We start from the raw sequence: 57,671 nt of genomic DNA on the forward strand, positions 1-57,671 counted from the left end.
CGGCACGCTCTTGTCGAGCAGGGCCTCCCGCTTGCCGTCCAGCCAGACGCGCTCGATGCCGGGGGCGGTCTCGCGGGCCTCGCTGCCCTGGTCGCCCTCGGCGGTGAGTGCGTCCCAGACGTCGGAGGTCTCGTCCTTCGGCGCGGTGAGCGCCTCGCCGCGGACGGCGGGCAGCGTGCTGCGGACGGAGACGTCCGCGTCCGCGATGGCGGCCTTCGCCGCCGCCTTCTGGTTCGCGTTCTTCGCGTACGAGACGATCAGCGGGAGCGTCGCCCGGTGCGCGTCGTCGTACTGGGCCTTGAGCAGGCCCGTCACATTGAACAGCCGCCGGTCCAGGGTGCCCTGGGAGACCAGCTCCGCGGCGTCGGCCGGCAGCACGTACACCTGGCCGTCGACGCGGTTGACCTGCATCCGCACGCCTTCGCGGCCCTTCGCGGGCTGCACGCGCGACACCCGGCCCTGGCTGTCGACGTGGACGCGGTCACCGGTGATCAGGGTGACGACGGACGCGCCGGTCTGCCCCTGCCCCAGCGCCTGGCGCGCCTTCGCGGCGAACGCCTCCGCGGCGGTCCCCGACTCGCCGGCGCCGGCGGCCGAAGCCGTACCGATGGTGGCGCCGGACGTGAGCCCGGCCGTGAGCAGAGCGGCCACCATGACGGCCCCGGCCCTCTTCTTGCTGCTGCGCAAAACTCCCCCAACCTTTGAGGCGCTTTCAATCGGACAGACCCCCGAGGTCCGTACGACGTGCGTGCCGCACGTACCCGGCACAAGCGCGGAGATCGAGCCGCCACCGAAATCCGCCGAGATCACACGCCGCGCAACCCGCGCTTTCTCCAGCGCGGTTGGGGCGGATCCCGGCCCTCGGTGATCGCTTCAGCCCAGAAGACGTGGATCTTCGCGATCAGGTTCACTCGTCATCGATCGAATTCTGCGCGATCTCTCTCAAGTCCCGTACTGGCGCGCGGATGTGCCGCGCTGCGAGGCACGTCAGCGTCATATCATCACTCTTAGTCTTCACGTGATTACTCTGGGTCGTGTCGGGCAGAAACGGTAAGCAGGACATGGGGTCGAGGCGAGGGGAGTGATGGCCTGTGTGGATGCGTCGTGCGGCATACCCCGCACTGCTGTTGCTGACGGTCGTCACGGCGGTCGTGGTGCCGTTCCTCGGTCTCGATCCCGGACTGGCCACCTTCGGCTTCCAGTTCACGGTCATCGCGTATCTGCTGGTCATGGAGCGACTGATTCCTTACGACCGCGCCTGGCACCCGGACCGCCGTGAATGGGGCTGGTACGGCGTCTACTTCCTGCTGACCACCCTCGGCGCGGTCGTGGCGCAACAGCTGGTGGCGGCGCTGGTCGCCGTGCTGTCACCGGAGCGGCCGGCGCTGCCGCTGGCGGTGGAGATCCCGCTGGCGCTGCTGGCGGGCTCGCTGGCCAGCTACTTGGTCCACCGCTGGAGCCACACCAACCCCTGGCTCTGGCGGCTGCACGGCATCCACCACGTCCCGGAGAAGGTCAACGTCGCCAACAACGGGGTGAACCATGTGATGGACGTGCTGCTGGCGCAGTCCGTGGTGCAGCTGTCGCTGAGCCTGATCGGGTTCTCGCAGCGGGCCGTCTTCGCCGTGGGGCTCTTCGTCATCACCCAGGGGTACTTCACCCACGCGAACATCGATGTGCGCATCAGCTGGCTCAACTATGTGTTCGCCAGCCCGGAACAGCACCGGCTGCATCACAGCACGGACCTCGCGGAGGCCGGTCACTTCGGCTCCGATCTGTCCGTCTGGGACCGCTGCTTCGGCAGTTACACCTGGTCCCCCGGCCGGGAGCCACGCGCGGTGGGGCTCCACGACCCCGCTTCCTTCCCGACCACCGAGGCCGTCCTCGCCAGCCATCTCCAGGCATGGAGAAGGCCGGCCGGCTGACGGCATGGCCAAGGGCAGCTCGCGGCGCTGCCGTCCGTACACCCCGCAATGTCAACGTCAACTCAAGGATTTCGGCCATGTCGGACCCACGCAACGTCGCCACCCGCGACAAGATCGCGGTTATCGGAATCGGCTGCCGGCTGCCCGGTGGCGCCTCTGACCACCGGACCTTCTGGCAGAACCTGCTCGACGGCAAGGACTGCATCACTGCGACGCCGCGGGACCGGTACGACGTCACGACGCTCGGGAGCCGGGACAGGACCAAGCCCGGCCGGCTGGTCGGCGGGCGCGGCGGCTATATCGACGGCTTCGACGAGTTCGACCCGGCCTTCTTCGGCATCAGCCCCCGCGAGGCCGCGCATATGGACCCGCAGCAGCGCAAGGTGCTGGAGGTGGCCTGGGAGGCGCTGGAGGACGGCGGGCAGAAACCGGCCGAGCTGGCGGGGAGCGATGTCGGTGTCTTCGTCGGCGCGTTCACGCTGGACTACAAGATCCTTCAATTCAGCGACCTGGCGTTCGAGACGCTGGCCGCCCACACCGCGACCGGCACGATGATGACGATGGTGTCGAACCGCGTCTCCTACTGCTTCGACTTCCGCGGCCCCAGCGTCTCCCTGGACACGGCGTGCAGTTCCTCGCTGGTGGCGGTCCATCTGGCCTGCGAGAGCCTGAGCCGCGGGGAGACGAGCCTCGCGCTCGCGGGCGGCACGCTGCTGCACATGGCCCCCCAGTACACGATCGCGGAGACCAAGGGCGGCTTTCTCTCGCCGGACGGCCGCTCCCGGGCCTTCGACGCGTCGGCCGACGGCTATGTGCGGGCCGAAGGCGTCGGCCTGGTCGCGCTCAAACGCCTGGACGACGCCCTGCGCGACGGCGATCCGGTCCATGCGGTGATCATCGGCAGCGGGGTGAACCAGGACGGCCGCACGGCCGGAATCACCGTTCCGAGCGCCGACGCCCAGGTCTCCCTGATCGAGCGGGTCTGCGCCGACGCGGGCATCGTGCCGGGCAGTCTCCAGTACGTCGAGGCCCACGGCACCTCGACCCCGGTCGGCGATCCGATCGAGGCGGGCGCGCTGGGGCGGGCGCTGTCGATCGGGCGGAAGCCCGGCGCCGCCTGCTATGTGGGCTCGGTCAAGACCAACATCGGGCACACGGAGTCCGCCGCGGGTATCGCCGGGCTGATCAAGACCGTGCTCTGCCTGAAGCACCGGACGATTCCGCCCCACATCAACCTCGGCCGGGTCAATCCCGCGATCGACCTCGACGCGCTGCCCTACGAGATCCCCACCCGGACGGTCGCCTGGCCGGAGCACGACGGGCCCGCCCGCGCCGGAGTCAACTCCTTCGGCTTCGGCGGCACCAACGCGCATGTGCTGCTCGAAGCCGCGCCCCCGCGCACCGGGCCGGAGGCCGGGGAGACCGCGGCGGCCGGATCGGCGGTGGCGCGGGACGTGCTCTCCGGCGTATCCGCGTACTCCGTCCTGCCGTTGACCACGCGCGATCCGGAGCTGCTGCCGGAGGCCGCCGCCCGCCTCCGGCAGCAGCTGTCGGGGAGCGTCCCCGGCCCGGCCGCGTCGCTGACCGATATCGCGTACACCCTGGCCCGCCGCCGTCAGCACCTCGAATCACGGCTGTCGGTCGTCTACGACTCGCGCGCGTCGCTGGAGGAGGCGCTCGACGCCTATTTGCGCGGCGAGGCGCATCCGCGGGTCGTGGCCGGCCGGCGGCTGGAGGACCGGCAGCGGCGGCTGGTCTGGGTCTTCACCGGCATGGGGCCGCAGTGGTGGGGGATGGGGCGGCAGCTCTTCGAGACCGAGCCGGTCTACCGCGCGGCGGTCGAGCGCTGCGACCGGGAGATCCGGGAGCTGGCCGGCTGGTCCCTGGTGGAGGAGCTGTGCGCCGACGAGGCGGACTCGCGCATGGGCGAGACCTGGCTGGCCCAGCCGGCCAACTTCGCGCTCCAGGTCGGGCTCGCGGCCCTGTGGCGCAGCCGCGGTGTCCGTCCGGACGCCGTCGTCGGACACAGCACCGGCGAGGTCGCCGCGTTCTACGAGGCGGGCGTCTACACCCTGCGCGAGGCGGTGACGGTCGTCGTGCACCGCAGCCGCCTCCAGCAGAAGCTCGTGGACACGGGCGGGATGCTGGCCGTGAGCCTCTCGGAGGACGAGGCCCAGCGGCGGGTGGTGCCGTACGCCGACCGCGTGGCGGTGGCCGCCGTCAACAGTCCGACGGCGATCACCCTCGCCGGGGACACGGAGGCGCTCGCGGAGCTGGCCGAGCGGTTCCGGGCGGAGGAGATCTTCGCCAGGCCCCTCGCCGTACGGGTGCCGTACCACAGCCCCCGGATGGACCCGATCAAGGACGAGCTGCTGTTCTCGCTCGCCGGGCTGAAGCCGCGGGCCGCACAGGTGCCGCTCTATCTGACCGGAGGACGCGAGGCGGCGGCCCGCGGGCGCGCCCACGGCACCGAACTGGACGCCGGCTACTGGTGGAACAACGTCCGTGACAGCGTGCGCTTCGGTGACGCCGTCAACCGGCTGGCCGACGACGGCTATCGGCTCTTCCTGGAGATCGGCCCCCACCCCGCTCTGGGCCGCTCGATCACCGAATGCCTGACCGACCGGGGCATCGAGGGCGTCGAGAGCCAGGGGCTTCCCTCGATCCGGCGCCAGGAGGACGAGCAGGCGCGGTTCCTGCTCTCCCTGGCGGCCCTCCACAACGCGGGTGTCGAGATCGCCTGGGAGGTGCTGCACCCGCACGGCACACCGGTGACGCTGCCCCGTTATCCATGGAGACGGGACCGGCACTGGACGGAGCCGAAGTCCGTCGAGCAGATCCGGCTCGGCCGCCGGGACCATCCGCTGCTGGGCCGTCGGCTGGCCACGGGGGAGCCGATCTGGGAGGCCAGACTCGATGTCGAGGCCCTGCCCTATCTGCGCGATCACCGTATCCAGGGCAGCGCGCTCTTTCCGGCGGCGGGCTATGTGGAGATGGCGGCGCAGGCCGTGCGCGCGATGACCGGCGGGGAGGCGGTCTTCGCCGATATCGAGCTGCGCAAGGCCCTCTTCCTGTCGCTGGGATCGCACGATGACGACGACGACACGGCCGAGGCGGCCGGCGGCGGCACCGCGACCGTGCAGCTCTCCTTCTCCTCGGGCGACGCCGCGTTCACCGTCGCGACGGTGAACGCCGACGACACCCGGGAACCGGCGGTGCACGCGCGCGGGGTCGTCCGTTCCGGGCAGCACGCCCACGGCACGCTCCGGCTCGACGCCGACCAGGTGCGCGCACGCACCCCGCGCCGTCTCGACAGAGCCGACTGCTACGCCGCCCTGGCCGCGCTCGGCTATCACTACGGTCCCGCGTTCCAGGGCATCGAGGAGGTGTGGATCGGCCCCGACGAGGCGCTGGCCCGGATCCGTCCGACCGAGCCGATCGGCGGGGACGCCGCCCACCACCACATGCACCCCGTGCTGCTCGACGCCTGCTTCCAGACGCTGCTGACCCCCCAGCTGCTGGGCGAGGAAGGCAGCGCCGGGGGCATCCGGCTGCCGCTGTCGATCGACGAGGTACGTATGGCCGCAGTCGGGGACCGTCCCCTGTGGGCGCACGCCACCGTCACCCGGCAGTCGGAGGGCGAGGTCATCGGTGACATCGCCGTCTACGGGGACGACGGCGCGTCCCTCGGCCGGATCAGCGGCTTCCGCGCGGCCGACGTGGAGAAGGCGCCCGCCGCCGTCAGCCTGAGCACGGTGGACTCCTGGCTGGCCGACATCTCCTGGACCGAGACGCCCCCGGCCGGAACCGACGCCCCGGGCACGACGGCCGTACCGCGCTGGCTGGTCTTCGCGGACTCCCAAGGCGTGGCCGAAGAGCTGGCGGCCCTGATCACCGACCGGGGCGGACAGTGCCATCTCGTACGCCCCGGGACCGCCTACCGCACCGACCACGGCCCCGGGGAGTCGACGGTACGGCCGGACTCGGCCGCCGACCTCGACCGTCTCTTCGCGGACCTGCGCACCGGCGACGAAGCCTGCCCGTACGACCATGTCGTGCATCTGTGGAACCTGGATCTGCCCGCCCTGGACGCGACGGACACCGCGGCCGGACTGAGCGAACTCTCCACTGCCGGCGCCTACTCCCTGATCGCCCTGGCCAGGACCCTGCCGCACGCGCTGCCCGGCGGCAGGCTCCATATCGTCACCCGGGGCGTGCAGGCCGTCGTGTCCGGCGATCCGGCCGAGCCGCTGGCCGCCCCGGCCTGGGGCGTCGGACGGGTGCTGTGGCAGCAGGAGCTGACCGCCCACCGGGGCAAGCTCATCGACCTCGACCCCGCCGCCGGCCATGACAGCGCCGAGGGCCGGAGCGCGGAAGCGCGGGCGCTGCTGCGGGAGGTGACGGCCGTCGACGGCGACGAGGAGGACGAGATCGCGCTGCGCGGCGGACGCCGCTACACCAGCCGCCTCCTGCCGGCCGCCGGGCTCACCCGCCCGCTGCCCCTGCGGCTGCGCGCCGACGGGGCCTATTTGGTGACCGGCGCCTTCGGCGCGCTCGGCCGGCTGCTCTGCCGAGCCCTCGTCGGCTGGGGCGCCCGGCGGCTGATCCTCGTGGGCCGGACCCGGCTCCCCGACCGCGACCGCTGGCGCGAGACCGCGCCCGATTCCGCCGAAGGTCGCGCCATCGGCTTCGTCAGGGAGCTGGAGGCACTCGGCGCCCAGCCCACATTGGCGCCGCTCGACATCTGCGACGAGGCGAGCCTGACCGGCTGGCTGAGCGAGTACCGGCGGCTCGACTCACCGCCGATCCGCGGCGTCTTCCATCTGGCCGGCCAGGTCCGTGACACGCTGCTGCCCGAGATGGACCCGGAGACGTTCCGGTCCGTCCACCACCCCAAGGTCCTCGGCGCGTACCTCCTCCACCGGCACCTCGGTGACGAGCCGCTCGACCACTTCGTGCTCTTCTCCTCCATCGCCTCCCTGCTGACGACCGCCGGACAGACCAACTACGCGGCGGGGAACGCGTTCCTGGACGCGCTGGCGCACCACCGGCGCGCCCGCGGACTGCCCGGACTCAGCCTCGACTGGGGCCCCTGGGCGACCGGCATGATCGAGGAACTCGGCCTCATCGAGCACTACCGCGCCGCCCGCGGCATGAGTTCGCTGTCGCCGGAGGCGGGGATGGCCGTGCTGGCCCGCGTCATCGGCCAGGACCGCGCCCAGCTCCTCGTCGCCACCGTCGTCGACTGGCCGGTCTTCCTCGCCTGGTACGCGTCCCCGCCCCGGCTCGTGCGCGAGCTGGCCGCGGCCCGGGGCGGCCCGAACACCTCCCCGGCCGAACAGAGCGGCTTCCTCGACTCGTTCCGGGCCGCGGACGACGCCACCCGGCTGGCCCTGACGACCGAGCGCTTCCTCGCGGTCGTCGCCGGAGTCCTGAGCGTGGGGCCCGAACAGGTCGCCCTCGACTCCGCGCTGGGCGCGCTCGGACTGGACTCGCTCCTCGCCATGGAACTGCGCTCCCGTATCCACACGGAGCTGGGCGTCGCCCTGCCCGTCGTCACCCTGCTCAGCGGCGCTCCCGTCGCCGACCTGGTCAGCCGGCTCTACGAGGGCCTGGCGGCCGAGCCGGTGCCGGCCGGCGGGGGCGAGCCCGGCGGCGCCGCGGTCGAGCTGTTCCACGACGAGGGACGGCACCCGCTCACCCAGAACCAGAAAGCGCTGTGGTTCCTCAAGCAGCTCAACCCCGACGGCTTCGCCTACAACATCGGCGGCGCGGTCGAGGTGCGCGCACGGCTGGATCCCCAGCTGATGTTCGACGCCTTCTGCCTGCTGATCGAGCGGCATCCGAGCCTGCGTGCCAACTTCGTCCACGAGGGCGGGCAGCCGGTGCAGAAGGTCGCGCCCGCCGCCGACGCCGCCCTGCGGCAGGACGTCGCCCTTTTCGACGTCCAGGGCGTCGAGTGGGACGCCATCCACGCGATGATCGTGGGCGAGTACCGCAAGCCGTACGACCTTGAGCGCGACCCGCTGGTCCGGCTGCGGCTCTTCCGGCGCGCCCCCGACCGCTGGGTGCTGATGAAGGCCGTCCACCACATCATCTCCGACGCGATCTCGACCTTCACCTTCATCGAGGAGCTGCTCGCGGTCCACGACGCGCTGCGCCGCGGCCGTACGCCCCAGCTGCCGCCGGTGTCCGCCCGCTACCTCGACTTCCTCAACTGGCAGAACGGCTTCCTCGCCGGCCCCGACGCCCGCCGGATGGTCGGCTACTGGAAGTCCCATCTGCCGGCGGACATCCCCGTACTGGACCTGCCCACGGACCGACCCCGCCCCGCGGTCCAGACGCACAACGGCGCGTCCGAGTTCTTCGTCCTGGACACCGGTCTCAGCGCCCGCGTCCACGAAGTGGCCCGCGAGCACAACGTGACCGTCTTCATGGTGCTCCTCAGCGCCTACTACGTGCTGCTCCACCGCTACTCCGGGCAGGACGACATCATCGTCGGCAGCCCGGTGACGGGCCGCACCCAGGAGGAGTTCTCCTCTGTCTACGGCTACTTCGTCAACCCGCTGCCGCTCCATGTCCCGCTGGGCGACGGGCCGTCGGTGGAGCAGCTCCTCGCCCGCGTCCGCGACGCCGTGCTCGGCGGGCTGGACAACCAGGAGTACCCGTTCGTGCTGCTCGTGGAGGAGCTGGACCTCCAGCACGACCCGAGCCGCTCCGCGGTCTTCCAGGCCATGTTCATCCTGCTCACCCACAAGGTGGCCACCGAGAAGTACGGCCACCGTCTGGAGTACATCGAACTGCCCGAGGAGGAAGGCCAGTTCGACGTCACACTGTCGGTGTACGAGGACGAGGCGGACCAGCGGTTCCACTGCGTCTTCAAGTACAACACCGACCTCTTCCTCCCCGAGACGATGCGGCGGTTCTCCGCGCACTACGTCTCCCTGCTCGACGCCCTGACGCGCGCCCGCGCCACCACCCCGGCCGACCGGCTGGAGCTGCTCGGCGCGGGGGAGCGCCAACGGATCCTCGGTGACTGGAGCGGCGCCGGCCGCCGGACGGCCGCTCCCGTGACGCCGGTGCACGAGCTGATCGGCGCGGTCGCCGCCGCGCACCCCGAGGCGATCGCCGTCCGGGCCCCCACCGAGGACGGCGGGACCGGGTCGATGACCTACGCCGAGCTGGCACGCCGCAGCGGCGACCGCGCGCGGGCGCTGCGCGCGCGGGGCGTCGTCGGCGGCGCGCTGGTCGCGGTCTGCATGGAGAAGTCGCCCGAGCTGATCGTCACCCTGCTCGCGGTCCTGCGCGCGGGCGGCGCCTATCTGCCGCTCGACCCCGGCAACCCGGCCGAGCGCCTCGCCGCCATGGTCGCCCACGCCGGGGCGGCGCACATCGTCGTCGACGACGACACGGGCCGCGAGCGCTTCGCCGCGCACCCGGGCGTCCTGACCCCGGCGGAGCTGTCGGCGGCGGAGGCGGCGGATCCGTCGGAGACCGAAGGGCCGGAGGCCGAAGCGACGGTCGACCTGGACGGCCCGGCCTACGCCATCTTCACCTCGGGCTCCACCGGCCGTCCCAAGGCGGTCCTGGTCAGCCACCGGAACGTGGCGTCCGCCTACGCCGCCTGGCGCGCGGAGTACCGCCTCGACACCGACGCCCGCGTCCATCTCCAGCTGGCGAACCCGTCGTTCGACGTCTTCACCGGCGACCTGGTCCGCGCCCTGTGCTCCGGCGGCACCCTGGTGCTCATCGGCCGCGAGCTGCTGTTCGACACGGCGCGGCTGTACGCGACGATGCGCGCGGAGCGCGTCGACTGCGCCGAGTTCGTGCCCTCCGTCGTCCGCGGTCTGATGGCCCACTGCGAGCGCGCCGGCACCCGGCTCGACTTCATGCGCCTGCTGGTCGTCGGCTCGGACACCTGGAAGGTCGAGGAGTACGACCGGCTGCGCGGCCTCTGCGGCCCGGACACCCGGCTGGTCAACTCCTACGGACTCACCGAGGCCACCATCGACAGCACCTACTTCGAAGGCCCCACCGACGGCCTGGAACCGAGCCGTATGGTGCCCATCGGCCGGGCGTTCCCCGGCACCGAGGTGTACATCCTCGACCGGCACGGCGAACCGGTACCGCCCGGTGTCTCGGGCGAGCTGTGGATCGGCGGCGCCGGGGTCGCCACCGGCTATCTCCACGAGCCCGAGCGCACCGCGGAGCGCTTCGTCGACCACACCTTCGGCCCCGGTGGCGCCGCCGCGCCCGTACGGCTCTACCGCACGGGCGACCTGGCCCGCTGGGACGCCGACGGCGGGATCCACCTCCTCGGCCGCGCCGACTCCCAGGTCAAGGTGAGCGGCCACCGCGTGGAGGTGGGCGAGATCGAGGCGCAGCTGGCGCTGTGGCCCGCGCTCTCCCAGGCGGTCGTCGCCGTCCGGCCGGACGACCGCGGCGACAACACGCTCTGCGCGTACGGGGTCGCCGCGCCCGGCGCGACCCTCGAATGGCGGGAGCTGCGCCGGCACCTCGGGGAGCGCCTGCCGACGTATCTCATCCCCGCCTCCTTCACCGAACTGCCGGAGCTGCCGGTCACCCCCAACGGCAAGGTCGACGTCGTCGCGCTGCCCCGCCCGCGGTCCGGGGGCGACGGCGAGGCGTACGAGCCGCCGGTGACGCTCTACGAGGAGCGGATGGCCCACCACTGGACGGCGCTGCTCGGCGTGGCGAACGTGGGTCTCCAGCACGACTTCTTCGAGATCGGCGGCAGTTCGATCAAGCTGATCGAGCTGATCCACGGTCTCCAGAGCGAGTTCAGCATCACGATCCCGGTCAGCCAGCTCTTCAAGGCCACGATGCTGCACGGGATGGCCAGGACGGTCGAGGACATCATCACCGGCCGGCTGCCGGGCGCCCAGCCCTATCTCCGCTTCAACCGGGGGGCGGGGGAGCCGGTGTTCTGCTTCCCGCCCGCGGGCGGACACGGTCTGGTCTACCGGCGCTTCGCGGAACAACTGCCGGACCACGAGCTGGTCGCCTTCAACTACCTCACCGGGGACGACAAGGTCGCCCGGTACGCCGACCTGGTCGCCGCGCTCCGCCCCGAGGGCGTCCGCGCGCTGCTCGGCTACTCCCTCGGCGGCAATCTCGCCTTCGAGGTCGCCAAGGAACTCGAACGGCGCGGCCGGGAGGTCGGTGAGGTCGTCATCATCGACTCGTACCGCAATCAGGCCCCCTACACGCTGAGCGCCGAGGACCTCACGGCGTTCGAGCGGGAGCTGCGCGAGCATCTGCGCAAGCACACCGGATCCGAGACCCTCGCCCGGGAGACCCTCGCCCAGGCCACGGACTACATCGGCTTCTGCGGCCGCACCCCCAACCTCGGCACGGTGGACGCGCGCGTCACCGTCATCTCCGACGAGGAGAAGGCCGCCTTCTACGCCGCCGGGGAGACCGGCAGCTGGCACGGCGCCTCGAACGGGCGCACCGAAGTGCTCCGGGGCTCCGGCGTCCACGCCGACATGTTCGACCCGGGCCGGATCGAGCACAACGCCGCTCTGGTGCGCGGTGTCCTGACCGCCGGCTCCGTGATCGAGGAGGCCACCCATGCCGCCTGAAAAGGACGAGAGAGGGGTGACGATGCCGCCGGAGGGCGCGCGCCGGGAGACGATGATCATCATCGGGGCGGGTCTGGGAGGACTCTCCACCGGCTGCTACGCGCAGATGAACGGCTACCGCACCCGGATCCTGGAGATGCACGACATCCCGGGCGGCTGCTGCACCGCGTGGGACCGTGGCGACTTCACCTTCGACTGCTGCGTCAGCTGGCTGCTCGGCAACGGGCCGGGCAACGAGATGCACCAGATCTGGCTGGAACTGGGCGCGCTCCAGGGCAAGCAGATGCGCCACTTCGATGTCTTCAACATCGTGCGCGGACGCGACGGCGGGACGGTCTACTTCTACTCCGACCCCGACCGGCTCGAAGCCCATCTGCTGGAGATCTCCCCGGCCGACGCCAGGCTGATCCGCCAGTTCTGCGCGGGGCTGCGGAAGTTCCGCCGCTGTCTGGCCGCGTACCCCTTCCTCAAACCGGTCGGGCTGATGGGCCGTACGGAGCGCTGGCGCATGCTGGCGTCCTTCGCCCCGTACTTCAATGTGATCCGGAAGTCGATCGGCACACTGATGACCGACTACTCCGCCCGGTTCAGCCATCCGCTGCTGCGCGAGGCGTTCAACTTCGTCCTCTACGAGAAGCACTCCGCCTTCCCCGTCCTGCCGTTCTACTTCCAGCTGGCCGCGCACGCCAATCTCTCGGCCGGCGTTCCGGAGGGCGGCTCGCTCGGGCTGTCGACCTCCATCGAGCAGCGCTACCGGCAGCTCGGCGGGGAGGTCACCTACAACGCGAAGGTGGAGGAGGTCCTCGTCGAGGACGACCGGGCCGTCGGGGTGCGGCTCAGCGACGGACAGGAGCTGCGCGCCGACATCGTGGTCTCGGCCTGCGACGGGCACACCACCACGATGAAGTTCCTGGGCGGCCGGTATCTCGGCGACGAGTACCGCCGCCTCTACACCACGGTCATCGACGAGCCGGGCATGGTCTTCCCCGGATATGTCGCCCTCTTCCTCGGGCTGCGGCGCACCTTCCCCGAAGGGGATCCGTGCACCACCTATCTGCTGACCGACGAGGAGGCCGCGCGGTTCGTGGGCATCCGCCACCCGAGTATCAACATCCAGTTCCGCAGCCTGCACTACCCGGAGCTGTCACCGCAGCGGACGACCATCGTCTACGCCACCTACTTCAGCGATGTCGAACCCTGGCGCGAGCTGAGCGACGGCCCGGAACAGCGCACCCGCAGCCGGGGCGGCACGGAGCTGCACACCCTGCCGGTGCGGCGCGGCCGGGCGTACTACGAGGCCAAGCACCAGGTGCGCGACGCCCTGATCGACTTCCTCGACCGGCGGTTCACCGGGCTGGCGGACTCCGTCGCGGCGCGGGACCTGTCGACCCCGCTCACCCAGGTCCGTTACACGGGGAACCACGACGGCACGGTGCTCGGCTGGCAGCCCTTCGTGGAGGGCGGCGAAACGATGGAGAAGGTCATCAAGAAGTACGGGCCGGTCCTCCCCGGCCTGAAGAACTTCTATATCTCCGGGGTCTGGGCCTCCACCGGCGGCCTCATCCGCGCCGCCGCCGCGGGCCGGCATGTCACGCAGTTCATCTGCCGCGACGACGGCAGAGAGTTCACCGCCCACACGGACGGGACGGGACCGCTCCCGACCCATGTCGTCATCCCCGTAGGACCCCATGACAAGGATGGAACCCCTGATGAGCACGGCTCCGGAACCGCTCCCGTATCCCTTCACGTCCCCTGATCCGCTGACGCTCTCACCGCTCTACGCCGGACTGCGCGGCGCACCGCTGCCCCGGGTCCGGCTGCCGTACGGGGAGGACGCCTGGCTGGTCACCCGGTACGCCGACGCGCGCGTGGTCCTCGCCGACCCGCGCTTCAGCGTGGCGGCCGGTGTGGAGCGGGACCAGCCCCGGATGCGCCCGCTCGCGCCCGGCAAGGACGGACTGCTTTCCACCGACGGGGCCGACCACGCCCGGCTGCGCGGTGTGGTGGCGCCGCACTTCAGCCCGCGCCGCGTCGACCGGATGCGGGACCAGGTGCGCGAGGTCGCGAACGGGCTGCTGGACCGGCTGGTGGAGACGGGCCCGCCCGGCGACCTTGTGCAGGACTACGCCTTCCCGCTCGCCATCGCCATGATCTGCGATCTGCTCGGCGTACCGGAGAGCGACCGTCACCGCATCCGGAAGTGGCTCGAAGTCATGCTGTCCCACTCCGTGTCGTCGGAGGACCTCGCGGCCGAGGCCGGAGCGTACTTCGCCTATCTGGCCGAGCTGATCGAGCTGCGCCGCCGGGAGCCCAGGGACGATCTGCTCACCTGCCTCGTGAGCGCGCAGGACGAGGGGCGGATCTCCTACGACGAGGTGATCAAACTCGCCGTCGAGCTGCTCACCGGCGGATTCATCACCACCTTCAACCAGATTCCCAACTTCTGCTATCTGCTGCTGAAGCGTCCCGAGTGGGTGTCGCGGCTGCGCGAACACCCGTCGGACATTCCGGCGGCGATCGAGGAAATGCTGAGGTTCGTACCGCTGCCCAATGTCATCGGCTTCCCCCGGTACGCGACCGAGGACATCGAGGTCGGGGGAGTCACGGTACGCACCGGGGAGCCGGTCCTGGTCGACCTGCCGGCGGCCAACCGGGATCCGGCGGTCTTCCGCGACGCCGACACGCTCGTACTGGACCGGGTCCAGGAGGCCCCGCACCTGATCTTCGGTCACGGGCTGCACTTCTGTGTCGGCGCGCGGCTGGCGCGGCTGGAGCTGGAAGTCGCCATGGGCACCCTGCTCGAACGCCTGCCCGCGCTGAAACTGTCCGTGTCCGACAGTGAACTCCGCTGGAAGACGGAGGCGATGATCAAGGGCCTGCATGAGCTACCGGTCGACTGGTGAGGCCGGACGGCGACGGCCGGGCCGGACGCGGAGCGCCCGGGGACACGAGAGCGCCCGGGGACGTGGTGCGTGTCCCCGGGCGCGTGGCCGGCGGTGGTGCGCCGGATGGTGGCTAGTTGAGCAGGTACGCCTTCTCGACCGTGACCTCGTAGGCGTTGCCGCTGGTGTCGGTGACCTTCGCCTTGAGGGAAACGGAGGTGGCGGTCGTCGGGTGGGTCAGGGTGATGTGGTGCCTGCCGTCCGTGCCCGTGCCGTAGGTGACGGGCGTGTTGGCCCACACCTTGCCGCCGTCGTAGGAGACCTGGACGGTGAGCGACCCGAGGTTGTGCTGCGCCGGTCCCCGGACATGGAGCGGGAACGTGACCGTCTCGCCGGCCTTCGCGGTGCTGGTCAGATCCAGACTCGGCGTGAAGCGGACGATGTTGATGGGCAGCTGCTCGGGGGCGCTGCCCGTGACCTGCTTCGAGGCGAACGTCCAGGCCGCCACGAGCCGGCTCGTGACGGTCGCGATCCTCGCGGGGCGCGTCGCCTCGGTGCTTATCTTGTACGTGGCGGACTTGGCGGGAAGACCTTCGAGTATCCCGCACGCGCCGAGATCCGAGTCGACGATGCTCTTGCCGTCGACCGTGACCGTGGTGCGCTGCTTCGAGACCCCCGAGGTACCGCGGTGGCCCACCCCGTCGGTGAACTCACCCATGCAGAAACGCATTTCGTTGCCGAACCGCTCGCTGCCCCAGCTTCCCTCCTTCGGGCTGAACACACCCACATTGAAGGTCTCCGAGTACGTCTTCCCCGCCTCGTAGGTCCTGGGGTCGCCGGATTCCAGGTCGACGCCGAAGCCGTCGTCGTCGTCCTGGTAGGCCGCGAGTTCCCAGGTCAGGTATTTGGGCGTGGTGAAGTAGGTCTTGGCCGTGGTGGGCAGCGAGAACGAGTCGGTCATCAGGCCGATGCTGTACGGCGTGGGTTTTGTCGAATCGACCCAGCCCGGCATGAGAGAGCCCGTACGGTTCTTGGCGGAGGAGCCGAACCGGGCGTTCACCAGGGCCAGTTCACTCATGTCGGCCGTGTGGGTGAACCCCGTGTAGAACGAACCGGTGCGGTTGTAGAGCAGGTTGTAGCTGGTGCTGCCCTTCTGCCAGAGGCCACCGAGCTGCGCGTTCATCAGCGCCGTCGGGACCTGTGGGCCGACATGGCCGACGCGCAGACCCTTGAAGCTGTCCAGGGTCCAGAGGCTGGCCTGAACCTGGTCACCCGCGTCCACACCGAAGCTCGCAAATGCCTGGAAAAGCTTGGCGGAGGAGTCCGGCGCGGTGATGCTGACCGGCTTCGCCGTGCGGGCGTCGAAGGTGACGGTGGAGTTGTCGACGACGTTCAGCTTCGGCTGGACCAGCCAGGCGACATCCGAACCGGTCACCACGGCGGAGCTGAGCGTGTACGGGCCCTTCGGGAGCCGGATCGTGGCGGTACCGTCGCTGCTGTCGATCGCCACATTCTCGTCGTAGCGGCCGTCGTGGCTGAGCACCCAGGCCGACGACGCGGTGGGCTTGCCGTTGTTGTCGATGAACTTCAGTGTGACGTCGTACGACTCGCCCTCACGCTCGACCGCGAAGGTCGTACGGACGTTCTGGCTGCCGTCGGTGGACCTGGCGACCACCGTACCGGTGAAGACACCGTCCGTGCCGCCGATGTTGGTGTTCGCCCGGAGGTCGATGCTCGTCCTGCCGCCGGCGGGGACGGTGACCTTCGTGGCGCTGAGGACGAAGAAGCCGTCCGCGACCGCCTTGCCGCCGGGACCGGTCGTCTCCATCGACACATCGAGCGTGACGGGCGCCGTCCCGGTGTTGTTGTACGTGATCTGCTTGGTGACGGGCAGGTCGTAGGTGTGCGGCCACGGCGCGATGCCGAAGTTCAGTCCGACCTGCTCGCTCAGGACGGTCTGGGTGATCGCCTTCGTCAGGTCGGCACGGCCCGCGCCCTGCTGGAACACACTCTGTCCCGCGCCGGGCCTGGCCGAGGAGACCAGCGCCTTCTTGATGCGCTGGCCGCTCCAGTCCGGGTGCTGCTGCGCGAGGAGCGCCGCAGCGCCCGCGACATGCGGGGTCGCCATCGACGTACCGGACAGCGCTACATAGCCGTCGGCGGCCGGGTCGCCGATGACGCCCTTGGCGGCCTTCGCGGCGACGATGCCCACACCGGGGGCGGTGATGTCGGGCTTCAGCGATCCGTTGCTCGTCGGGCCCACGCTGGAGAAGTCCGCGATCCGGTCGTTGCTGTCCACCGCGCCCACCGTGAGCGCGGAGGTGGAGCTGCCGGGGGAGCCGACCGTCTTCGCGCGGGGACCCTCGTTGCCGGCGGCGATGACGAAGAGGATGTCGTTCTCGGCGGACAGTTTCTTGACCGCCGCCTCCAGCGGGTCGGTATCCGGGGAGTCCTCGCGGCCGAGGCTCATGTTGGCTATCTTCGCGCCCTGGTCGACGGCCCACTGCATGCCCGCGATGATGCCGGATTCGGAGCCTTCGCCGTTGTCGTTGAGGACCTTGGCGTCGATGATCTTCGCCCCGGGCGCGACCCCGAAGTACTTCCAGCCGGACTTGGCACCCGAACCCGCGATGGTCGACGCGACATGCGTACCGTGGCCGTGGTGGTCGACGGTGTTGCCCGAGCCCGAGAAGTCCTTGCGGGCGATCGAGACACCCGCGAGGTCGGGGTGCGTCTGGTCGACCCCGGTGTCCAGGACGGCGACCTTCACCCCCACACCGGTGTAGCCGGCCTGATAGGCGCTCCCTGTGCCGATCTGCGCGCCGCTCTTGTCCAGCAGCGCCTTGTACGTGCCGTCCAGCCACACCCGCTCGATACCGGGGGCGGTCTCCCGGGCCTCGTTCGGCACGTCGGTGGGCTCGGTGAGCGCGTCCCAGACCTCGGCCGCCTCGTCCTTGGGCGCGGTGAGCGCCTCGCCGTCGATCGCTGGGAGCGTACGGCGTACGGAGACGTCCGCCTCCGCGATGGCTGTCCTGGCCTCCGCCTTGCGGGCCGCGTTCTTCCCGTACGAGACGATCAGCGGGAGCGAGGCCCGCCGGTCGTCGCCGTACCCGGTCTTCCGCAGACTGGTGACGTTGAACAGCCGCCGGTCCAGCTTGCCCTGGGCCACCAGCTGGATGGCGTCGGCCGGCAGGACGTACACCTCGTCCCCGACGGTCCTGATGTTCATCCGCGTGCCCTCGCGGCCCTGGCCCGGCTGCACCCGTACGACCCGGCCCTTGCCGTCCATACGGACCTGGTCACCGGTGATCAGGGTGACCGTACCGCCGGCCTCGGCCTGCGGCCCCTGCGCCACGAACACCCCGGCGCCGTCGGCCTCTTCGGTGACGGACGCGGTGGCGGTGTGCGCGGTGGCACCCGATACGAGCCCGGCGGTGAGCAGGGCGGCCACCATGGCCGCGCCCGCTCTCTTTCTGTGAGTACGCAACACTTCCCCAACTGTTGAAGCACTGACCCGAACAGGATTCCCGGGGCGCGCGCGTCCCCCTCGGACACACCCCGGACCAACACGACAAACACCGGGACCCGCTGTTGTGCGGCGCTAGCAACTCGCTTGCGTGCAAGTGCAGTTGGGGCGGATCCCGGTCCTTGGCGAACTTCGGGCGATAAGACGGTCGGCGCCCCGCGTCGGTTCTCCCCCGCGACAGTTATTTTTCGCGCACCGCCGGGGCGTTCCACCACGCGGTGCCGAGCGGGGCGTCCGTGTAGATCGCGGGGTCGCAGAGGGCGACGTCCGAGGTGTCGACGGGGAAGTCGAGCAGATCCAGGATCTCGCGCCGGACATCGACGCCGGGGCGACCTCATGGAGCCCGCCGGTGCCCACGATGCGGGAGCCGAACCCCCCCCTGTTCCGCTCCGCCGCCGTTCCGCTCCCGTACCTTCCAGCGGGGTCAGCCCTCCCGGCCCGGTCAGCCCCCCCGGCCGCGTCAGCCCTGCCGGCCCGACGCGGCCCGCGTTCCGAATCCGGTGGACGTCGCGTCCGCGCCCCAGCTCGCCAGGAGCCGCAGGGCGTCCGCCGACGGGGAGCCCGGTTCCGCGTGGTACGTGATCAGGACCTGCTCCGCGTCGTCGGGCATACGGAAGGACTCGAAGGACAGCGTGAGATCACCGACCAGCGGATGCCGCAGGTGCTTGACGCCATGAGCCTTCTCCTTGACGTCGTGCCGGGCCCAGAGCTGCCGGAACTCCTCGCTCCGTACGGAGAGATCACCCACCAGGGCCGAGAGCTGCGGGTCCTCCGGGCGGCAGCCGACGTCCATGCGCAGCTGGGCGACGACATCGCAGGCTTTCTGGTCCCAGTCCACGAAGAGTTCGCGGTACTCCGGCTTGAAGAACACCATGCGCGCCCAGTTCCGCTCCTTCGCCGGCAGCTCCGACCAGTCGCCGAACACGGCCGTGGTCATCCGGTTCCAGGCGAGGATGTCCGAGCGGCGGCCGATGATATAGGCCGGGATGCCGTCGATCGCGTCGAGCAGCTGCCGCAGCGCGCCGCGCACCTGCTGGGTCCGTACCACCGGCTTCTTGTGTGTCTTCGGCTTCGCGAGATGGGTCAGATGCGCGTGCTCGGCGGCCGTCAGCCGGAGGGCGCGCGCCACGGAGTCGAGCACCTCCGCCGACACGTTCTGCCCGTTGCCCTGCTCCAGCCGCGTGTAGTACGCCACGGACACCCCGGCCAGCTGCGCCAGCTCCTCGCGCCGCAGCCCCGGCACCCGGCGGGCCCGGCCGAAGTGCGGCAGCCCCACGTCCTCCGGCTTGAGCCGGGCACGCCGCGTACGCAGGAACTCACTCAGCTCGGCACGGCGGTCCAGGCTCCGGTCCGGGCTCCGGTCGGCCTCCGGGGCCGGTACGGGCACGCGTCGCTCACTCATACGTCCAGTATTCCTGGTCGTACGCATATGAGCCTGATCCTGCCAGTGGTAGGACCGGCGGACGTACGCACCGTTCGGGCCTGGGTAACCCGGCGGCGGCGCGGCACAGTGGAAAGCGCGGCCGGTGAAAGACCGAGAAAAGCAGCCGGGCGCGCGAAACCCCCCAAGGAGAATTCCCATGACCACTGTCGCCGCGTACGCCGCCCCCGCCGCCAAGGCTCCCCTGGAGCGCACCACCATCGAGCGGCGCGCGGTCGGTGAGTTCGACGTACTGATCGACATCAAGTTCGCCGGGATCTGCCACTCCGATATCCACCAGGCCCGGGAGGGCTGGGGTACGGCCATCTTCCCGATGGTCCCGGGCCACGAGATCGCCGGTGTGATCTCCGAGGTCGGCCCGGGCGTCACGAAGTACCAGGTGGGCGACCGGGTGGGCGTCGGCTGCTTCGTCGACTCCTGCCGTACGTGTGAGAACTGTGAGGCTGGCCTGGAGCAGTACTGCACCGGTACGGGCCAGGTCCCGACGTACAACGGCATCGGCAAGGACGGGGAGCCGACCCACGGCGGCTACTCCCAGCAGATCGTCGTGGACGAGAACTACACCGTCCGTATCCCCGACGGCCTCTCCCTCGATGTGGCCGCGCCGCTGCTCTGCGCGGGCATCACCCTGTACTCCCCGCTGAAGCACTGGGCCGCGGGCCCGGGCAAGAAGGTCGCGATCGTCGGTCTGGGCGGCCTCGGCCACATGGGCGTGAAGATCGCGCACGCGCTGGGCGCCGAGGTCACTGTCCTCTCCCAGTCCCTGCGCAAGAAGGACGACGGCCTGAAGCTGGGCGCCGCCCACTACTACGCCACCAGCGACCCGAAGACCTTCGAGGAGCTGGCCGGCACCTTCGACCTGATCATCTCCACGGTCTCGGCCCCGCTCGACTTCAGCGCGTACGCGAGCCTGCTGAAGACCGACGGAACCCTGGTGAACGTGGGCGCCCCCGAGGAGCCCGTCTCCCTCAACCTCTTCTCCCTGATCATGGGCCGCAGGTCGCTCGCCGGCTCCTCCATCGGCGGCATCCGCGAGACCCAGGAGATGCTGGACTTCTGCGCGGAGCACGGTCTCGGTTCCGAGATCGAGCTGATCAGCGCGTCCGAGATCAACGAGGCGTACGAGCGGGTGCTCAACAGTGACGTGCGCTACCGCTTCGTGATCGACACGGCCACGATCTGACGGCGCTTTCCGCCCACCGGGCCGGCAGGTCGTACGGCCTGCCGGCCCGGGTGTAAGGCTCTGTTCGGCGTCAGTCGAAGGTGATGGTGTCGCAGACCGCCGCGAGGAGGGTGACGCAGGCGTCCCAGTTTTCGAGGCTCTCGCTGGAGTCGCGGGTCCGAGACGCACCATCGTGTGACGGAAGCGCGGATTCCGCACGTCCCCCCACTCAGTGCCCACTCAGTCCACGAACTTGACGCTCTTGAATGTGGCGGTGAGATGAGAGCCAGGGCTTACGGCATACGCCTGAGTGCCGGGGCAGCCCGGGTGCTCGTACAGGAGGGCGGTGGCGTTGGTCTTGTTGATGACGGTTCCTTCGCCGTCGGCTTCCTGGCAGACGCCGGAGGGAGGATCCACGAGTTCTTCAAGGGGGGAGCGCACGTAGTAGATGACCAATCCGGTGGCAGGTCCGACGACCAGCATGCTTCCGAAGCGGGCCTGGACTGTCCCTGAGTACGGCTCGACTTCGGTGGCGGGGGTGCCGGCGCAGTTCGGGGTGGTGAACAGCCAGATCTCCCGGTCGGTCTGGTTGTCGATGGCGGTACCGCCCTGGGCCGGATAGCAGCCGTGCCCCGGGTCGAGAAGGTGGTTCGGCTCCGCGCGCGGCGTGTAGGTGAAGGTGCCGCTCGCAGCCGCTGCGGTGCCGGCGGGCAGCGTCAGGGACAGAGCGAGGGCGAGAGTGAGCGCGGTCAGCGCCGCGCGAGAAGTCGGCACCCGGGTGTTCCTTTCCACTCAACGGGCGGCGCGGTTCCGCGCTGGGGCCGCGGCCGGCGCCGGCTCGCCGAGAGATGGCGGGCCGGCGGCTGCGGAACGGGGCCGGCCGGGGTCAGTCGATGAACTTCACGCTCTTGAACTCGGCCTCGTAGTGCTGGGCATGAGGGTCGAGCTCGACGGCATGGGTGCCGGCACAGCTCCGCTCGGCGTACAGCAGGGCGTAGGCATCGGTCTTGTTCAGTGTGTTCTTGATACCGGTGACGTTGTAGCACTTACCGGTCACAGGGTTTTCCAGGGTGGCGAGTTGGCCGGTGGGCAGGGTGTAGACGAACGTGCCGGACGCCGCGTACGCGCTGGTGGTGGTGCCCAGGGCGAGCATGACGGCGGTGCCTGCTACGGCCGCGCAGAGACCAATGCGCTGCATGAATTAGTTCCTTTCGGCCCGGGAGGGATGTGCGGGGGTGTGCTCGACGGCTGCGGGCTGCCGCGCGGGGAGAAGGCCGGCGCCCGACTGGGCCTGGTGTGTCAGCAGCCCGCGCTCGGAAGTCACCTTGGGGAGTTGAATGACTCCATGGGGTGACCATCCTTAGAGTGGCATGGCCCGCGCGAGGAGACGACCGCGTACGACACGTCGCTAGCATCACAGCCACCGCGGCTCGCACCACCACGCGCCCCCACCCGGCATCTCATGTGTTCACCTGCAATCACGCGAAATCCCGGAAGCGACGAGGGAATTCAGCCTCGGTGGGCCACCGCGCTCGTGAAGCGGCGCAGCGCGTCGCGTACGGCTGGGGTGAGGGTGTCCGGGTGGTTGGCGTCGTGCAGGAGGTGGTTGACGCCCGGTAGGGGGATTCGGCCCGGGCCGCCGGTGTGGGCGTGGCGTAGGGCGGTGGTCAGGGCGTCCGTTGTGGCGCAGGGGACCTGGGGGTCGTTCGTGCCGCAGGTCAGCAGCACCTTCGTACCGGGGCGGAGCGCCGCGGCGGTGTTCGGTGGGTAGATGGCGTCGTCGCTGTTCACGAACTTCGCGTTCGGACCCTGGAAGGCTTGGAAGAGCTGGGCGACCGCGGGCGGCAGGTCGGTGGTGTCGACCGGTCGCTGTGCGCGCAGGGCGATGACGGCGGCGTCGATGGCCGCGTCGATGGTGCGCTGCTGTTCCGGGGTGAGGTGGCCCAGCCGGGTCGCCTCGGCGATCTGGTCCTTCAGTTGCAGGGCGACCAGGTCCAGCAGACGGATCGCCTGCGGTTGCAGCAGCGCCAGCCCGGCCGGGCGCGGGTGGACCGTGCCGCCGAGCAGCAGCCCGGTCATCGCGCCCTCGCTGTGCCCGACGACCAGCAGCCCGCGCGGGTCGGTCTCCGGCTGATCGCGCAACAGCGCGTAGGCCGCCGCGGCCTGGCGGACGAACGCCGGGTAGTCGAGTTCTTCCGGCTGGTCGCGGTAGGCGCCGAGCCCGGTGCGACCGCTGCCGTACTTGTCGAACCGCAGGGTGGCGACCCGGTCGCGGTCGAGCGCGTCGCTCACCAGCGACAGTGTGTTCGGTGTGTACGTGGGCTGGTTGCCGTCGCGGTCGGTGGGTCCGCTGCCGGACAGCAGCAGCGCGGCGCGCAGCCGTTGCCCGGGACGGTGTGCGGGGACGTGCAGGGTGCCGTACGTCGTCGTCCCGTCGACGGTGAAGACAATCTCGCGGTCGGCGGCGGGCACGAGGGCGGGGGCCGCCTCGGCCGCCGGGGCGGCGGTGAGGACGGTCAGTGTCATCAGGGCTGCGGCGAAGCGGAGGAACACAGGTCTGCCTCTTTCGGCTCAGGGCGCTTTCGGCCCGGGGCGTGCGCTCTTGGCTCAAGGCGCTTTCGGCACAAGGGCGTTCGGGCCGAGGGCTCGTTCGGCCCAAGGCTCTTTCCGCCCGGGGCTCTTTCGGCCCGGGGCTCTTTCGGCCCGGGGCTCATCGGACCGGGGCGTGTCAGCTCAGGGCGTTCTCGATCAGCGCGACGGTCGCGCGGGGGTCTTTCACCTGGAGGACCAGGCGTACGTAACGTTCATCGGCCAGTTCGACGACGACGGTCTTCGACGGATCCTTGACGTTCCAGAAGACCTTCTCGCCGTCGAGATGGAACGTGCCCGCCGTGATCACACCGGGCAGATGGGTGCCGGGCGCGCGGATTCCCTTGGGCTCGGCGGCCATGCCGGGGTCGGCGGTCGCGCCGCGGACGTTGACCATCGGGATGGTCAGACTGCTCTTCTGGGCCCAGAATCTGTCGAGCCCCTCCATGACGACGACGAGGTCGTCGCCGTCTATGCGGACCTGTGCCATGTCGGTCTCCCTTGTCGGCCGAGATGATCGAGGAGTTGGGCCAGCGCGTCGCCGACGCTGTCGGGATCGCCGCGCAGCAGGATGCCCAGCGCGGCGGCCGTGAGGGCGGCGGCCAGATCGTCGGGAATGCCGAGCGCGCCGGCGATCGCCCGGTCGACGGCGGCCAGCGCGCCCGCCACCTCGGCGGCGGCCTCCTCGTCGACCGGCGCCCGCTCGACCACCGCGAGCAGCAGCAGACCGAGGTCGGCCGAGGTGACGAGCCGCAGCACGGCCGCGACATCCGGCGCTTCGGTGAGCGCCTCGGCCAAGGGCCGTACGTCGTCGTCGATATGGCGGCGCAGGGCGATCAGATAGAGACCGCGCTTGCTGCCGAACGTCTTGTACAGGCTATTGCGGTGCACGCCGAGGTGGGTGACGAGATCGTCGACGGACACCCCGTCGTACGCGCGACCGCCGAAGAGGCTCACGGCGGCGCGCACCGCCTCGTCCTCGTCGAACGCCCTTGGTCTTCCCATGACATGACAGTAGACAGTTGAGGAACGATCAGTCAAGAACGATCGTTCCTCAACTGCCCCTGGGCACAAAAGAGGACGACATCGGACGACAACGGGGGAGGGGTGGACGGAGCCCGCGGCCCCGTCCACCCCTCCCCCGTAATCCCGTCGTCAACTGCCCAAGCGTCAGGTGAGCTTCACCTTCTTCGGCGCCGACGTGCTGGCCAGGAAGTTTCCGTCACCCCCGTACACAGCGGTGACCGTCGCCGTGCCCTTCTGGTTGGGGAGGGTGAAGGAGAAGCTGATCACGCCCTTCTTCGACGCGGTCAGGGTGACCTCCTTGGTGGTCGACTTGCCGCCGACCTTCGCCGTCACCTTGATCTTCCCGGTCGGGTACGCGGCCCCGCTCTGACCGCCGACCGTCACCTTGACGGTCTGGGCCTTCCCCTTGGGCTGGCTGGTCTTGGAGAGCGCGAGCGTGGACTTCGTCTTCGCCTTGGCGACCGTGAGCTTCTGCGAGGCGACCGCGCTCGGGTCCACGAAGTCGGTGCCCGTGAACCGTACGGACACGGTGTGCGCGCCGACCTTGAGGGAGGCGGGCAGGGTGAACGAGCCCGTCCCCTTGCTCCCGACCTTCGCCGTGAGCGAGCCGCTCCCGTAATCGACGTCGACCGTCCCGCTCGTGGCGCCCGCCACCGCGAAGACGCCCGAGACCGCGCGGCCGTAGGCGGTCGACTTCGCCGCCAGGACCATGGCGATCGTGGTCTTGCCCTTCACCAGCACCAGTTGCACCGGGGCCGAGGCCGAGGTGTCGGCGGACGTCGTGCCGCCGAAGCCGGCCGTGAAGCTGTACGTACCCGCCTTGAAGCCCGCCGGGAGCGTCAGCGACGCGGTGCCGTCGGCCACCGGGGCCGTACCGAGCACGGTGGTGCCGTCCCGGAAGGTCACGGTCCCGCCGTCGGTCCCCGGTCCGGTGACCGACGCCTTGAGCGTGACCGCCTCGTTGATCCGGGGCGCGGCCGGGGTGAGGGTGAGCGCGGTCGTGGTGGTGGCCAGGACGTCGATGTCGGCGGTCGCGGTGAAGCCGGAGCCGGCCCCGACCGCGCGCAGCGTCGCCGTACCGTACGGCTGGTCCGCCGGGACGGTGACCTGGAGTGTGACGGAACCGTCGGCTGCGGCGATCGCGCTGCCGAGGGCCGTCTCGCCGATGCCGAACGCCACGCTCTCACCGGCGCGGTAGCCGGAGCCGCCGACCGTGAGGGCCGCGCCGGGCTCCGGGCCGGTGTCGCTGACCGTCAGCGCGCCGGGCCGGGCTAGCGCCGCGTACTCGTCGCAGGGGTCGCCCTGGACGCCGACCGGCGGTGCCGGTGTGGCCGTACCCGTCACACCGTCGTCCTCGCGCACCGTGATGGTGCCGAACGCCTGGCCGCCCAGGACCGCGTCGCTGGAGTTGGAGACCCCCAGCTTGAACGCGGTGGTGGCCGCGGCTCCCGGGAGGTTGTCGCCCGTCGCGGGGATGTCGGCCACGCGGCAGGTCGTTCCCGGCGCGAATGTCACCTTCTGCATGGCGAGCCCGACCTTGCCGGTCGCCGAACCGATCACCGTGAGGTACGCGGAGACGGGCGACGCGCTCGGCTGCGACAGATAGACCGCCACCTGGGACGCGCCGGGACCGTTGCCCTCCTCGACCCTGGTGGAGGCGACGTTGACGGTCGGCCGCGGCTGCGCGCCGGGTGTGCCGAGCGCCTTGTTGCCGAAGCTGAGGTCGGAGAGGTACACACCGCCGGCGGTCACACCGTCGGCGCCGACGGCCGCGGTGAAGGTGACCCTGGTGACCCGGGTGAGGTCGAGCCCGGCGGCGGCGAGCGTCGCGGTGGGGACGTTCACCTGCTGGAGCACTATCTTGCCGAGGAGTGTGGATCCGCTGGCGGGCATCCGTGTGACGCCCCAGGAGTTCAGCTCGGAGACCTTGCCGCTCCAGGTGCGGCCGGCCGCGTCACTGACGCTCAGCGTCATGTCCGTACCGGTGGTGACGCTCTCGTCGGGCGACATGGCGACGGTCATCGCGTCGTAGCCCGAGACGTTCTGCTGGGCGGCCGGAAGCGTCACGGAGAGCGCGCCGGTCGTCGCCGTCCAGGTCAGATGGGTCATGATGTTCAGCGGTACGTTCGGGGCGAACGCCGCCGGAGTCCAGTACGGCAGCTGCTGGTTGGTGAGGACGCTGCCCGGGTTGGTGCAGAGCGGATACGGCTCCGGTACGGTCCGCCCGGACTTGTTGGCGCAGACCGTGGCGGTCGCCGCGGTCGTCGTGCCGATGAGCGGGCTGGTCTTCTTGAACGTGGCGATGTCGCGGCGCGCCGAGGACGGCTGGTGCACGACGGTGCGGACATCGGCGAAGGCGGCCACGGAGGGCGGCAGCAGCTGCGAGCCGTCGAACATGCCCTGGAACTGGGTGCGTCCGCGCAGGGTCGCCTGGAAGAAGCCGGACATGTACGCGGCGCCGACCTGGTACTGCTGCTGGGCGGTGAGCCGGATGTTCTTGCCCGAGGCCAGCGCGGTGGCGTTGGTCCCGCACACGGCGTCGGAGGCGCTCGACCAGTCGTCGGAGCCGCCCGGGACCGGCGGGGTCCACTGGGTGTTGAAGAAGTTGTGGTCGGCGCCCATCACCCAGAGGGCCGAGCGGTGTACGTCGTCGGAGAACGTGTCCCGCGAGTCGGCGTAGAAGTGCTGTCCCTGGAGGTCCGACACGTCGCCGTCGCAGTACGGCAGCATCGTCGTGGTGATCACGTCGGGCAGCGTCGTACGGGTGAAGTCGACGGGAGCCAGCGGCAGTACGGACTTGATCCCCCACGGCTGCGGCAGGGCCGCGTTGAGGGTCGTCGCGGCCACCACGCCCTCGCCGCCGCGTGAGTGGCCCATCAGCCCGATCGAGCCGAAGTCCATGGAACCGACGAGCTGGGCGGGGGTGAGTGTGCCACTGGGGAGGGTGTCCCGGCCGGCCGCGAGGGCCTGTTCCAGGGTGACGTCCCGGCCGGTCGCCGCGTCGCTCAGGACGACGGGCTCGCCGCTGCCGGCCTTCTTGAGCAGGCTCAGTGTGTCGAGGACGAGCTGACCGCGGGCACGTGCGCCGTAGTCGGGGGCGAGCTGGTTGTCGTTGGCGTTGATCGCGTTCGCGGAGATCGAGATGACGGTCACCCCGTCGGCCGCGAGCGCCTCGGCGGCGCCGTCGTAACCGGCGTAACTGAGGATCGGCGCCGTGCCCGCCGGACAGGGCCAACCGCTCTGGGCCCGCAGGGTCGTGGTGTTGTAACAGGAGCTGTGGCGGCCGTGCTGGAAGATCACGACGGGATGCGGCTTGCCGTCGGTCGGGACGTAGATCCGCCCCTGCACCTCACCGCGGATGCCGCCGATGCCCGCGAGCGCGATGGACTGGGCGCCGAAGTTGTAGTCCGCGACGGTGTACGCGCCGGTGCCGATGGTCGTCGGGTCGTCGGCGGTCGTCCCCGCGCCCCCGACGTCCCCCGCGACCGAGTTCGCCGCGATCCGCGGATTGGCCTCGGCCTTGGCCTCGGAGGCGGCCTCGGTCAGCTTCCGCGCCTTGGCCTGGGCCGCCGCCGACAGCAGCGTGGTCGGCCCGGTGGCCGTGCTGTTGCCGCCGGTGGACCACTGCCAGGTGACCTTCTTGGCGCTCGCCACCGAGTCGTCGGTCGTACTGACCGTCAGTGTCCGGCCGTCGGCGGACTCCACGGCCGGCCCGAGATCGGTCCCGTCCGCGACGAGTTCGGGAATATCGCTCTTGACGGGAAGCGCGTCGTCCAGCTCCAGCGCGACGACGTATCCGCCGGCCGCCCGGGTCACGGTCCACCCGTCTCCCGAACGGACCACGGCGGACGGCGAGTCCACCGCCGTGGCAAGGGGAGCCGTCACAACAGACAGCGCGCTCAGCGCCACCAACGCCGCGGCTCCCGCGGCAAGCGGACGCAGCCGCGTCCGCTGGGGTCTTGATATGTGCACCTGTGCCTGACCTCTCACTTTCAAGTGCCCGAGCGGGCCCCGCCCGTGCACGGCGCGTCCGGAAACGCGTCCGCTTCAACTGATCCACAGCCGCACGAACATTCACATCTCCGCCACATGTTCGGGGGGTCGAAACACAGATGTTCGCTACTTTTGATCTAGACATCATGTAAATCACCCTGAATAGCGACTTCACCGATAAATCGCCCGACGCCTCTGACCTGCGCTTACGCGAAACGCGTTACATAGGGCATAGATGACGGACCGTCACGTATGCGGGGACGGGCCGACGCGGCGACGCAGTGCGCGCGGCGGCCCGCCCCGGCTGTGCCGGTGGGCGGATCGTCCCGGAAACGGCTGCTTCCGGGGCGGGCGGGCCGGCGGACGGTTCGGGGGATCTCAGGCGATGAGTGAGCGGCCTGTGGGGGCCAGCCGCAGGGTCAAGGGGGCGGCGGTCTGGTTCCGCTCGATGCCCGGCAGGATCTCGTCCCGTACGAGGGGATGGGCCAGCACATCGGCAAGGTGCTGTCGGTGGGCGCTCTCATCGGGGTACGAGGTGAGGACCGCGACGACGTTCTCCCCGGTACGGACCGGCAGCCGGTCGAAGGTGTTGTGCGCCGTTTCGGTGGTGAGGGCGGCGAGCGGCGCGGGGCCCGTGCTGTGGAGCAGGGGGAGGAGGCCGTCCCGGATCAGGGCGATGCCGTCGTGCTGTCCGGGCGGGAAGGACCACACGGTGGCGGACACGAAGCGCTCCGGTGCCGGAGCACCGACCTCGGGCCGCTGGGCGGGGGAGGCGGCGGGAACGGCGGCACTGGTTGTACCGGCGGGAGCGCTTCCCTCCGACAGGGGGCGCAGCAGGAGGACATCGTCGGAGCTGATCATCGTGTCGTTGGCCTGGGGGCCGTGCTTGGCCCAGACCGGGCCTCCGTAGAAGTCCGACAGGGCGCGGTGCCGCGTCGCCATGTCCCGGAAGCCGCGCAGCCAGACGAAGCGGTCCGGATCGTCGAGGTCCCGGAACTGGCCGAGTACGACCATCCCGGTCTCTTCCTGCGTTTCGACGAACTCCCGGTCGAACAGCTCGATCAGCTCGTCGCGCCGGCCGGATTTCAGTGTGTACTGGCGAAGTTCGAACACGGCGGGGCGGCTGACAGGGTCGGTGGAGGGCACAACAGGCTCCTGTTCGGTCTCTTTTCTGAGCGCGTGGGACCCCGGCGGCTCGTTCGGCCGGGGACGCGCGCGCACTGACGGTAGGGCAGCTCCGTGCCAGGTGCTGTCAGGGTTTACGGGGAGAATGCGTCCATGTCTGCCGGTCGACTGCTGTCGGTGCTGCTGTTGCTGCAATCCCGTGGCCGCGTGTCCGCGCGAGGGATCGCCGAGGAGCTGGGGGTGTCCGTACGGACGGCCTACCGTGACCTGGCGCGTCTCCAGGCCACCGGGGTCCCGGTCTACGCGGAGCCGGGCCGCGGGGGCGGCTACCAGCTGCTCGACGGCTACCGCACCCGCCTGACCGGCATGAACGAGGGCGAGGCACGGGCGCTGTTCTTCGCCGGGCTGCCGGGCCCCGCCGCCGATCTGGGGCTCGCGGCGGAGATGACGGCGGCACGGCTGAAGTTGCTGGCCGCGCTGCCGACGGGCCCGCGCGAGGAGGCGGCGCGGTCCGCCGCGGTGTTCCACGTGGACGCGCCGGGCTGGTACCGGGAGCCCGAACAGGCGCCGTATCTCCCGCTGTTGGTCGACGCGGTGCTCACGCAGCGGGTGGTGGAGGTGCGTTACCGGCGCTGGCGGGCGCCGCAGGAGGTGCGCCGCCGGCTTCGCCCGTACGGCTTGGTGGTGAAGTCCGGTGTCTGGTACCTGGTGGCGGCTTCGGAGAGCCGGGCTGCGACGTACCGGGTCGCCACGTACCGGGTTACCCAGGTCCTAGATGCGTCCGTGAGCGCCGAGCGCTTCGACCGGCCGAGGGACTTCGACCTGGGCACGTACTGGACCTCGTACCTCGACGACTTCCAGACTCGCCGCTTCACCGGCACCGCCACCATCCGGCTGTCCCCACACGGCCGCCGACGCCTGCCGGACAACCTCCCCCCGGAGGTGGTGCGCGCGGTCGACGCCACCGCGACGCCCGTCGGCGCCGACGGCTGGGTCGAGGCGGTCGTACCGACCGAGAGCACCGCGCACGCGTGCGGTGAGTGGCTGCGGCTCGGCGTCGACGTCGAGATCGTCGCGCCGACGGAACTGCGCCAAGCCATGGCCGACACGGTCGGCGTACTGGCCAGAGCGTACGGACGTACCTGACCCACCACAGTGTGGCAGGCCGCCGGCCGACTTCACGGATGTGTGCCGTCACACGTGCGAGGACCAGAACCTGACGCACCGTGCGACGCGTCCTGGAGACAAGGGCAAGAGCAAGGGCGTGCGGATGGGAAGCCATGGCTGAACGGGACAACGGCGCGACATCGGCGGCGAAGGCGACAACGCTCCGGGGGATACGGCGGTGGTCCACGCTCCCGGGGATACGGCGGTGGTCCGCGGCCGGGAGCGCGAAGGCCCGCTCGCCCTGGACACGCGGGCGCGTCCTCGCCGCCCTCGCGGTGCTGTCAGCGGTGCTGCTGGCCTTCCACCGGCTGGTCCCCAACTCCCCTGGACGCCTGGGCAGTCTGTGGGAATCGTTCCTGCCCTGGTCCGGCCTGGTGATCGTGGCGCTGCTCGGCCTGGCACTGCTGCGCCGCTCGGCGCTCGCGCTCGTGGCACTGCTCCTGCCGGTGGCGGCCTGGACGTACCTCTTCGGCGGGCTCCTGTTGCCCGGCGTACATCCCGGTGCGAAGCCCGGTGCGCACGATCTCGTCGCGGTGCAGCACAACGCCAGTGACGAGAACACCGACCCGGCGGACACCGCCCGCGCCCTGGCCGACGCCGGGCCCGACCTCATCGGTCTGGAGGAGCTGATACCCCCGGCGCTGGCGGTGTACGAAGAAACCCTCGCCCCGCGCTACCCCCACCACACGGTGGTGGGCACCGTCGGACTCTGGTCGAAACACCCGCTCACCGACGTCCAGGAACTGGACATCAAACCCGCTGGGATCACAGAGCCCTGGAACCGCGGCCTGCGCGCCGTGGTCCACACTCCACACCGTGAGGTCGCGGTGTACGTCGCGCACCTGCCCTCCATCCGCGTCCGTGCCACCGGCCTCGCCTCGTCCTGGCGCGACGAAAGCGCCGGCCGGCTGGGCAAGGCCATCGCCGCCGAGAAGCTCCGCACGGTGATACTCCTCGGCGACCTCAACAGCACGGTCGACGACCGTGGACTCGCCCCGCTGACCTCGCAGTTGAACGTACCGGCACGGGGCTTCGCCTTCAGCTTCCCCGCCGCCTTCCCGCTGGCCCGGATCGACCAGATCATGGCCCGCTCGGCGGCCGTCGGCCCCCTTCGTACCCTGCCCCGCACCGGGAGCGACCATCTCCCGGTCATCGCGCGGATCACACTGGGCTGAGAACACCCCCGAGGGCCGCGGTGCCGCCGTAAACCCTCGGACGTGTTCAGTGGCGGGGCAGTGCCTCGGCCACGGCGGTCTGGGAGGGGGTGATGGTGGTCCGTCCGTCCTCGATGTCCCACAGTGTGTTCTGCAACAGCCGGGCCAGGGTCCAGCCGGCCGCGCGCCGGCGGTCCAGCCCGAGCGCCTCGGTCAAGAGGTCGAAGCGGCGCCGTACCGCCCGGGGAGTGTCCCCGGCCGCCTGGAGTCTCTCCCAGCCGGTGTCCAGCGCCGGCCACAGGTCGAAGCCCGGGTCCCCGACGAGGGGTTCGGGGTCGATGGCCAGCCACGGCTCGCGCTCGGCGGCGAGCACGTTGTCGTAGTGCAGGTCCCAGTGCAGCATCCGGTCGCCGGGCTCGCCGGCCAACTCAGCGGCTGCCGCTGCCCAGTTGCGCAGCCGCCGCTGATCCTCGTGCTCCGTCAGAGCCGCGACCGCCGCGGGAACGGACGCCAGCATCTCCCGTACGACATCACCGAGGCCCCGCAGGCCCTCGGGCGCCGGGGCGGAGTGCAGCCGGGCCATCAGCCCGGCCAGGGTGCTCATCGCCGCGTCGTCGTCCTCGACGGAAGCCAGGGTACGTGCGCCATTCAGGCGTTCCAGCAGCACGGCGCCGCTCTCCGGATCGTGGCCGAGCAGCCGCACGATGCCGTCACCGTTCCACGCCCGCAGCCCGATCAGCGCGGCGGTCGTCTCCTCACGCGGCATCTGAAGCTTGAGCGCGGCGCGGGTCCCGTCCGCACAACACACCGGCACCACCAACGAAGCCTCCCCGGACGCGATACCACCGTCGCGCTTCAGCTCCCACCGACCAAGCAGATCCGCCACCACCACAGGCAGCCGACCGATCCAGGCGCACTCTTCTTCACCACCATTCCTCGTGTACGACGCGATCAGGGCGTCAGGCACTTCAATAGCCTGCGACGAACTCATGGGGCTGCCTTCCGGGGGAGCGGGATACGCGCCGGCTCTTCGCAGCGCCAGGGGACGGCCCGGCGAGCACCGCCGCCGGACCCCAACGACAACAACCGGCCGCGATGCCCTCTCACATAGTCAGCGTCACCGGGTCATATCCGCTGCACATACTGAGCCCGCCACTCCGGCGACGGGTCCGAACCCGGCTCCGTCCAGTACTCCCGACCGCCAACGATCTTCCCGTCCCGGACCGTCCAGAACGAGGCCACCCGGTGGACCCCCATCGTCCCGTGAGGGACCTCCACCTCGGACACCACCACGTCGCCGTCCACCACGACTCGCAGAACGTTGATCGACCACCCCTCCGGATACTCCGCATTGATGCTCACGAAGTTGTCGCGGCCCACGATCCGCTCGCCGCTGACCGGCCACTCCACCACCAGGTCAGCGGCCAGCAACTCGCCGAGCCCTTCCCAGTCCCGGGCCTGCATAAGATCCCAAAACCTCTGCACGGTCTTCGAAGGTTCCATAAGGGCATCCTGGCAGGTCCCACTGACAGTTCGCCGAGGGCGGGGGCCGTGGCTTCCGTTCACCCTGCCGAATCAGCCGGTCCCGCCGTTGTCCTCGTACCACCGTTCGGTCTCGCGGCGCAGCGCGTCCGCGGGCATGTTCGCGGCGCGGGCCAGGGCGCGTTCAACGTCGTCGGGGCGGGGCCGGAGTTGGCGTGTGGCGGGGTGGACGTCGTACGCGGAACCGGTCACGGGCAGGATGTCGTTGATGGGCAGCACCGTCGTGTGGCGGTGAGCGAGAACGCGTTCGTACACGGCGATGTAGCGGTCCTGCCGATAGGTGTGTCCGTCGGGTCCGTGTGACGTAAGCCCATAGTGCGTGGCGAGGTGGTGGATCTCCTGCCATAAATGAGTGACCACCGCGGGAGCCGCGTTGGCGCGCTCGTATACGTGTCTCGGCCGGCCGGTGTCGCGGGCACGGAGGTTCTCGATGACAGCGCGAACGCTGTCGGACGGCGCGGGGATGTAGAAGGTGCTGTGCGGGGCGCACAGCAAGGGCTCGGTGGCGTCGTCACGGGTGCGGACGAGTTCCGTCATACGGTTGCCGATCAAAGGGGCCTCGCATACGAGCAGATGCTCCGTGGAGCGGTGCTCGCGGTCCCACCGCGCGACGGCCTCGCGTGCCCACAGGCCGACCGCCTTGCGGATCACGGGATGGGTGACACCATCGATCTCCGGATAGCCGGTCGCGGCACTCGCGCCGTCGAATGCTCCACGGACGAGGTCCCATTGCAGCAGGTGGACCGTACGCCCTCGCCCGGCCGCGATCGCCGTGAAGTTCTGGACCATCAGTGTTTTGCCCGTCGCGGGGATACCGACGAAGAACGCGCACCGCAGTCTGTCGGCATCACCAGTGAATCGCCGCACCGGCAGCGAACCGGACGTAGGAGTGTGGTATGTCACGAATGTCACCCTTCGCAGCCTTCGTCGCGCCGTGACGAACCGGTCTGAGGTGCCGTCCCGATCTGCCTCTGACGCGACCGGAGTCAGCACCTGCCATCCGGGAACCGGGGTCACCATCACAGCAGGAATTCCATCGCAGAAGGGCGGTTTCGCACGATTCGGTGGCGAGTCGCGGCTGAGTAGAACCTTGCTTCATGCCGCGGTTGCCCACGGCGTCTTCGGCGGCGGTTCTGATACGGAAGAGCTGGCCGGCGGCGACGTTCAGGTCGGTTGGACACGAGGGGCGGTTCTCTATGGCGGTAGCGGAGGGATTTGAACCCGCTTGCGTGACCCGTCTCACCTGCGGTTTTTCCCGAGAGTGGGACATACCCCCCTGTTTCTGTCCCGCTGGGCCCTCTTCGATCGGCCTCTGACGGTTCCCGTGCGGAACGTTCCGCACTGTGAGGAGGGGTTCGGCCGGTGGTGTCCGCTCGCGTTCTTGGTGGTCGCCCCGGGGTGTGTGGTGGCTGATGGTTCCGTGCTTTTCATCCGCTGGAGATTGCTCGGGACGGTCTTTGAGGGGCGTGAATCCATCGCGTCGAGTGGTCACAGTGCGTAATGCAGAGGCGTCCTCCCGCGGTGTGTGGCTGAGGGCACTCGGGACTGTGATCGGCGTGCGGTCGTCGGGCTAGAGGAAGTCGTCCGGAATGCCGCCCACCGTGTAGCTGTCGAACACGTCGAGGAGGTCCTCGTCCGCGCCTAGCCACACCTCCGGTGGCATGCGGCAGGCCAGGGCGGTCAGTCGGAGCAGGGCGGTCAGCCCCGGCAGGCGGTTGACCTGGTCGGTCGGCAGTGGCACCGCCTCGGGTTGCTCGGTGGCGAGTATCCGCAGGCAGTCCTGCCGGGCACGGGCCTCGTCGGTGACCGGCCGGTCGTCCGAGACGTGCCAGAGGCGCGTCGTCGGCACCGGTCGGCACGCGGCGACGAGACGCCGCCGCAGTGCTGGGTCCGCGCCCTGCCACGAGGCGGGAAGGGGCTGGCCGGCCAGGGCCGAGGCGGCCTTCTCCTCTGCCTCGGACAGGCGGTCGGCGGGGACGCCGAGTGCGGTCAGCCCGTACGGGGTGTCGGTGTGCCAGTCCAGCAGCCAGGCGGCCCGTGGGCGGTCTGTCACAGGCACATCTCATCCCACCCTTTGAGGTAGCGTTTTTGGTGGTTTGTGGCCGTAGCGTAACCCTTGCTCCCTGACCCGGCCGGGCCGGTCGAGACCATGAAATCGCCCACGCCCTTGTAGTAGTAGCAGGTGCCACGCGGCGCCCAGTTGGCCACCTCTCGGGCTTTGTACACGCCCCCTCCGGCCTTGTAGCCGGAGGCCATCTTTTCCCAGCCGTACCAGCGCGACGTCGGCGTGCACGTTGATGCGGCCTTTGACCGTGTGCGAGGGGTGGGGGTTGTCCACCGAGAAGGTGCAGCACAGCTTGCTGGAGCTACAGTCGCCGCCGAGGTCGGTGCAGTTGTTGCTGTCTCCGGAGCAGTATTCGTAGGGATTGGCATTGCCGCCGTAGACGGGGTCGACAGACAAGAACCGGCCGATCGACGGGTCGTACTGGCGGACGCCCATGAGGATGGCGCCGGACGGTGTGTCCGATTCCCGCATGTGGGCGGTCGGCCAGTTGTAGCGGGCCGAGGCCGTGCCCTCGCGCACGTTGCGGTACTCGTCCGTGTCGGCCACCGCCAGTGGCTGGGCAGGGTCGAGCGGTAGTGCGACGCCCGCGTCGCCGTGCAGGTCGGTGAGCTGGAGCACGGTGCCGCCTGAGGTTCCGGTGACGGCAGCCAGGTTGCCCGACAGGCTGGTGACGTTACGGCTGCGCAGGTTCGCGGCCACGTCCTCCACCGTCCAGGACGGGGAGTCCGTTCCGTTGCGGTAGTGGTTCACAGAGCTCACCGAGGCAGTGACCGCGCCCTGCCCGTCGAGGGTCTCGGCGGTTGAGGAGGCCAGGCGGCCCTGGGCATCGAGGCTCCACGTCTTGCGGCGGTCTCCGCACGTTTGCCGGCGCACCAAGTCGTTGGCGTAGTAACCGAAGGTGGTGCCCGGCTTGGTGAGTGTGCGCCCGAACGCGTCGTACGTGATGCCGGTGCCGGTCAGGCTGTCGGCTGTGTCGTACGTGTAGTCCGTGGTTGTGGACACTGGCGTCCCGTCTTGGTCTCGGGCGGAAACCAGGCGGGTGCGGTTGGAGTTGGCGTCGAAGCTGTACGCGCGGTGTTGCGATCCGTACGTGCCGGATTCGTCGACGTCGGTGAGGCGGCCGGTGCGGTCGTAGCGGAAGTCCTGGCTGTAGCCCGCACCCGCGCTGCGGGTGCTGGAACTCGCCTGACCGTGGACCGTAGGGACGGCCGCGTCGCTGAGAAGCGCGATGCCGTCCGTGTCGCGGGTGTAGAAGCGCGAGGTGGTGAACCCGGTCTCGTCGGAGACGGTACTGAGCGTGTAGCCGCCCGGCAGGGTCTCGCCCTCGACGTTGCCGGACGCGTCGTACGTTGCACCGAAGGTGCCCGCCACAGAGTCCGTCATTGAGGTGGGCAGACCGCGAAGGACGCGCCCCGCGGGGGCGCGGCAGCCCCTGCCGTCGCGCAGGGCGCGACGGCCCGCGAGCCGATCGTCCCTCACGGCCCGCGCCCGTGGTGCGGACCGCTTCCAACACAAGGTCCGCCTCCCCGCCGGACCACAAAATCGCACCAGAAAAGACCAGTTCAGTGACTATCAAGATCACACACACGCGCCGAGAAGGCACCCTGATCGAGGGCACCAGCCAGGGCGAAGGATCAGCCGAGATCCTGCGGCTCCGCGAGTACGGCCGCACCCAGCGCCAGCCCCTTCGGTGGAGCAGGAACCTTCGGCTGCTGGTACCTCCCGCACAGCCGCGACCACGCCACCCACACCCCCTCGCTCGAACTCCTCGCGCAGCGACTCCGAGACGCGGGCTTCGAGACCACCCTGACAATCGACAACGCCGACCGCCGTACGTTCACCGAGGCCGAGTAGGACCGGGAAGAGAAGGCCGAAAGCCGGGCGGAGAGGTTCAGCGGATACGCCAACAACGCCGCCCGGAACTCCGAGGCCGCGTCGAAGTCGAGCCACGAGATATCCGAGCGGTTCGCCGGCGGTCAGCCGATCCTCATCGGTCACCACTCCGAGGGCCGCGCCCGCCGCGATCGCGCGCGGATGGACAACGCGATGCGCAAGAGCATCAGCGAGCACGACCGCGCCCAGCACTGGGCCGGCCGGGAGCAGGCCGCCGCCAACTACGAGCGGTTCCGCAAGGACCCCGGCCGCACGCTCCGCCGCCTCGACAAGCTGCGTGCCGACCTTCGCGCGGTCGAGAAGTGGCAGCGCGGCCAGTCCGCCAAGGGGTACTCCCGGAGCACGGCAGACCCGGAGCTGGAGACAGAGCACCAGGAGCTGACCGAGGAGATCGCCCACTGGGAGACGGTCATCAAGGACGCCGAGGCCGAAGCCTTCAAGGTCTGGTCGAAGGCCGACTTCAAGCCCGGCGACTTCGTGCTTCACCGGGGCACCTGGTACGAGGTCCTGCGCGTTAGCCCGAAGTCGGTGACCATCCCGCACATCCACAACGGCGTCGGTCGGGCCATCGCCCGTTCGACGGACAACCGGCACGATGGCTGGACGTGGACGGTCCCGTACGACGACGTCACCGGGCGGATGAGCGCCGAGGAGATACGCCAGAAGTCGCCGACCGCCACCGCGTAGCGCATCTTGCCCGCCCCCTACGTTCGGTCGGCCCGATGACCACCGGAACAGGTGCCGGCCGGCGGCCCGGATGCCCGCAGCCGGTTGACCTCATGCGCGGTTGAGGTTCTACGTTCGTTCTCACCGGCCAAGACCCGAGATGGTGAGGGCAGAACGATGGAGTACTCGCACAGCGACACCGAGTTGATCAATCAGCCGATCGGTTACTGGAGCTGGGCCGCCCACAAAGCGGTCGTCACGAATATCCGCGCAGGGCTGGCATCGTTAGATGTCACCCAGCCCCACTGGTGGATCCTGAACCAGGTGGCCACCGGCGAGAACGGCCGTACCCGCGAAGAAGTGATGGCAGTCCTACAGGGCTACTTGGATGTGGGAACCGCGCTCTTGAAAGACATCGACGCCCTCCTCGACCGGCACTTGCTCACGCTCGACAACGAGAACCGCCTCCAGCTGACCGCCGGGGGAGCCGACGTCTATCGCCAGTGCGTCGAGCGCCAGACGGCCATGCGGAAGCAGGTCCACGACGGCATTACGGATGACGAGTACCTGATCACCCTCAAGGTGCTGCAACGGATGATCCACAACGTCGGAGGCGAGGCATGGCACCACTAGGCTCCACCCGACGGCCTTAGGAGGCGGCGGCGCGTGCACCCTCGCTGACGCTGGCCGTCCCACCGAGGCGTCGCGACGAGGATCAGCCCATGCGCACCAGCAGCAACACCAGGATCCGTCTGATCGAGCCCACCGACGCCGCCCCGATCGCCGCGCACCGGGCACGGGACGTCGACGCCTTCCGGGCGTGGGAACCGGCCCAGCCGGCCGACTTCTTCACCCCGGAAGGCCAAGAGGAACGGATCGACGGCCTGCTGGCCGGATACTGGGCCGGCACGCTCTGGCCCGGCGTGGTGCTCGCCGCCGACGACCAGGTGATCGGACAGATCACCGTCGGCGGCATCCTGCCGCAACCGCACCTGCGCCGCGGCTCCGTCGGATACTGGATCGCCACCGTCGCCCAGAACCAAGGACACGCCGGGCGCGCCGTTGGGCTCGTACTGAGGGTGATGACGGACGAACTCGGACTGCACCGCGCCGAGGCGTCCACCAACCTGGAGAATCTGCCGTCGCAGCGGGTACTGCGCCGCAACGGATTCAGCCCGTACGGCGTCGCCCACTCCTCGATCCTTCTCGACGGGAGCTGGCGGGACGGGCTGCTGTGGGAGCGGATCCTCGGCGACTAGCGATCCGTCCGCACGAAGTAGCGGTGACCGAGCCTGAATCAACCGTGCTGAGGCGATGGGCGACCCGCCACTCTCGATAAAGGTGGTTTAATTCTCTCGTCGTCCTCGGAGCGGGCAACCTCCGGACGGCGCGGTAGTACGTACGCACCACAGACAAGACGACGGCCAGCGCACAAGGGCAACAAGGCGCTGGCCGTCAGTGTCTCTCTCACCAGAAAGACCCCGCCATGCTATGCGACCACCACCCCGACGCTCCCCGGCCGGGCGACCTCGCCCGCCTCAGGCCCGGTAACAGCATCGGCGCCGACACCTTCGTGATCGTCGAGGACTTCCCGCCAAGCGGGGCGAGCGGGCCGAACGGTGGGCACGTCGTGCTCAACCGACCCGACGGACGCCGTGGCCACGAGGACTGGGCCGCCGCCGTCACCGTGGACCAGATCTCCGCCCTCACCCGTATCGAACCGGACGGCAGCCGTACGTGGGGGCCGGCCCCGCACCCCGAGGACATCCGATGACCGTGCCGAGCGGTCACGACCCCGACCACGAACAGGAGGCGACCGTGTCCCGCAAGACCGGCCGCACGCTCTACTCACGCGCGGACCTGCGCAAGGTCCACGGCATCAGCGAGTCCACGCTTCAGAACCTCTGGACCGGTCGGGAGACCAACGGGCACCCGGCCGTTGCCGAGACCATCGACGGCGTCATGCACTGGGACGGCGATGAGTGGGCGACATGGCATCACGAGTTCCAGCGTCAGCGTGCTGCCGCCAGCACCACGAACGCCCCGAATCTCGACGGCGACCCCGACGACCTGGTGGGCCCGGCAGAGGCGGCGAAGGTGTGCGGGTTCGCCGACTCCGCCACCGTCTCCCACTACGTCAAGAACCCGCCCGAGGGATGGCCGGAGCCGGACGACTGGGACGTGCTTCCGACCCGGCGCCGCCCGAAGTGGAAGCGATGGCGGCTGTGGCAGTACCTCGCGGAACGGAAGGGGCGTGGACATGCCGGCGGGCGCCCCAAGGGCCGTCGCGGGCTGGCCTACCCGTACCAAGGGGATGAGCGGCTGATCCTTGCCCGACAGGCCCTCGCGGCGAACCCCGGCGCGAAGAACGCCGAACTGATCCCCCAGCTCCAGGAGCAGACGGAGAAGACCTACTCCCGCACCGTCTGGAACCTGATCCTCAAGTCCGCCCGCGATCACACCGAGGACGCGTAACCGTGCCTGAACTCCGCTGTCCGCGCTGCGGCGGCCCGCTCGGTGAACGGCCCGCGCGTTCCCGGATGACGACCGGCCGTGACATACAGATCTGCACGACCTGCGGAACAGATGAGGCCGCCATAGGGGCGGCGGGTCGGCCACCCATCCCGTTCGGCGAATGGCCGCTCATCCGATAGGGGTCAGCTGCCAACCTGCTCCTGGGGTGGACCCCAAAACCTTGAGGTCCACCCCAGGATGCTCAGACCGCTTAATACCTGATGGGGGCGGGAAAACCGCCCCCATCAGAACAGCAGAATCGTCAGCGCGCCGAGTACGAGCGTCATCGATCCCACGAAGGTGCCAGCTCCCCAGCTCAGGGCCTGGAGTCCACCCCCACCTGTGATGTACGCGAGAAGCGCCGCAGTTAACGACGCGGTGAGCGACAGAAAACCCCCGCTCACCATGAGTAGCACTCTCGTGCGAAAGTCCCGGTGCATGAATCCGTCCTCTACAGGGCTGCCGCCCTGACGAGGGCTAGGCAGCTAGGGTCATGGTCATTTTGTGAGGCCATGACCGGACGTTCGGTGCACCAGGAACGATTGGTGCAGCGAGCCGGAGAACACCGCACGGCGACGTCTCGTTCGCTGGGACACCCGCGGCGAAGCGGTACGTCGGAGCCCCAAGAGCTGCCAGAGCAGCATTTCTGACGGCCTGAACCCGTTTCGTGATCTCCGAGAGTGCCGCTTGGGCAAGGAGGAGCGGGTCGTCGTCAGACCAGGAACGTTCCTGGCTGTAGCGCATGACGTAGTCGGTGGTGCCGTCCTTGGCGATGTACTCCAGGACGTCTGTCGTGTGCCGGGCCCAAGACCACCCAGGCCGAGCTGGTGAACTGGGGCGGGCCTCCGGGTCGAAGACGATGCACGGGAGCCTGGTGTCCCGCTCAGCGGTGGCAAGTAGGCGACCACGAAGACACAGAATCCGAACTGCAGCTTCGCTGATCTCTTTGCCCAGCGAACGTAGTTCTGCGAGGGCGCGATCGGCAGTCAGAAGTCTCGAAAGCTCACTGTGGCGAGTCTGCTCCCCGTTGAAGAAGCCGGGGTTGAGGGACATCTCGACTGTATCGACGTGCAAGGCCGCTGAAACTGCGACTGTTTCGAGGAAGAGCAGGCGGACAAGCCGGGGCTGTAGCCGTGGCTCGGTGCTCCCCATATCCATGACCGAAGGTTACAGCGCGCCGGATCGGTGAGCTCACCTTTCCGTCGAAACGGAGGTAACAGTCTCCAAGGCGCCGATGCTCTCAGTTGTGGACGTTGGCAACCTCGTAAGCACGGTTGTGTAGGAAGTCCTTGCTGCTCAGCGTGACCGGTCTGAATTGGTAGGACCAAGGTATCGTCACTTCGTGACGATACAATCAGCCAAGATGACCGAATTTGGTTGAGTCTGTGTGGGGGTGGGTGAGCCGATGGGGTGGGTGACCATGATCGGCCCGTCCGATGAGCAGGTTGAGTACCGCCTGACCGGCAGTCACGGCTGCGGGAAGTCCACCACGGTCGACGCGGCTCCCCTCGTCGCCGCCGTCGAGGCCAAGGCCGAAGCAGCCGGTACCCCCGTCGCCTCCTTGCTCGCCAACCGCGAGGCCAAGCGCGCCTTCTTCCGTGCCCGCGGGCTCATCCGCACCAAGGGTGCCGCGCGGTTCACCGGGTTCGACGCCGTCGAAGTCGCCGCCGCAGCCGGGCTCGACGCACGCGACCTGTACGGCGAACAGGCCCTTCCCCGACCCGCCGCCGATGAGCAAGTGGACTACCACTTGGACGCCAGCGAACGCCCCTTGGTGTGGATCGGCAACGGTCTCAGTGAGTTCGGCATCACCCCCGGCAGCGTCCTCGCCCCGGAGCACTTCCAGGCCGCTCGCCGCCTTATGCACGGTGAGGACCCCCGGACCGGGCAGACCCTCGTAGAGCCCAAGCTCGCCATCGCGCCGGCCGCGAAGCTCCCCGCCGCGCCGCTGGCCCGTGCCATCCGCCGCGCCGCCGCCGAGCGCAGCGTGGACCCCGTAACCCTGCTGGACTCCAAGCGGAAGCAGGACGCCTTTCGCAGGATGGAGAGCCAGCTCAAGCGGTTCGGGGAGTCGCACCGCGTCCCGGCCTCCACCCTGCTCAAGCTCGCCGACGCGGTCGGCATCGACGCGGTTGGCCTGTACGGCGAAGACGCGTTGGAGAGGGCCGTGGCCGCCGAGGCGGGGGGCCGCCTCGACGCCCGCGCACTCCTGCGCGCTGTCGAGGCCCGCGCCACCGAGACCGGGCGGCAGCCCGGGGACCTGTTCACCTCCGCGTCCGCGAAGCGCCGTTATGGCCAGACCGCGGGCGAGGGCGAACGCCGCCTCCGGGACCTGCCCATGGACGTACGCGAAGCCGTCGCCATGGCCAAGGGGGCAGGGCTCGCGCCGGAGGACGTGTGGGACGCCGAGGAGATCAAGGCGGCCCTCCTCGAAGGGCGCGTGCAGGTCGGCAACTTCGGGGCCGACGTCACCTTGGACCTTGCGAAGTCGAAGTCCGCGTTCCTCGCTTACGCGCCCGAGGAGATCGCCGCCCAGGTGGAGGGCATCTATACCGCCGCCGGCCGCGAGTCCATCAGCGCCCTGGAGCGGTGGACGGCGTACGGCATGCGCGGTCGCCACGGCGACGGCGACGAGGCGAAGACCGTGAGGACGAGCGGGTTCTCCGGCTGGATGATGGTGCACCGCGCGGCTCGGCCCGTGGACGGTGCCCCGTACGGCGACCCGCATTTCCACCTGCACTTCACTCTCGCCAACATGGTCAAAGGCGCTGACGGTAAGTGGTCCACGATGGCCGGCGGGGGCCGCGACCTCCACCGGCACACCCGCGCCACCCAGTCCCTCATGAACGCCCGCATCCGCAGGGAGCTGACCGACCAGTTCGGCATCAGCTTCCGGCGCGAAGTGCGAACCGGCGCATGGGAGATCGCGGCGATCCCCGAGGCGACGATCCGCCTGTTCAGTAAGCGCGACAGCCAGGTCCGTGACCTGCTGACCAAGCTGGGCATCGACTACGACAGCGCCACGACCCGCGAGCGCACCGCCGCCTCCACCGCGTCCAAGGCAGCGAAGAACGGCGAAGCCGCCGGAGTCGCGGACGACGTACTGCGCGGATACTGGCAGGCCGAAGGCCGCGCCGCCGGTGACGACCCCGACGCCATCGCGGCCGGCGCGATGCAGCAGGACCGAGCGGACCAGAACCCCTCCCTGGACGAGCTGTGCGCCCAGGTCTTCGACCCGAAGACCGGTCTGACCAGCCACTCCAAGGACTTCACCCACGCCGCCGCGATCGCTGCCGTGCTGGACGCTCTCCCGTACGGAGTCGCCAACGCCGAGGAAGCCGAACAGCTCACCAACTCGGTCCTCCGCCACGCCGGATACGCGGTCCAACTGAACCCCAAGGGAGCGCAGCACTTCACGCACGCCGACCGGTACACGACGGCGGACATCGTGGCGGCGGAGACGCTCATCGTCTCCGAGGCCACGAGCCGTCTCGACACACAGGCCGCCGTCGTCAGCCGCGACACGCTCGCCATGACTCTGTCCACCGTCGAAGCCCAGCACGGCGGCACCTTCACGTTCTCCTCCGAACAACGCGCCGTCCTCGAACGGCTACTCACGGCCGGGCACGGAATCGACGCCGTGGTGGGCATCGCCGGAGCAGGCAAGACCACGATCATGGCTACCGCCCGGCAGGCGTGGGAGGCCCACGGGTTCGTCGTCGCCGGAGCGAGCACGGCCGCCGTCGCCACCGCGAACCTCAAGGCCGAGGCCGGCATCGAGTCCCGTACCCTCGCGTCCTGGCTCACCGGCATCCGCAACGGCGGCGTCGGCCTCAAGGGCATTGACGTGCTGGTCGTGGACGAGGCCGCGATGTGCGACGACCGCGACATCGCCGAACTCCTCACCCACGCCGCGACGACCGGCACGAAAGTCGTCGGTATCGGTGACCCGAAGCAGCTGCACTCGCCCGGCATCGGCGGCAGCTTCGCCGCCGTCCACCACATCGTCGGCGGCCTTACCCTCAGCCAGAACTTCCGGCAGAAGGACGCGGTCGAGCGCCGGGCACTGGAGCTGTGGCGCGACGACCACCGCGTGGAAGCGCTCCGTACCTTCGCCGGCACCGGCCGCGTGCACGCCCTCGCGGACAAGGACGCCACACTCGCCGCGATGCTCACCGTCTGGGCCGACAAGCGCGCCGCGCACACCGACGACCACACCGCGGCGCGGCAGCTCCTCATGATGGCCGCCACTAACGAAATCGTGGAGGAACTGAACCTCGGCGCCCGGGCCCTGCGGAAGGTGAGCGGGGACCTCACCGGCCCGGAACACGTCTACGCCCTGCCCGGCGGCGGCGAACTGACGCTGTCCGTCGGCGACCAGGTTCTCCTTCGGGCCAACGACTACCGGGGCAAGCGAAGCCGTGGCGAGCATGAGGACGTGCTGAACGGCTACCGCGGAATCGTACGAGCCGTGGACGAGGAACGCCGGGTGCTGGTCGAGTGGCGCGAAAAGACTGCCGACGGCCACCGCGACGTCGCCGAATGGGTCGATGCCGACTACATCGCGCAGGGCGGACTCAGCCTCGGATACGCGATCACCGGCCACAAGTCCCAGGGCCTGAGCGTCCAGGAGGCCCTGGTCTACGGTCCCGGCGCGCAGGCGAACGCGCTCTACACGATGATGAGCCGTGACAAGAAGGAGTCCCACCTCTTCCTCCCGCTGTCCGTGTACGAGACGGACGCCGACCGCGCACGCGCTGGCGACGCGCTCACCGAGCAGGAACAACTCGACCGCGCTGTCGCGGGCCTCATCCGCGCGATCGAGAACGGCACCGAGGAACGCATGATCCTCACCGAACTCCCGAAGAGCGCCGTCCCCGCCCACGTCCGCCGGGCCGTAGCGAATCTTCCGACCCCGAGTGCCCCCGGCGGCTACGGCCCCTGTGACACGGACACCTCCGAAAAGGTTCCGGAGTACGAGGGCCAGCCCGCCCCGGCAGACACCGAGCGGCCCACTGAGATGGCCGCATCCTCGGAAACCGCGCCGACGGCCGATCGCCCGTACGCTCACCTCAACAACTCGGCTCTGCGTGACGCCGCACGCAAGGCTGCCACGGCTGCGCGCGCCACCACCACGGCGGCCGAGAAGGCCGAGGCCGCTGCCGATCGTGCCGAACAGCAAGCCTCCGCCGGGGCCGGTCCGAACACGCTTGCGCTCCACGACCGGCACCAGGCCGTGGCCGGCCGCGCCGAGGCAATCCGCGAAGTTCAAGCGCTGAACAGCACGATCATCGAACGCACTGCCCGACTGCACAGCGCACAGGCCCATCTCGAAGGACTCGAACGGCAGCTCGCCGCGACCGGCCGCTTCGGGCGCCAGGCGCTGCGAGGGGACGAGCGGGCCGCGGTCGAGGCAGAGCGTGAGGAACTGCTTCGTACGTGCGGGGAGACCGGACGGAAGTTGGAGCAGGGAAACGCACGGCTCCAGGAGGTTGCGCAGCAGGCCGGACCAATCGGTGAGCACGAAGCAGCGCTCACCGAAGCCGACTTGCAGGAGCGGGAGAAGGCCGCGCTCCTGCGAGGTGCCAAGGAGAAGGACTACCAGGCGTCCAAGCAGCTCCGAGCCGAGGCGACCAAGGCACGTAGCACTGCTCAAGGCAGCGTTTACCGAGCGACCAGCCTCCAGAAGGAGACGGCTCTGCGAGCCCAGAGTGCCCATCTGCGTGCTGATGCGGAAGAGGTCGCGACTCCGCAGCCCGAGTCTTCGTACGCCGACCACACGACGGTGGATCACACGCTGCTCAGTGCGTCACCGGACCCCGCTCAGGACGCACCGCCTGTCTAAGACCTGTCCCGTAAATGATCTTCAGTGGGTGTGGTTTGGTCCACCACGCGGCCTCGCGGGGCTTCCTGTTCGTGCGCTGCGCTGCTTCAGGCCCGTGAGGGAAAGTCAGGGTGGCCGGTGTAGGGCGAGGCAAGGTCACGCAGGTCGTGGCACGGCCAGGGGTCGCGGGCGTGACGGGCCAGTATGCACGGGGCACGGCTCGTACAGAAACGCCACCCGCTCGTACAAGGCGGCTCCCAGTTCTGCAGCAAGCGCAACCTGATGAGGAACGAGTTCGCGAGCCTGTCCTGCTTTGCGGTGATTGGCGCCGCTGATGCGGCCGATCATCTCCGTGAACTGGTCGCAGGAGGAGATCGGCCGGAACCGGACGGTGCGGGGGTGCCCGTGGAGGCATACAGGCTCCGGTGCTCTTGCAGGACCACGAGAGCCTAACGGGGGGGAAGCTCACTGAAAGGGTCATGCGAAACTTTTCACATGAGTCCCAACTGTGCGTCCCGTGTTGTTCCGCTGGCGGCACTAGTTACTGCAGGCATGCTAGCCCTGACCGGCTGCAGCAACGGTGGTACTTCCGGGGGTAACGGTCAAACGAACTATGTAGCCGGTGCCGGTGGAGTCTCGACGGTCCCCGAGGAGAAGCGACGGTCCCCTAGTGAAATCAAGGGCGTAACCCTACAGGGAGAGAAGATTGATGTCGCAGACCTGAAAGGGAAAGTCGTCGTGATGAATGTCTGGGGCTCATGGTGCCCACCCTGTCGTGCCGAGGCTCCTCGTTTCGTGAAGGTTGCCAAGGAGCTCAAGTCCGAGGGCGTCGAGTTTGTTGGGATCAACACCGGCAATGACAATCAACAGAAGGCCATTTCTTTTGAGAAAGATTACAATGTAGAGTATCCGAGCCTGTACGACCCGATCGGCAAGGTTATCTTGAGCGGTTTCCCTAAGGGAACCCTGAATCCGCAGGCTATTCCCTCCACTATCGTCCTTGATCGGGACGGGCGGATTGCAGCCCGTGCGCTGAGGGCGCTCGGCGAAGAGGATCTCCGTAAGATGATTGACCCGTTGATCGTGGAGAAGTAAATCTCGTGCAAACCATTGCCGCAGTCGCCGGCGAAAATGTGACAGTTCTCGGCGGCGCACTTCTCCTTGCGCTGCCCATCTGTGTATTTGCTGGCGGAAGCCCGGCGCGGCCGGATGGTGGCTGGTGCTTCTCTCGTTGTGGTTGGTTTTACCGCTGTTTTCGTCTCTGGCGGTGCACTGTTCGGGTTCTTTGGCTCCACACTCCAAGAACACCGGGAAATACTTACGAAGGCCCTTCGTGTGCTCACGATTTTGCTGGGCGTTTTCTACATGGGACTCATGCCTTGGATGACTCAGCGCGAATTTCGTATCCACAAGCGCGGCCCGTGTCCGGACTCGCGGGCGCCCCTTTGCTTGGGGCTTTGTTCGGGATCGGCGGGACGCTCTCCAATGCCTTGAAAGCCCCATGGTGATCATCGGTCCTTAGCACCGCGGTCCTCTGGCCTGTCAGTCACGCCGGGCAGAATGCGGCCTCGTGAGCCTCCACTTTGAAGTCGTCTTCACCTGCTTCCTCCGGGACAGCACCCCCGACACGGTGCTGGAAGCCCTGCGTTGGCACCTCGACATGGTCCCCGAGCGCCCGAGCGGGCTCAACGCGGACGAGCACACGTTCCCAGTGCTGGCACCGGACCCGGACGGCCGCTTGCCCGGAGGAGACTTCGCGTCTCTCCGGCGTCAGTCCCGAGGCTTCGCAGCCGGCCGGGAGCTCTACTCATGGGGACTGTTCAGCCGCAACTACTGGAAGGACGACGAGATGGGCGAGCTGGTCACGATCCTTGACCTGCTCGCGCCCTACGTCGAAGAGCCCGGTTACGGCGGATACTTCCGCGAGCAGTACGACTCTGAGCCGACCGTCTTCACCTTCGAGAACGGCACCTACGGGCCGTTGAAACTCTGACCGAGGCCAACTGCTGAGCGCCGAGGAGGACAGGCAATAGACTCAACAGGGACGGTCGCGGTGCCCCCAACTGTGCTGAGATTCGGAACCTTTTCTGCCGACGGTTCGGCAACGGGCGGCGCCACCGAGCCGGCCTCGCTCACCTCCGGGCTTGACGTAACGTCACCGCCCTCTCGTCATGGAACGGCGGCTCTCCACAATCCGTTAAATGGTGCTGAGTCCCAGCCGAAGCGTTGCTCCGCCTTGGGGCTCAGTGACTCAAGCCGTTTCGCCAGCGGGGGCATCTTTCTGCGCACGCCACGTAGTGGCATAGGTCCCCCTGGCACTGCCAAGGATGTCGTGAGCGCCTTTCTCACGGAATCCCCGCCGTCAGGAACAACGATGCGGTCAGCGGACCGGGTGGCGCCGAGGCGGTGGCTGAGGCACCTGGATGCGTTTGTCAGCGCCATCCTCGACCGCTTGGCGGGCGACCACTCCTGACGTGCAGCTTCGGCTGTCCGAGCCTCGCCTCCAGATGAAGAGGTGACGCTGCGTAATTCGATGCATCTAATATCCGGCTGACCTTGCGACGGCTTCCGCGATCTGGTTGCGCAGGTCGGCGGCCTCGCTGACTTTGGAGAACTCGGCCGCTTCGTCGTGGAGTTCGGTGAGGCGGTCCGCGACGCGTTTGGAGCTGATCGTGCCGAACAGGGTCAGCGCCATCTGGGTCTCCTGGTGGGCGCCACTGATCTCGCCGACGGCGAGGTGAGTGCGGGCAAGGCCGAGGTGATCGAACGCTTTGGACCGTACGCGGTGCTCGGGGCGCAGGCTGAGGGCGTGGCCAAGGAGGTTGAGGGACTTGTCCGCTCGGCGGTTCCGGTGGGGTTCTGGGCTCTTTCGCGCGGCGATCTGGTGGGCGATTCCGATGGTGGCGGAGAGTTCGGCGGCGTCGAAGAACGTCATGTGGGGTGGCTCGTCGTCGGGGTTGATCAGGGTGAAGAGTTCTTCGGCCTGCCCGGCGGCGCGTTCGCTGTCGTCGAGGTGTCCGAGGATGGCGTGGAAGCGGGCTTCGAGGGCGGCGAGCATGGACTTGGTGGCCGGTGAGATCTGCCGGTGCCCGCCGTACTGGGCGAGCGCGACGAGGTCGAGGGCGTCTTCGTAGTGTGCGAGGTGGGACATCTGGCGGGCCATGCACTGGAGGATGTGGGCGCCGACGGCTTTGTCCCCGCCTTCGGATGCCGCGTGCAGGGCGGTGATGAAGAGTTTCTGTGCGCTCTTGTGCATGCCTGCGTCGAAGGTCATCCAGCCGGCCACGCTGCCGAGGTCGGCGATGGCGGAGAACAGCTCGCGGCCGGTGGCTTCGGTGTACGAGCAGGAGTCGAGGGTGGCGGTCGCGTCGGCCATCTGCGCGATGACGGCTCTGCGGGAGAGCGCGCCGCCGTGGCGGTTGTCGGCGTCGCGGAACATTTCGGTGACGGCTCGGATCCCCTCCACTTCTTTCCTGCCGACGCGCCCGGACGGCGCGTGATCGACGGGGCGCCCGACCAATTCGGAAGGAGCGGCGGAAGGCCACCGGCGCAGGGGCTTGAGGAGGCGTTCCGCGCTGTGGACATGCGCGGCCTCAGGGCTGTCGCGTGTGTGAGGCAGCATGATCTCGATCGGGTGAGATGCGCGATGGCTTCAATGGTGCTGCTGGACTGCCAGGGCAGCTCCGGGCTGTCCACGGATACGGTGCTGGGGAAGCCGAGTTCTTCCCGCGTGAGTGCCAGGCCCGTGCTCTCGCTGAGGATTTCGGTGATGAGGTCGGGGACGGGGGCTCGGGGTGTCTCGCCGGAGAGCCATCGCCGGGTGCGGCTCTCGTCCGGGTTGACGCCCTTCACTCCGCGGCGGCCGGCCCTCGCGGTCACCGCGGCGGCGAGTTCCGCGTTGGAGAGTCCCGAGCGGGTGAGCCAGTACTCCAGCCGCTCGTTGGGCCGCCGGTCGATCGGGGGCCTGCCCATGGGACGCCTCCAGACGCTGTCGAATTCTCCAGCGTATGAGCCGTCTTGTGCGGCAGAAGCGGCTTCGAGTTTTTCGCCGTAATTCGCCGGGGCCGCGCCGGTCGCGCGCCGGGCGAGCGCCGAGGTTCGCCGGGGCTCGCCGGGTTCCGGTCGGGTGCGGACTCTGGTGATCTGGTGATGCCTCGGCGGAACGGTCCGCCGGACGCGCGATTCGTCTCAGGAGGTTGGTATGCCGCCCACCGATACCGCGGGCGCTGCGGTCGAGCGTACGGCTCCGGTGTTCGCGCCGACCATGGCGACGGCCCCGGTGGCCGACGTCACGCTCGGCGCGAGGACGGAGGGCTTCAAGGACCAGGCGAACTTCTGGGGTGACTGAGCGGGCTTGCCGCTGAGTTCTGATCCATCCGTCACTTGAGCTGCTTGGAGGCAGACATGAACGAGATTCACGAGGTCATCACGAGCGACCAGGACCGCCCGGTGTTCGCGCCGACCATGGCGACGGCCCCGGTAGCCGACGTCACGCTCGGCCGGCTGAACGCGAACGACTCCGACAAGTCGAACTACTTCGAGGGCACCTGCTGAGCGCGGACGTGATCTGAGGTAGCGGCGGCGCGGTGCACCACGTGGTGCACCGCGCCGTTTGTCATGTATTGATCATTCTGGAGGGGTGTAGTGAAAGGCATGTGGGTGGCGGGCGGCCCGGGGCTGGCCGAAGTGCCCGGGGCGGTAGCTGTGGAGGCGTGCGCGGGGGTACGCCGGGGGGCTGATACGCCGGTGCGGGCGGTCGCCGAGGCCGGTGCGGCCGTAGCGGTCTTTGGGCAGTGCCGGGCGTCGGTACGGGATCTCAGCGTGGGGCTGAAGGCGGTGCGGGCCGGGCGGTGGGAGGTGCTGACACGGTGGCCCGGTTCGTACTGGGTGGTGGCGTGCAGCCCGGACACCGTCTTTGTGGCTGGTGATCTGGCCGGGGTGCGGGGCGTGTTCGTCGCGCGGACCGGAGCCGGTCCGGTGTGGGCGTCCCGGGCGCAGTTGCCGGCCGCCGCCCTCGGTGCCGGTCCCGATCTCGGGTTGCTGGCCGCGCAGATCACCATGGGCGGACAGCAACACTGGCCGGACCGGTCGCTGTTCCACGGAGTGAGGGAAGTGCCGGGCGGGTACGGCCTGCTGCTCACCGGCGAGGAGTACGAACTGGTCGACATCCGCGGTCTGCGCGCGGACCGGACCATTCCCGAGGGGGCCGAGGACGTCGGCCGGGCTCTGCGGGAGGCGATCGAGGGGTACGCGTCGCTCGGCGAGCGGGTGAGCGTGGACCTGTCCGGCGGTCTGGACTCGTCCACGGTGGCCATGACGGCCGCGGAGAGGCGGCCGGTACGGGCGGTGACCTATGGCGGGGACCTTGCCGACCCGGAGGACGCGAGGTTGGCCGTACGAGTTGCCGAACTGGCCGGCGTCGAACACATCGTCTCCCCGGGGGGCTCGCATACCTGGTACTTCTCCCGGCACCCGCCGGCCGCCACGTACGGACCGGTGCTGTCCGCGGCCGGTGCGGGCATGGACGCGGACTACCTCGCTCCCGCAGCCGGGTTCTCGCCGGTGCACCTGACCGGGCACGGCGGGGACGTGGTCCTGGATTCTTCGAGCGCCGCATTCATCTCCATGGTTCAGCGCGGTCACCGCCGGAGAGCCAGGAAAGAAACGACGCTGTGGGCGCGGCGGCAGAACCTGGCGCCCGGCCCGGTGTGGCAAGCAGTCAAAACCGCGGCCCGTGCCGGCGGGCGCGGCGCTGCTCTGCTCCGTGCTGCCGCGGACCTGCGGGCCGGACAGACCGCGCAGGCGCCGAAGGTCTGGGGGTGGTGCCGGACCGGGCCCGCCGCGTCCTGGCTGACTCCCCGGGGCCGCCGGACGGTGGCCGACCTGCTGGAGGAGTCCGCGCAGGCGTACCCGGACGCGGATGCCGGGCGCTGGGAGGACTGGGCGGCGCTGCGGTTCAACGGGAGTGCCGCACGCGACGAGGTTCCCCTGTACGACGTGCTCGGGGTCAACCCCGCGCATCCCTTTCTCGACAACAGCGTTGTGCGGGCCTGCCTGTCGATTCCCGCGCACGAGCGGCGCCGGACCGGCGCATACAAGCCGTTGCTCGGCGCGGCGCGCCCGGACCTGCCGCTCTGGCTGACGGACCGGCAGTCGAAAGGGAACTTCACACCCCTGCTGGTGTCCGGGCTGCGGGCCAACCGGGACATGCTCTCGGGGCTGATCCTGTCCAGTCCGCTCACCGAGACGGGGCTGCTGGACCCGGGCGCGGTGACCGGGGCGCTGAACGCGGCTGCCGCGGGCGATGCCACGGCGCCCCTTGCGGCCCTGGATCAGTTCGTCGCCGCCACCTGGTGGCTGACCGATGGAGGTACCGCATGCTGACTGTTCCGTCCGGGGTGCATCGTCGCGGTATCGGGCATGGCGTCACCGCCGCGCTGGCGGAGTCGACAGGCCGCTGGTCGTGGCTGGACACGGACACCTGCCGTATCTGGGACGCCGCTCGCGCCGGCACCCTGCCCGCTCTGGTGAACGAGCTGTGCGCCCACGGATACGAACGCGGCCAGGTCGAGGCCGCGGTCGCACACATCGTGGAACGGCTGACCGCCGAGGGCCTGCTCACCGAACACGGTCCGGCCGCCAAGCGTCCGGCGGCGGCCGGACCGTGCGACGCGAACGGGTGGACCACTCCCCTTGAGCCGGGCAGCAAGGTCCCGCCACTACCGGTCCGGATACTGGCGGCGGCAGCGCTGGCCGTCTCCGCAACCGTGGTACGGCTGCCCCTGCGGTACCTTCTCCGCGCTCTGGGACTGCTGAGACGCCTGCCCGCCGCGCGGCCCGCCCACGCGGACCTTCTGCACCGCGCCGTACGGACGGTCCGGCCCACGTGGTGGCCTGGCCGCCTCGCCTGCATGGAAGTCTCTCTCGCCACCGTGATCGCCGCGGCGCTCTGCGGGCGCCGGGTCTACTGGGTGCTCGGCGCCCGGCCCCTGCCCAACGAGGCCCACGCCTGGGTGGTCCTGCCCGGCGGTGGAGCGCTCGGTCTCGACGGCCTCGATCACGACAACCCGATACGGCCCTGGGTTCCCGTGATCGCCACAACTTCACCCGAACGAGTGAAAAAATAGGAGCCATGTCGACCGCCTGAACCGGTCACCTGCCTCTTCGCGCGGAGGCGGCAGGAAACCCGGTGCGCGCCAACTCCCCCTGCCCGTACACCAGATCGGGTGACAGCACAGAAACCCGCTCCCGGCGCCGCGCCGGAGATGCGACTCAAGAGCGATCCGCACGATACGGCGGCAGCCGCCGCGGGCACCGCGGCGATGGCGCGACGGCTGCCCGCCGCCCTGCGCGAGACCGTACGGCTGGGATGGCGGGCCGACCGCCGCGCCCTGCTCGGCATGCTCGGCGCCCAGAGCGTCAACGCCGTCCTCGCCGCCCTCGCCCTCGCGACGACGACCCGCGTGATCGGCAGCCTCCTGGACATCCTGGCCGCCTTCACCGACGGCCGGACCGTACGCCCCCTGATCACCGCCACCATCCCGGACACCGTGATCGTGGCGCTCTGTCTCGCCGGCGCGGCACTGGCCGACGCCGGATCCCGGGCCGCCGCCGCCCGCCTCGGGCCGCGCTGCGCGCGCGAAGCCGACCTCGAAGTCCTCGCGGCAGCCGCTGCCGTGGAGCTGTCCGCCTACGAACACCCCGGCTTCGAGGACAACCTCGAAGCCGCCGGCCGCGGCGCCGAGTCGACACGCGACCTCGTCGCCGACACCCAGTCCCTCATCGCCTCCCTGGCACAGATGACCGCGGCAGTCGTCGTCCTGAGCGCGCTGCACCCGCTGCTTCTGGCCCTGTTGCTGCTCGCCGCCGTGCCACGGGGCTGGGCCGCGGTGAAGGCGGCGCGGATCCAGCACGCGACCGCGCACGCCACGCTCTCCGACCGCCGGTTGCGGTCGCTGCTGCGCAACTACTGCACCGACCGCAGCACCGCGGCGGAGATCAGGGCCTGTGGAATGGGTGGCTTCCTCGCGCGCCGGTACGGGCAGGTCTCCGACCGGCTGGAGAAGGAGAGCCTGACCGCCGCGCTGCGCGCCCTCGGCGCCCAGCTTGCCGGAGACGCCCTGTCGGCACTCGCGATGGCCGCCGCGTGGGCGGCGCTGGCCGGGCTTGTCGCCGGCGGACAGATCGCGCTCGCCGCCGCGGGGACGGCGCTGTTCGCACTGCGGACCTCCAACGGGGCGCTCGCCGGCATGACGACCGCGGGTGCCCGGCTCTTCCGCACGAGCCTGTACCTGGAGGACTGGACCGCCTTCCTCACGCAGGCCCGTACACACCGCTCCCGCCGCGGCACCTGCGCGGTCCCGGACGCCGGACCGGACATCATCAGCACCCGCGACCTGTCCTTCACCTACCCAGGCACCACCACGCCGGCCGTCAACGGCATCGACCTGGACATCAAGCGCGGCGAGGTCATCGCGCTCGTCGGCGAGAACGGATCCGGCAAGACCACCCTGGCCCACCTGCTGACCGGCCTGTACCTGCCCACGTCCGGGACGGTCACTTGGGACGGAACCGACCTCGCGGACGCCGACCCGGCCACGGTGTGGGCGCGGCTCGCGATGGTCCCGCAGGACTACACGCGCTGGCCGCTGACCGTACGGGAGAACATCACCCTGGGCACCCCCAGGCCCGGCGGGGACACCGACGTTCATGCCGCAGCGGACGCCGCCGGCGCCACCGCGGCGATCAGCGGGCTGCCGGCGGGGCTGGACACCTCACTCGCCCGGTCCTGGTGGGGCGGCCACGACCTGTCCGGCGGACAGTGGCAACGCCTCGCCATCGCGCGAGCCTTCCACCGTTCCGCCCCCGTACACATCCTCGACGAGCCCACCGCCGCGCTCGATGCCCGGGCCGAACACCAGATCTTCAGCCGGCTCCGGACCCTGGCCGCAGGCAGCACCGCCCTGTTCATCACCCACCGCTTGGCCAACGCCCGCGTTGCCGACCGCGTCATCGTCATGGACAAAGGCCGCATCATCGAATCCGGAACGTACCGGGAACTGCTCCGCGCCGACGGACTCTTCGACGAACTCCACCGGCTTCAGAGCGACGACCAGGAGGAGGACGTCAGGTCCGTGCTTGCAGCGCCGGGCTCGCGATGAGCGCCCGCAGGCCATCCTTCGCCTCCGGCCGGCGTTGCATGAGATGGACCGTGGCGAACGTCGAGTCCTGCGTCGTACGGACCGGTTCCCATCCGTCACGGTCCCGGAACAGCTCCATGACCGCGCGGCTGCGTACGAGGCAACGGATCCACTGAACTTCGGGATGCAGCCGCGCCACGCGGTCGCTGATCGCCCATGTCATGAGCCGGCCGAGGTGATCACTGCGATAGCGAGGCGCGGCGTGCGTGTAGAGCAGCATGACGGTCATCGCGCGCTCCGCCCGCTCCGCCGCGGTCCAGCCGGGAATGGCAGGGGTCCGGTCGACGAGGACTAGGTCCTGTCCGGCGGATCATGTGACCTTCTGACCGGTCGCTCGTTGGTTCGGGTATGGGTCGGGGGGATTTGATGAACCGCGAGTGGTCGTTGCTGGAGCCGCATCTGCCATCTCTGGGTGGCCGGGGCGGCCGGTGGAACGACCACCGCACCGTGGTCAACGGGATCCTCTTCCGGGTCCGGACCGGTGTCCCGTGGCGTGACCTGCCGGAACGCTATGGCTCGTGGAAGACCGTCTATGAACGGCATCGCCGCTGGTCGGCGGACGGTACCTGGGACCGGATCCTGCACGCGGTCCAGGCCGACGCCGACCTGGCCGGGCGGATCGACTGGTCGATGATCGGCATCGACTCGACGTCCTGCCGGGCCCATCAGCACGCGGCCGGCGCCCGCAAGGCCCGTCCGCGGATCCCGAAAAAAGGACGACGCCCCGGCACCACCGCCCCGACGAGGGACTCGGACGGTCCCGGGGCGGCCTGACCTGCAAGATCCACCTCGCCGGCGAAGGCGGTTGCCGCCCCATGGCCCTCCTGCTCACGCCGGGTCAGTGGGGCGACGCCCCGCAGATGGTCGAGGTCCTGGACCGAATCCGGGTCCCCCGGCCACGGGGCGGACGCCCCCGAACCAGGCCCGACCACGTCAGCGGCGACAAGGCATACAGCTCCCGCCGAAACCGCCGCTACCTGCGAAGACGCCACATCCGGCACACGATCCCGGAACCGAAGGACCAGCGGGCCAACCGCCAACGCAGAGGCAGCAGCGGTGGCAGACCCGCCGGCTTCGACCGCGACCGCTACCGGCGCCGCAACGAGGTCGAGCGGACCATCAACCGGCTCAAGAACTCCCGCGCGGTCGCCACTCGTTACGACAAGCGGGCCTACGTCTTCCACGGCACCGTCACCGCCGCCGCGATCCGACTCTGGCTCCGCCAGTGATCCGCCGGACAGGACCTAGGGCGCCGAGCAGCGTGCCGTCCTCCAGGAGGAGCATCACCTGTGGGCCCTTCGGCGACTGCCCGATCAGCCCCAGAAGCGCATGGTCCCGGCTGACGGGGAAGCCCCGTTCCCGCAGCCAGCTCTGCCGCGCGTCCATGAGCTGGGCGAGATCCTCCGCATCGTCGTGGGTGGCCGGCCGTATCTCGTACGGGGGGTTCCAGGGCGGTGCCGGTGGCAAAACAGCTCTCTCTCAAGGTTGGTGGGGGCCCGGGGCCGCCGCCGCGGTGAGGCGACGGCGGCCCGGTGGCTCGCCTGCCGCCGGGTGGATAGGGGGCCCGGCGGTACGTGGCGAGCGCTCGCCACGGAAGGCGCCGTTGGCCCGGCACTTCCTTCGGTAGCGGCCCTGCGCAGGCTCGTCCCGCCTGAGGAAAGGTCAGACGAGACGAGCGAAGTCGTGTTCCAGGAGGGTGCATCCCGGCGCGGGGTGCCATGCTTCGCGCGCGGGGAGGTCGCGGAGTCGCCTGCCTCGCGCCGGGATGCGTCGCCTCGGCGGACCGGGCCCCATGGCATCCGGTCGGCCGAGCGACAGTCAGGTCACGCGGACCGTCACGTAGGTTCGGCACCGACGATCGAGCGGGGACAGCAGCCCGTCGTCCCGGAGTCCGTTCTCGCCCGGCTTCCAACGGCCGTCCGTGATTCGCGCCGACAGATCCGCGGCGACGTCCAGCACGGCCTGCCGCATCGCCGGTGACGCGCTCACAGAAGTTCCCCCAGATCAGTGATCGTGATCCCGCGCAGCTTGCGGACGAGACTCGTGGCGAGCACCCACCGGATCGCCTCAGCATCCCGGTAGGGCACCGCCTCGGCCGACGTGTCGTCCTGCCCCGGCACCTCCATCACCGCACCCGACGAGTGCAGGAAGTACCGAGTGCCGAGTACCCCGTGCAGCCGGGTCTCCGCAGCGCGGAGCACCACGTGCCCCTCTACGAGAGGAGGACACCGCTTGACTGCCTCCTGGGCGTGCACGGCGCAAACCGGCGGCTGGGCCGTCTCGTGTCCCTCGAACATCTCAGGACGCAGAAGTCCGGTGACCCCCTCGGGTGCCTGAGCGAGATACAGATAGCCCGCGTCCGTACGGTCCGC

39 protein-coding genes and 2 pseudogenes (2 of these 41 running past the window's edge) are annotated in these 57,671 nt (G+C 69.7%); 22 read left to right on the forward strand and 19 right to left on the reverse strand.

What is annotated here, in order from left to right; translation table 11 throughout:
* Positions 1 to 687 carry the start of a S8 family peptidase gene (locus tag DVK44_RS16440; RefSeq protein ID WP_228447183.1) on the reverse strand. 2,691 nt of this gene lie to the left of the window's left edge, so only the first 687 of its 3,378 coding nucleotides appear in the window; its start codon is at positions 685 to 687; the stop codon falls past the left edge of the window.
* A gap of 410 nt (positions 688 to 1,097) precedes the next feature.
* Here DVK44_RS16440 and DVK44_RS16445 point away from each other — a divergent pair, with 410 nt between their 5' ends.
* The 4 genes from DVK44_RS16445 (at position 1,098) to DVK44_RS16460 (ending at position 14,433) form a co-directional block, all read left to right on the forward strand.
* The gene (locus DVK44_RS16445) at positions 1,098 to 1,925 is read left to right on the forward strand and encodes a sterol desaturase family protein (protein ID WP_114665178.1); all 828 of its coding nucleotides are present in this window, start codon (positions 1,098 to 1,100) and stop codon (positions 1,923 to 1,925) included.
* 77 nt (positions 1,926 to 2,002) lie between these two features.
* Positions 2,003 to 11,530: a non-ribosomal peptide synthetase/type I polyketide synthase gene (locus DVK44_RS16450; RefSeq protein WP_114660352.1), complete on the forward strand. Its 9,528-nt coding sequence runs from the start codon at positions 2,003 to 2,005 to the stop codon at positions 11,528 to 11,530.
* A gap of 52 nt (positions 11,531 to 11,582) precedes the next feature.
* Positions 11,583 to 13,286, forward strand: coding sequence for a phytoene desaturase family protein (locus tag DVK44_RS16455; RefSeq protein ID WP_114665179.1), 1,704 nt, complete (start codon positions 11,583 to 11,585; stop codon positions 13,284 to 13,286).
* Complete coding sequence (locus DVK44_RS16460; RefSeq protein ID WP_114660353.1) at positions 13,240 to 14,433, forward strand: cytochrome P450; 1,194 nt, start codon at positions 13,240 to 13,242, stop codon at positions 14,431 to 14,433. The genes DVK44_RS16455 and DVK44_RS16460 overlap by 47 nt, the downstream gene beginning before the upstream one ends.
* A 112-nt stretch (positions 14,434 to 14,545) precedes the next feature.
* Here DVK44_RS16460 and DVK44_RS16465 read toward each other — a convergent pair whose 3' ends face one another.
* Both DVK44_RS16465 and DVK44_RS16470 read right to left on the reverse strand, forming a co-directional pair.
* Entirely contained in the window at positions 14,546 to 17,899 is a 3,354-nt protein-coding gene (locus DVK44_RS16465; RefSeq protein ID WP_228447184.1) for a S8 family peptidase, read from the reverse strand.
* Positions 17,900 to 18,398: 499 nt separating this feature from the next.
* Positions 18,399 to 19,340: a helix-turn-helix domain-containing protein gene (locus DVK44_RS16470; protein WP_114660355.1), complete on the reverse strand. Its 942-nt coding sequence runs from the start codon at positions 19,338 to 19,340 to the stop codon at positions 18,399 to 18,401.
* Between the two features lie 178 nt (positions 19,341 to 19,518).
* Between DVK44_RS16470 and DVK44_RS16475 the strand changes: the two genes are divergently transcribed.
* Positions 19,519 to 20,562 (forward strand): NAD(P)-dependent alcohol dehydrogenase, encoded by a 1,044-nt coding sequence (locus tag DVK44_RS16475; RefSeq protein ID WP_114660356.1) that lies wholly within the window; start codon positions 19,519 to 19,521, stop codon positions 20,560 to 20,562.
* A gap of 219 nt (positions 20,563 to 20,781) precedes the next feature.
* Here the strand turns inward: DVK44_RS16475 and DVK44_RS16480 are convergent, their stop codons facing one another.
* The 7 genes from DVK44_RS16480 to DVK44_RS16510 all read right to left on the reverse strand — a co-directional run bounded on the left by DVK44_RS16480 (position 20,782) and on the right by DVK44_RS16510 (position 29,295).
* A complete protein-coding gene (locus DVK44_RS16480; RefSeq protein WP_114660357.1) occupies positions 20,782 to 21,315 on the reverse strand; it encodes a hypothetical protein in 534 nt (177 codons plus the stop codon).
* A gap of 112 nt (positions 21,316 to 21,427) precedes the next feature.
* Positions 21,428 to 21,739 carry a hypothetical protein gene (locus DVK44_RS16485; RefSeq protein ID WP_114660358.1) on the reverse strand — a complete coding sequence of 104 codons (312 nt, stop codon included), beginning with the start codon at positions 21,737 to 21,739 and terminating at the stop codon, positions 21,428 to 21,430.
* A 311-nt stretch (positions 21,740 to 22,050) separates the two neighbouring features.
* Positions 22,051 to 23,067, reverse strand: coding sequence for an alpha/beta hydrolase family protein (locus DVK44_RS16490; protein WP_114665180.1), 1,017 nt, complete (start codon positions 23,065 to 23,067; stop codon positions 22,051 to 22,053).
* Between the two features lie 202 nt (positions 23,068 to 23,269).
* Entirely contained in the window at positions 23,270 to 23,620 is a 351-nt protein-coding gene (locus tag DVK44_RS16495) for a hypothetical protein (RefSeq protein ID WP_114660359.1), read from the reverse strand.
* A complete protein-coding gene (locus tag DVK44_RS16500; RefSeq protein WP_162793861.1) occupies positions 23,602 to 24,135 on the reverse strand; it encodes a TetR/AcrR family transcriptional regulator in 534 nt (177 codons plus the stop codon). The genes DVK44_RS16495 and DVK44_RS16500 overlap by 19 nt, the downstream gene beginning before the upstream one ends.
* Positions 24,136 to 24,300: 165 nt before the next feature.
* A complete protein-coding gene (locus DVK44_RS16505; RefSeq protein ID WP_114660361.1) occupies positions 24,301 to 27,972 on the reverse strand; it encodes an Ig-like domain-containing protein in 3,672 nt (1,223 codons plus the stop codon).
* A 555-nt stretch (positions 27,973 to 28,527) separates the two neighbouring features.
* Positions 28,528 to 29,295: an NIPSNAP family protein gene (locus DVK44_RS16510; RefSeq protein ID WP_114660362.1), complete on the reverse strand. Its 768-nt coding sequence runs from the start codon at positions 29,293 to 29,295 to the stop codon at positions 28,528 to 28,530.
* Between the two features lie 132 nt (positions 29,296 to 29,427).
* On the opposite strand from DVK44_RS16510, the gene DVK44_RS16515 reads away from it, so the two are divergent.
* A complete protein-coding gene (locus tag DVK44_RS16515; protein WP_114660363.1) occupies positions 29,428 to 30,420 on the forward strand; it encodes a helix-turn-helix transcriptional regulator in 993 nt (330 codons plus the stop codon).
* Positions 30,421 to 30,554: 134 nt separating this feature from the next.
* Entirely contained in the window at positions 30,555 to 31,616 is a 1,062-nt protein-coding gene (locus tag DVK44_RS16520; RefSeq protein WP_114660364.1) for an endonuclease/exonuclease/phosphatase family protein, read from the forward strand.
* A gap of 46 nt (positions 31,617 to 31,662) precedes the next feature.
* Here DVK44_RS16520 and DVK44_RS16525 read toward each other — a convergent pair whose 3' ends face one another.
* The 5 genes from DVK44_RS16525 to DVK44_RS16545 form a co-directional block, all read right to left on the reverse strand.
* Complete coding sequence (locus DVK44_RS16525; RefSeq protein WP_114660365.1) at positions 31,663 to 32,586, reverse strand: aminoglycoside phosphotransferase family protein; 924 nt, start codon at positions 32,584 to 32,586, stop codon at positions 31,663 to 31,665.
* 134 nt (positions 32,587 to 32,720) lie between these two features.
* On the reverse strand, positions 32,721 to 33,098 hold the full coding sequence (locus DVK44_RS16530; RefSeq protein WP_114660366.1) for a nuclear transport factor 2 family protein: 378 nt from the start codon (positions 33,096 to 33,098) through the stop codon (positions 32,721 to 32,723).
* 72 nt (positions 33,099 to 33,170) lie between these two features.
* Positions 33,171 to 34,049, reverse strand: coding sequence for a hypothetical protein (locus DVK44_RS16535; RefSeq protein ID WP_162793863.1), 879 nt, complete (start codon positions 34,047 to 34,049; stop codon positions 33,171 to 33,173).
* A gap of 658 nt (positions 34,050 to 34,707) precedes the next feature.
* Positions 34,708 to 35,190, reverse strand: coding sequence for a hypothetical protein (locus tag DVK44_RS16540; RefSeq protein WP_228447186.1), 483 nt, complete (start codon positions 35,188 to 35,190; stop codon positions 34,708 to 34,710).
* Between the two features lie 9 nt (positions 35,191 to 35,199).
* On the reverse strand, positions 35,200 to 36,573 hold the full coding sequence (locus tag DVK44_RS16545) for an RHS repeat-associated core domain-containing protein (RefSeq protein ID WP_162793865.1): 1,374 nt from the start codon (positions 36,571 to 36,573) through the stop codon (positions 35,200 to 35,202).
* 543 nt (positions 36,574 to 37,116) lie between these two features.
* Here DVK44_RS16545 and DVK44_RS16550 point away from each other — a divergent pair.
* The 9 genes and pseudogenes from DVK44_RS16550 to DVK44_RS16595 form a co-directional block, all read left to right on the forward strand.
* Positions 37,117 to 37,782 (forward strand): annotated as a pseudogene (locus DVK44_RS16550) (DUF3560 domain-containing protein); the annotation flags it as partial.
* Between the two features lie 156 nt (positions 37,783 to 37,938).
* A complete protein-coding gene (locus DVK44_RS16555; RefSeq protein ID WP_114660369.1) occupies positions 37,939 to 38,394 on the forward strand; it encodes a MarR family transcriptional regulator in 456 nt (151 codons plus the stop codon).
* Between the two features lie 89 nt (positions 38,395 to 38,483).
* Complete coding sequence (locus DVK44_RS16560; RefSeq protein ID WP_114660370.1) at positions 38,484 to 39,020, forward strand: GNAT family N-acetyltransferase; 537 nt, start codon at positions 38,484 to 38,486, stop codon at positions 39,018 to 39,020.
* Positions 39,021 to 39,247: 227 nt separating this feature from the next.
* Positions 39,248 to 39,535, forward strand: coding sequence for a DUF6211 family protein (locus DVK44_RS16565; RefSeq protein WP_114660371.1), 288 nt, complete (start codon positions 39,248 to 39,250; stop codon positions 39,533 to 39,535).
* The gene (locus tag DVK44_RS16570; RefSeq protein WP_114660372.1) at positions 39,532 to 40,236 is read left to right on the forward strand and encodes a hypothetical protein; all 705 of its coding nucleotides are present in this window, start codon (positions 39,532 to 39,534) and stop codon (positions 40,234 to 40,236) included. The genes DVK44_RS16565 and DVK44_RS16570 overlap by 4 nt, the downstream gene beginning before the upstream one ends.
* 1,459 nt (positions 40,237 to 41,695) lie before the next feature.
* Positions 41,696 to 46,120, forward strand: coding sequence for a MobF family relaxase (gene mobF, locus DVK44_RS16580; protein WP_228447187.1), 4,425 nt, complete (start codon positions 41,696 to 41,698; stop codon positions 46,118 to 46,120).
* Positions 46,121 to 46,594: 474 nt separating this feature from the next.
* On the forward strand, positions 46,595 to 47,194 hold the full coding sequence (locus DVK44_RS16585) for a TlpA family protein disulfide reductase (RefSeq protein ID WP_114660374.1): 600 nt from the start codon (positions 46,595 to 46,597) through the stop codon (positions 47,192 to 47,194).
* Between the two features lie 38 nt (positions 47,195 to 47,232).
* A pseudogene (locus DVK44_RS37115) lies at positions 47,233 to 47,577 on the forward strand (cytochrome c biogenesis CcdA family protein); the annotation flags it as partial.
* Positions 47,578 to 47,669: 92 nt separating this feature from the next.
* Positions 47,670 to 48,092: a hypothetical protein gene (locus DVK44_RS16595; RefSeq protein WP_114660375.1), complete on the forward strand. Its 423-nt coding sequence runs from the start codon at positions 47,670 to 47,672 to the stop codon at positions 48,090 to 48,092.
* 546 nt (positions 48,093 to 48,638) lie between these two features.
* Here the strand turns inward: DVK44_RS16595 and DVK44_RS16600 are convergent.
* A complete protein-coding gene (locus tag DVK44_RS16600) occupies positions 48,639 to 49,565 on the reverse strand; it encodes a transcriptional regulator (protein ID WP_162793867.1) in 927 nt (308 codons plus the stop codon).
* Between the two features lie 735 nt (positions 49,566 to 50,300).
* Here DVK44_RS16600 and DVK44_RS36375 point away from each other — a divergent pair.
* The 5 genes from DVK44_RS36375 to DVK44_RS16620 all read left to right on the forward strand — a co-directional run bounded on the left by DVK44_RS36375 (position 50,301) and on the right by DVK44_RS16620 (position 55,260).
* Positions 50,301 to 50,447: a hypothetical protein gene (locus DVK44_RS36375; RefSeq protein ID WP_162793869.1), complete on the forward strand. Its 147-nt coding sequence runs from the start codon at positions 50,301 to 50,303 to the stop codon at positions 50,445 to 50,447.
* A gap of 56 nt (positions 50,448 to 50,503) precedes the next feature.
* Positions 50,504 to 50,653: a hypothetical protein gene (locus tag DVK44_RS36380; RefSeq protein ID WP_162793871.1), complete on the forward strand. Its 150-nt coding sequence runs from the start codon at positions 50,504 to 50,506 to the stop codon at positions 50,651 to 50,653.
* Between the two features lie 99 nt (positions 50,654 to 50,752).
* The gene (locus DVK44_RS36385) at positions 50,753 to 52,483 is read left to right on the forward strand and encodes an asparagine synthase-related protein (RefSeq protein ID WP_269439642.1); all 1,731 of its coding nucleotides are present in this window, start codon (positions 50,753 to 50,755) and stop codon (positions 52,481 to 52,483) included.
* Positions 52,477 to 53,226, forward strand: coding sequence for a lasso peptide biosynthesis B2 protein (locus DVK44_RS16615; protein WP_114660378.1), 750 nt, complete (start codon positions 52,477 to 52,479; stop codon positions 53,224 to 53,226). Before DVK44_RS36385 ends, DVK44_RS16615 begins: the two co-directional genes overlap by 7 nt.
* Before the next feature lie 99 nt (positions 53,227 to 53,325).
* Positions 53,326 to 55,260 carry an ABC transporter ATP-binding protein gene (locus DVK44_RS16620; protein ID WP_228447189.1) on the forward strand — a complete coding sequence of 645 codons (1,935 nt, stop codon included), beginning with the start codon at positions 53,326 to 53,328 and terminating at the stop codon, positions 55,258 to 55,260.
* On the opposite strand, the gene DVK44_RS16625 is transcribed toward DVK44_RS16620, so the two are convergent.
* Entirely contained in the window at positions 55,226 to 55,528 is a 303-nt protein-coding gene (locus DVK44_RS16625) for a hypothetical protein (protein WP_114660380.1), read from the reverse strand. The two genes, DVK44_RS16620 and DVK44_RS16625, sit on opposite strands and share 35 nt — an antisense overlap.
* Before the next feature lie 119 nt (positions 55,529 to 55,647).
* On the opposite strand from DVK44_RS16625, the gene DVK44_RS16630 reads away from it, so the two are divergent.
* Positions 55,648 to 56,528, forward strand: a protein-coding gene (locus tag DVK44_RS16630) for an IS5 family transposase (RefSeq protein WP_114658164.1) whose coding sequence is annotated in 2 segments (ribosomal slippage) — positions 55,648 to 56,008 and positions 56,008 to 56,528 — 882 coding nt in all. Because the reading frame shifts where the segments join, the coding sequence is not laid out codon by codon here.
* A 589-nt stretch (positions 56,529 to 57,117) separates the two neighbouring features.
* On the opposite strand, the gene DVK44_RS36390 is transcribed toward DVK44_RS16630, so the two are convergent.
* Positions 57,118 to 57,288 carry a hypothetical protein gene (locus DVK44_RS36390; RefSeq protein ID WP_162793875.1) on the reverse strand — a complete coding sequence of 57 codons (171 nt, stop codon included), beginning with the start codon at positions 57,286 to 57,288 and terminating at the stop codon, positions 57,118 to 57,120.
* Positions 57,285 to 57,671: the 3' portion of a hypothetical protein gene (locus DVK44_RS36395; protein WP_162793877.1), read on the reverse strand. It continues 36 nt past the right edge of the window; only the last 387 of its 423 coding nucleotides appear in the window; its start codon lies off the right edge, out of view; the stop codon is at positions 57,285 to 57,287. The genes DVK44_RS36390 and DVK44_RS36395 overlap by 4 nt, the downstream gene beginning before the upstream one ends.

The organism is Streptomyces paludis, from assembly GCF_003344965.1.
Taxonomy (GTDB): domain Bacteria; phylum Actinomycetota; class Actinomycetes; order Streptomycetales; family Streptomycetaceae; genus Streptomyces; species Streptomyces paludis.

Coding starts and splice junctions, on each gene's coding strand:
- DVK44_RS16445 (WP_114665178.1), top strand. CDS start 1,098: ATGCGTCGTGCGGCATACCCCGCACTGCTGTTGCTGACGGTCGTCACG.
- DVK44_RS16450 (WP_114660352.1), top strand. CDS start 2,003: ATGTCGGACCCACGCAACGTCGCCACCCGCGACAAGATCGCGGTTATC.
- DVK44_RS16455 (WP_114665179.1), top strand. CDS start 11,583: ATGATCATCATCGGGGCGGGTCTGGGAGGACTCTCCACCGGCTGCTAC.
- DVK44_RS16460 (WP_114660353.1), top strand. CDS start 13,240: ATGAGCACGGCTCCGGAACCGCTCCCGTATCCCTTCACGTCCCCTGAT.
- DVK44_RS16470 (WP_114660355.1), bottom strand. CDS start 19,340: ATGAGTGAGCGACGCGTGCCCGTACCGGCCCCGGAGGCCGACCGGAGC.
- DVK44_RS16475 (WP_114660356.1), top strand. CDS start 19,519: ATGACCACTGTCGCCGCGTACGCCGCCCCCGCCGCCAAGGCTCCCCTG.
- DVK44_RS16485 (WP_114660358.1), bottom strand. CDS start 21,739: ATGCAGCGCATTGGTCTCTGCGCGGCCGTAGCAGGCACCGCCGTCATG.
- DVK44_RS16490 (WP_114665180.1), bottom strand. CDS start 23,067: ATGACACTGACCGTCCTCACCGCCGCCCCGGCGGCCGAGGCGGCCCCC.
- DVK44_RS16495 (WP_114660359.1), bottom strand. CDS start 23,620: ATGGCACAGGTCCGCATAGACGGCGACGACCTCGTCGTCGTCATGGAG.
- DVK44_RS16500 (WP_162793861.1), bottom strand. CDS start 24,135: ATGGGAAGACCAAGGGCGTTCGACGAGGACGAGGCGGTGCGCGCCGCC.
- DVK44_RS16515 (WP_114660363.1), top strand. CDS start 29,428: ATGTCTGCCGGTCGACTGCTGTCGGTGCTGCTGTTGCTGCAATCCCGT.
- DVK44_RS16520 (WP_114660364.1), top strand. CDS start 30,555: ATGGCTGAACGGGACAACGGCGCGACATCGGCGGCGAAGGCGACAACG.
- DVK44_RS16525 (WP_114660365.1), bottom strand. CDS start 32,586: ATGAGTTCGTCGCAGGCTATTGAAGTGCCTGACGCCCTGATCGCGTCG.
- DVK44_RS16530 (WP_114660366.1), bottom strand. CDS start 33,098: ATGGAACCTTCGAAGACCGTGCAGAGGTTTTGGGATCTTATGCAGGCC.
- DVK44_RS16555 (WP_114660369.1), top strand. CDS start 37,939: ATGGAGTACTCGCACAGCGACACCGAGTTGATCAATCAGCCGATCGGT.
- DVK44_RS16560 (WP_114660370.1), top strand. CDS start 38,484: ATGCGCACCAGCAGCAACACCAGGATCCGTCTGATCGAGCCCACCGAC.
- DVK44_RS16565 (WP_114660371.1), top strand. CDS start 39,248: ATGCTATGCGACCACCACCCCGACGCTCCCCGGCCGGGCGACCTCGCC.
- DVK44_RS16570 (WP_114660372.1), top strand. CDS start 39,532: ATGACCGTGCCGAGCGGTCACGACCCCGACCACGAACAGGAGGCGACC.
- mobF (WP_228447187.1), top strand. CDS start 41,696: ATGATCGGCCCGTCCGATGAGCAGGTTGAGTACCGCCTGACCGGCAGT.
- DVK44_RS16585 (WP_114660374.1), top strand. CDS start 46,595: ATGAGTCCCAACTGTGCGTCCCGTGTTGTTCCGCTGGCGGCACTAGTT.
- DVK44_RS36375 (WP_162793869.1), top strand. CDS start 50,301: ATGCCGCCCACCGATACCGCGGGCGCTGCGGTCGAGCGTACGGCTCCG.
- DVK44_RS36380 (WP_162793871.1), top strand. CDS start 50,504: ATGAACGAGATTCACGAGGTCATCACGAGCGACCAGGACCGCCCGGTG.
- DVK44_RS36385 (WP_269439642.1), top strand. CDS start 50,753: ATGTGGGTGGCGGGCGGCCCGGGGCTGGCCGAAGTGCCCGGGGCGGTA.
- DVK44_RS16615 (WP_114660378.1), top strand. CDS start 52,477: ATGCTGACTGTTCCGTCCGGGGTGCATCGTCGCGGTATCGGGCATGGC.
- DVK44_RS16625 (WP_114660380.1), bottom strand. CDS start 55,528: ATGACCGTCATGCTGCTCTACACGCACGCCGCGCCTCGCTATCGCAGT.